The 56928-nt window shown below is 73.6% G+C and carries 54 protein-coding genes, 1 tRNA gene and 2 riboswitches (1 of these 57 only partly in view); of the genes, 24 read left to right on the top strand and 31 right to left on the bottom strand.

From position 1 onward, the window contains the following. Positions 1-293: the end of a site-specific integrase gene (locus tag AB0D67_RS24915; protein ID WP_362940307.1), read on the top strand. It extends 892 nt beyond the left edge of the window; the window shows 293 of its 1185 coding nt (coding positions 893-1185); the start codon falls outside the window, past its left edge; its stop codon occupies positions 291-293. A 59-nt stretch (positions 294-352) separates the two neighbouring features. Here AB0D67_RS24915 and AB0D67_RS24910 read toward each other — a convergent pair. The 5 genes from AB0D67_RS24910 to AB0D67_RS24890 form a co-directional block, all read right to left on the bottom strand. Then, a tRNA-Ala gene (locus AB0D67_RS24910) sits at positions 353-425 on the bottom strand. A 138-nt stretch (positions 426-563) separates the two neighbouring features. After that, positions 564-1277, bottom strand: a complete 714-nt coding sequence (locus AB0D67_RS24905) for an HAD family hydrolase (protein WP_362940304.1) — start codon at positions 1275-1277, stop codon at positions 564-566. Positions 1278-1333: 56 nt separating this feature from the next. Further along, positions 1334-1453 (bottom strand): DLW-39 family protein, encoded by a 120-nt coding sequence (locus tag AB0D67_RS24900; RefSeq protein ID WP_229811953.1) that lies wholly within the window; start codon positions 1451-1453, stop codon positions 1334-1336. A gap of 170 nt (positions 1454-1623) precedes the next feature. Next, positions 1624-2013 carry a VOC family protein gene (locus AB0D67_RS24895; RefSeq protein ID WP_362940301.1) on the bottom strand — a complete coding sequence of 130 codons (390 nt, stop codon included), beginning with the start codon at positions 2011-2013 and terminating at the stop codon, positions 1624-1626. Positions 2014-2253: 240 nt separating this feature from the next. Further along, positions 2254-2538 carry a GNAT family N-acetyltransferase gene (locus AB0D67_RS24890; protein WP_362940298.1) on the bottom strand — a complete coding sequence of 95 codons (285 nt, stop codon included), beginning with the start codon at positions 2536-2538 and terminating at the stop codon, positions 2254-2256. A 485-nt stretch (positions 2539-3023) separates the two neighbouring features. On the opposite strand from AB0D67_RS24890, the gene AB0D67_RS24885 reads away from it, so the two are divergent. The 4 genes from AB0D67_RS24885 to AB0D67_RS24870 all read left to right on the top strand — a co-directional run bounded on the left by AB0D67_RS24885 (position 3024) and on the right by AB0D67_RS24870 (position 6076). After that, positions 3024-3419 (top strand): STAS domain-containing protein, encoded by a 396-nt coding sequence (locus tag AB0D67_RS24885; RefSeq protein ID WP_362940295.1) that lies wholly within the window; start codon positions 3024-3026, stop codon positions 3417-3419. 191 nt (positions 3420-3610) lie between these two features. Further along, positions 3611-4009, top strand: coding sequence for an ATP-binding protein (locus AB0D67_RS24880; protein ID WP_362940292.1), 399 nt, complete (start codon positions 3611-3613; stop codon positions 4007-4009). Positions 4010-4278: 269 nt separating this feature from the next. Next, positions 4279-4692, top strand: a complete 414-nt coding sequence (locus AB0D67_RS24875; protein WP_362940289.1) for a GNAT family N-acetyltransferase — start codon at positions 4279-4281, stop codon at positions 4690-4692. A gap of 328 nt (positions 4693-5020) precedes the next feature. Beyond that, positions 5021-6076, top strand: a complete 1056-nt coding sequence (locus AB0D67_RS24870) for a polysaccharide deacetylase family protein (protein ID WP_362940286.1) — start codon at positions 5021-5023, stop codon at positions 6074-6076. A 62-nt stretch (positions 6077-6138) separates the two neighbouring features. Here AB0D67_RS24870 and AB0D67_RS24865 read toward each other — a convergent pair whose 3' ends face one another. Further along, positions 6139-7548 carry an MFS transporter gene (locus AB0D67_RS24865; protein ID WP_362940283.1) on the bottom strand — a complete coding sequence of 470 codons (1410 nt, stop codon included), beginning with the start codon at positions 7546-7548 and terminating at the stop codon, positions 6139-6141. A gap of 314 nt (positions 7549-7862) precedes the next feature. Between AB0D67_RS24865 and AB0D67_RS24860 the strand changes: the two genes are divergently transcribed. The 4 genes from AB0D67_RS24860 to AB0D67_RS24845 all read left to right on the top strand — a co-directional run bounded on the left by AB0D67_RS24860 (position 7863) and on the right by AB0D67_RS24845 (position 13081). Then, the gene (locus AB0D67_RS24860; protein ID WP_362940280.1) at positions 7863-8075 is read left to right on the top strand and encodes a copper ion binding protein; all 213 of its coding nucleotides are present in this window, start codon (positions 7863-7865) and stop codon (positions 8073-8075) included. Beyond that, positions 8072-9076 carry a hypothetical protein gene (locus AB0D67_RS24855; RefSeq protein WP_362940277.1) on the top strand — a complete coding sequence of 335 codons (1005 nt, stop codon included), beginning with the start codon at positions 8072-8074 and terminating at the stop codon, positions 9074-9076. Before AB0D67_RS24860 ends, AB0D67_RS24855 begins: the two co-directional genes overlap by 4 nt. Before the next feature lie 30 nt (positions 9077-9106). Continuing rightward, the gene (locus tag AB0D67_RS24850) at positions 9107-11365 is read left to right on the top strand and encodes a heavy metal translocating P-type ATPase (protein WP_362940274.1); all 2259 of its coding nucleotides are present in this window, start codon (positions 9107-9109) and stop codon (positions 11363-11365) included. Between the two features lie 381 nt (positions 11366-11746). Beyond that, positions 11747-13081: an aminotransferase class V-fold PLP-dependent enzyme gene (locus AB0D67_RS24845; protein WP_362940271.1), complete on the top strand. Its 1335-nt coding sequence runs from the start codon at positions 11747-11749 to the stop codon at positions 13079-13081. On the opposite strand, the gene AB0D67_RS24840 is transcribed toward AB0D67_RS24845, so the two are convergent. The 4 genes from AB0D67_RS24840 to AB0D67_RS24825 form a co-directional block, all read right to left on the bottom strand. Further along, positions 13011-14726 carry an MFS transporter gene (locus AB0D67_RS24840; protein WP_362940268.1) on the bottom strand — a complete coding sequence of 572 codons (1716 nt, stop codon included), beginning with the start codon at positions 14724-14726 and terminating at the stop codon, positions 13011-13013. The genes AB0D67_RS24845 and AB0D67_RS24840 overlap by 71 nt on opposite strands. After that, positions 14723-15970 carry a PLP-dependent cysteine synthase family protein gene (locus tag AB0D67_RS24835; protein ID WP_362940265.1) on the bottom strand — a complete coding sequence of 416 codons (1248 nt, stop codon included), beginning with the start codon at positions 15968-15970 and terminating at the stop codon, positions 14723-14725. Before AB0D67_RS24835 ends, AB0D67_RS24840 begins: the two co-directional genes overlap by 4 nt. A 101-nt stretch (positions 15971-16071) precedes the next feature. After that, positions 16072-16728 carry a hypothetical protein gene (locus tag AB0D67_RS24830; RefSeq protein WP_362940262.1) on the bottom strand — a complete coding sequence of 219 codons (657 nt, stop codon included), beginning with the start codon at positions 16726-16728 and terminating at the stop codon, positions 16072-16074. 257 nt (positions 16729-16985) lie between these two features. Continuing rightward, positions 16986-17402, bottom strand: a complete 417-nt coding sequence (locus tag AB0D67_RS24825) for a CBS domain-containing protein (RefSeq protein WP_362940259.1) — start codon at positions 17400-17402, stop codon at positions 16986-16988. Positions 17403-17502: 100 nt separating this feature from the next. On the opposite strand from AB0D67_RS24825, the gene AB0D67_RS24820 reads away from it, so the two are divergent. Beyond that, on the top strand, positions 17503-18045 hold the full coding sequence (locus AB0D67_RS24820) for an isochorismatase family cysteine hydrolase (protein ID WP_362940256.1): 543 nt from the start codon (positions 17503-17505) through the stop codon (positions 18043-18045). Between the two features lie 135 nt (positions 18046-18180). On the opposite strand, the gene AB0D67_RS24815 is transcribed toward AB0D67_RS24820, so the two are convergent. The 6 genes from AB0D67_RS24815 to AB0D67_RS24790 form a co-directional block, all read right to left on the bottom strand. Further along, positions 18181-18504 (bottom strand): DUF6766 family protein, encoded by a 324-nt coding sequence (locus tag AB0D67_RS24815; protein WP_362940253.1) that lies wholly within the window; start codon positions 18502-18504, stop codon positions 18181-18183. A 94-nt stretch (positions 18505-18598) separates the two neighbouring features. Further along, positions 18599-18874, bottom strand: coding sequence for a hypothetical protein (locus tag AB0D67_RS24810; RefSeq protein ID WP_362940250.1), 276 nt, complete (start codon positions 18872-18874; stop codon positions 18599-18601). Positions 18875-19109: 235 nt separating this feature from the next. After that, the gene (locus AB0D67_RS24805) at positions 19110-19925 is read right to left on the bottom strand and encodes a hypothetical protein (RefSeq protein ID WP_362940247.1); all 816 of its coding nucleotides are present in this window, start codon (positions 19923-19925) and stop codon (positions 19110-19112) included. Positions 19926-19977: 52 nt separating this feature from the next. After that, positions 19978-21315, bottom strand: a complete 1338-nt coding sequence (locus tag AB0D67_RS24800) for a divalent metal cation transporter (protein WP_362940243.1) — start codon at positions 21313-21315, stop codon at positions 19978-19980. Positions 21316-21364: 49 nt separating this feature from the next. Continuing rightward, the gene (locus AB0D67_RS24795) at positions 21365-21922 is read right to left on the bottom strand and encodes a hypothetical protein (RefSeq protein WP_362940240.1); all 558 of its coding nucleotides are present in this window, start codon (positions 21920-21922) and stop codon (positions 21365-21367) included. Positions 21923-22153: 231 nt separating this feature from the next. Further along, positions 22154-23107 (bottom strand): LLM class F420-dependent oxidoreductase, encoded by a 954-nt coding sequence (locus AB0D67_RS24790; protein ID WP_362940237.1) that lies wholly within the window; start codon positions 23105-23107, stop codon positions 22154-22156. Between the two features lie 273 nt (positions 23108-23380). On the opposite strand from AB0D67_RS24790, the gene AB0D67_RS24785 reads away from it, so the two are divergent. From AB0D67_RS24785 to AB0D67_RS24755, 7 genes are read left to right on the top strand one after another with little or no spacing between them, the layout of a single operon-like run. Then, positions 23381-23506, top strand: a complete 126-nt coding sequence (locus AB0D67_RS24785; RefSeq protein ID WP_362940234.1) for a hypothetical protein — start codon at positions 23381-23383, stop codon at positions 23504-23506. Further along, entirely contained in the window at positions 23503-23592 is a 90-nt protein-coding gene (locus tag AB0D67_RS24780) for an MYXO-CTERM sorting domain-containing protein (RefSeq protein WP_362940231.1), read from the top strand. The genes AB0D67_RS24785 and AB0D67_RS24780 overlap by 4 nt, the downstream gene beginning before the upstream one ends. 1 nt (position 23593) lies before the next feature. After that, the gene (kdpA, locus tag AB0D67_RS24775) at positions 23594-25243 is read left to right on the top strand and encodes a potassium-transporting ATPase subunit KdpA (protein WP_362940228.1); all 1650 of its coding nucleotides are present in this window, start codon (positions 23594-23596) and stop codon (positions 25241-25243) included. Continuing rightward, a complete protein-coding gene (kdpB, locus tag AB0D67_RS24770; protein ID WP_362940225.1) occupies positions 25240-27360 on the top strand; it encodes a potassium-transporting ATPase subunit KdpB in 2121 nt (706 codons plus the stop codon). The genes kdpA and kdpB overlap by 4 nt, the downstream gene beginning before the upstream one ends. Next, on the top strand, positions 27361-28239 hold the full coding sequence (locus AB0D67_RS24765) for a potassium-transporting ATPase subunit C (RefSeq protein WP_362940222.1): 879 nt from the start codon (positions 27361-27363) through the stop codon (positions 28237-28239). A gap of 5 nt (positions 28240-28244) precedes the next feature. Then, positions 28245-30803: a DUF4118 domain-containing protein gene (locus AB0D67_RS24760; protein WP_362940415.1), complete on the top strand. Its 2559-nt coding sequence runs from the start codon at positions 28245-28247 to the stop codon at positions 30801-30803. Next, positions 30800-31468: a response regulator gene (locus AB0D67_RS24755; protein WP_362940219.1), complete on the top strand. Its 669-nt coding sequence runs from the start codon at positions 30800-30802 to the stop codon at positions 31466-31468. Before AB0D67_RS24760 ends, AB0D67_RS24755 begins: the two co-directional genes overlap by 4 nt. Before the next feature lie 67 nt (positions 31469-31535). Here AB0D67_RS24755 and AB0D67_RS24750 read toward each other — a convergent pair whose 3' ends face one another. Continuing rightward, on the bottom strand, positions 31536-32117 hold the full coding sequence (locus AB0D67_RS24750) for an AAA family ATPase (RefSeq protein WP_362940216.1): 582 nt from the start codon (positions 32115-32117) through the stop codon (positions 31536-31538). A 42-nt stretch (positions 32118-32159) separates the two neighbouring features. Next, positions 32160-32888 carry a precorrin-6A synthase (deacetylating) gene (gene cobF, locus AB0D67_RS24745; protein WP_362940213.1) on the bottom strand — a complete coding sequence of 243 codons (729 nt, stop codon included), beginning with the start codon at positions 32886-32888 and terminating at the stop codon, positions 32160-32162. A gap of 63 nt (positions 32889-32951) precedes the next feature. On the opposite strand from cobF, the gene cbiE reads away from it, so the two are divergent. From cbiE to AB0D67_RS24730, 3 genes are read left to right on the top strand one after another with little or no spacing between them, the layout of a single operon-like run. After that, on the top strand, positions 32952-34391 hold the full coding sequence (gene cbiE / locus AB0D67_RS24740; RefSeq protein ID WP_362940210.1) for a precorrin-6y C5,15-methyltransferase (decarboxylating) subunit CbiE: 1440 nt from the start codon (positions 32952-32954) through the stop codon (positions 34389-34391). Continuing rightward, the gene (gene cobM, locus AB0D67_RS24735; protein WP_362940207.1) at positions 34388-35131 is read left to right on the top strand and encodes a precorrin-4 C(11)-methyltransferase; all 744 of its coding nucleotides are present in this window, start codon (positions 34388-34390) and stop codon (positions 35129-35131) included. Before cbiE ends, cobM begins: the two co-directional genes overlap by 4 nt. Further along, positions 35116-35865, top strand: coding sequence for a cobalt-precorrin-6A reductase (locus AB0D67_RS24730; protein WP_362940204.1), 750 nt, complete (start codon positions 35116-35118; stop codon positions 35863-35865). The genes cobM and AB0D67_RS24730 overlap by 16 nt, the downstream gene beginning before the upstream one ends. 77 nt (positions 35866-35942) lie before the next feature. Here the strand turns inward: AB0D67_RS24730 and AB0D67_RS24725 are convergent, their stop codons facing one another. Genes AB0D67_RS24725 through AB0D67_RS24715 form a run of 3 tightly spaced genes read right to left on the bottom strand, consistent with a single transcriptional unit; the run spans position 35943 to position 39165 of the window. Further along, on the bottom strand, positions 35943-37433 hold the full coding sequence (locus tag AB0D67_RS24725; RefSeq protein WP_362940201.1) for a precorrin-2 C(20)-methyltransferase: 1491 nt from the start codon (positions 37431-37433) through the stop codon (positions 35943-35945). Between the two features lie 5 nt (positions 37434-37438). Continuing rightward, complete coding sequence (locus tag AB0D67_RS24720; RefSeq protein WP_362940198.1) at positions 37439-38059, bottom strand: precorrin-8X methylmutase; 621 nt, start codon at positions 38057-38059, stop codon at positions 37439-37441. Next, positions 38056-39165: a precorrin-3B synthase gene (locus tag AB0D67_RS24715; RefSeq protein ID WP_362940195.1), complete on the bottom strand. Its 1110-nt coding sequence runs from the start codon at positions 39163-39165 to the stop codon at positions 38056-38058. The genes AB0D67_RS24720 and AB0D67_RS24715 overlap by 4 nt, the downstream gene beginning before the upstream one ends. 240 nt (positions 39166-39405) lie before the next feature. Further along, a riboswitch (cobalamin riboswitch) is annotated at positions 39406-39525 on the top strand. 53 nt (positions 39526-39578) lie between these two features. Here AB0D67_RS24715 and cobN point away from each other — a divergent pair. Further along, a complete protein-coding gene (gene cobN / locus AB0D67_RS24710) occupies positions 39579-43292 on the top strand; it encodes a cobaltochelatase subunit CobN (RefSeq protein ID WP_362940193.1) in 3714 nt (1237 codons plus the stop codon). On the opposite strand, the gene AB0D67_RS24705 is transcribed toward cobN, so the two are convergent. The 9 genes from AB0D67_RS24705 to AB0D67_RS24665 all read right to left on the bottom strand — a co-directional run bounded on the left by AB0D67_RS24705 (position 43247) and on the right by AB0D67_RS24665 (position 52419). Then, positions 43247-44632: a cobyrinate a,c-diamide synthase gene (locus tag AB0D67_RS24705; protein WP_362940412.1), complete on the bottom strand. Its 1386-nt coding sequence runs from the start codon at positions 44630-44632 to the stop codon at positions 43247-43249. The genes cobN and AB0D67_RS24705 overlap by 46 nt on opposite strands. An 8-nt stretch (positions 44633-44640) precedes the next feature. Then, positions 44641-45237, bottom strand: coding sequence for a cob(I)yrinic acid a,c-diamide adenosyltransferase (gene cobO, locus AB0D67_RS24700; protein ID WP_362940191.1), 597 nt, complete (start codon positions 45235-45237; stop codon positions 44641-44643). Between the two features lies 1 nt (position 45238). Next, positions 45239-47335, bottom strand: coding sequence for a magnesium chelatase subunit D family protein (locus tag AB0D67_RS24695; RefSeq protein ID WP_362940188.1), 2097 nt, complete (start codon positions 47333-47335; stop codon positions 45239-45241). Then, on the bottom strand, positions 47332-47964 hold the full coding sequence (locus AB0D67_RS24690; RefSeq protein ID WP_362940185.1) for a histidine phosphatase family protein: 633 nt from the start codon (positions 47962-47964) through the stop codon (positions 47332-47334). The genes AB0D67_RS24695 and AB0D67_RS24690 overlap by 4 nt, the downstream gene beginning before the upstream one ends. 5 nt (positions 47965-47969) lie before the next feature. Further along, positions 47970-48758, bottom strand: coding sequence for a CbtA family protein (locus tag AB0D67_RS24685; protein WP_362940182.1), 789 nt, complete (start codon positions 48756-48758; stop codon positions 47970-47972). Between the two features lie 8 nt (positions 48759-48766). After that, positions 48767-48958: a CbtB-domain containing protein gene (locus AB0D67_RS24680; protein WP_362940179.1), complete on the bottom strand. Its 192-nt coding sequence runs from the start codon at positions 48956-48958 to the stop codon at positions 48767-48769. Between the two features lie 2 nt (positions 48959-48960). Further along, positions 48961-49108: riboswitch (adenosylcobalamin (AdoCbl) riboswitch) on the bottom strand. A 36-nt stretch (positions 49109-49144) separates the two neighbouring features. Then, a complete protein-coding gene (locus AB0D67_RS24675; RefSeq protein WP_362940176.1) occupies positions 49145-50089 on the bottom strand; it encodes a ribose-phosphate pyrophosphokinase in 945 nt (314 codons plus the stop codon). A 41-nt stretch (positions 50090-50130) separates the two neighbouring features. After that, a complete protein-coding gene (locus AB0D67_RS24670) occupies positions 50131-51147 on the bottom strand; it encodes a transglycosylase SLT domain-containing protein (RefSeq protein WP_362940173.1) in 1017 nt (338 codons plus the stop codon). Between the two features lie 219 nt (positions 51148-51366). Then, positions 51367-52419, bottom strand: coding sequence for an ABC transporter substrate-binding protein (locus AB0D67_RS24665; RefSeq protein WP_362940170.1), 1053 nt, complete (start codon positions 52417-52419; stop codon positions 51367-51369). A gap of 308 nt (positions 52420-52727) precedes the next feature. Between AB0D67_RS24665 and AB0D67_RS24660 the strand changes: the two genes are divergently transcribed. The 3 genes from AB0D67_RS24660 to AB0D67_RS24650 all read left to right on the top strand — a co-directional run bounded on the left by AB0D67_RS24660 (position 52728) and on the right by AB0D67_RS24650 (position 55910). After that, on the top strand, positions 52728-53765 hold the full coding sequence (locus tag AB0D67_RS24660; protein ID WP_362940167.1) for an iron ABC transporter permease: 1038 nt from the start codon (positions 52728-52730) through the stop codon (positions 53763-53765). Between the two features lie 260 nt (positions 53766-54025). Beyond that, positions 54026-55018, top strand: coding sequence for an iron chelate uptake ABC transporter family permease subunit (locus AB0D67_RS24655; protein WP_362940164.1), 993 nt, complete (start codon positions 54026-54028; stop codon positions 55016-55018). A gap of 172 nt (positions 55019-55190) precedes the next feature. After that, the gene (locus tag AB0D67_RS24650) at positions 55191-55910 is read left to right on the top strand and encodes a (2Fe-2S)-binding protein (RefSeq protein ID WP_362940161.1); all 720 of its coding nucleotides are present in this window, start codon (positions 55191-55193) and stop codon (positions 55908-55910) included. Positions 55911-55977: 67 nt separating this feature from the next. Here AB0D67_RS24650 and AB0D67_RS24645 read toward each other — a convergent pair. Continuing rightward, positions 55978-56928 (bottom strand): RNA-guided endonuclease TnpB family protein (locus tag AB0D67_RS24645; RefSeq protein WP_362940158.1); only part of this gene is annotated, 951 nt, incomplete at its 5' end.

The following is a 56928-nucleotide window of genomic DNA, read 5'->3' as shown; positions in this document are numbered from 1 at the left end:
TGTTCTGCACAAGGAACGGAACCGCTCTAAGCGCCGGCAACGTTCGGCGCGACTTCCGGAAGGTCGTCAGGAAGGCCGGGCTCGTGGAGACGGAGTGGACCCCCAAGGAGATGCGGCACAGTTTCGTGTCCCTGCTGTCGGACTCCGGTGTGCCCATCGAACACATCTCCCGCCTGGTGGGGCACGCCAACACGGTGGTGACGGAGACGGTCTACCGTCGCCAGATCCGGCCCGTCATGGAAGAGGGCGCGACGGCGATGGACGGGATCTTCGGGAGGACCCTGGAGGCTTAGTCACCCAGTTGGTCACTCACTCTCCGTTTTCATGATCACGGAGAGGATGTTTTCGCAGGTGGAGCCTAGGAGATTCGAACTCCTGACATCCTGCTTGCAAAGCAGGCGCTCTGCCAACTGAGCTAAGGCCCCCGGTGAGCCGTCGGGGTCACCGGGATCTCTCCGGGACACGGCTCGCTTCCAGTCGTACACCGTAGCAACAGGACCCGCTTCGGCGCCACTCGGTAACGGTCCCCCGGGACCGTACGGTCCCGGGGCGGTACGGAGCGGTCAGAGGGCGGAGGCGGCGGCGGTGGGCTGGAGCGGCCTGCCGCCGAGGAGCAGGGTGGGGAGGTCGGCGACGGAGCCGATGAGATGGGTGGCTCCGCCCTTGAGGAGGCGCTCCCTGCTGTGGGCCCCGGTCAGGACGCCGGCGACCACTGAGGCGCCCGCGCGGCGGCCGCAGATCATGTCGCTCTCGGAGTCACCGGCCACCGCCACCTGCCGGACGTCCTCGATGCCGAGACGCATGACCGCGGCGAGGACCATGTCGGGCATGGGGCGGCCGCGCCCGACGTCCTCCGGGCTCAGGACGAGGTCCGCCTTGCCGGACCAGCTCAGCGCCTCCAGGACGCCTCCCAGCATCACCCGGCTGAAGCCGGTGGTGAGGCACACCTTGACGCCCGCGTCGCGGAGGTCGTCCAGCGCCTCGGCGACACCTGGCGCCGGGACCAGGCCCGCGCGGCCGATGGCGCCCTGGTAGGAGCGCTCGAAGGTGAGGTCGGCCGCCTGCGCCTGGGCCTCGTTGTCGGGGAAGATGCCACGGAAGACCTCGATGGTCGGGCATCCCCGGGACCGGTGCACGTGCACCATGGCGCGCGCGTACGCACCGGTCCCGGGAACGATGCCCTGAGTGGCGATCGCGTCGGCGAACGCCCGCTCAACCATGGCGATATCACCGATCGTGGTGCCTGCCAGATCCAGACAGGCGAGCCTGATGGGCATTGCTTCCCCATCGCGGGCAGGGATCATGAAAGCACCCAAATCGGTAGCCGCGTTGATCAGTTCTCTCCGCCGGTGGCCTCGGTCCACAGGTCGAGCTCGGCGCGATCAGCCTGCACCTTCCGCCAGACCAGCAGTCCCCCAACGGCGACGAGCACCAGAACGAGCAGCTTCTTCACGGTGTGACCCCACTTCTCGACGGTCTCACCTGCCGGGGTGAGACAACGCCCGGTTCAAACGGTTCCCTGCAGCCTAGCAAGGGATCGGGCCATGATCTGGTTCACACGGTAAGCCCACGTGGCAAACCCGCATCAACCAGGTGATTTACAGTCATGACGTACGGCCGCGCTCAGCACTCACGAACCGCGACGAGTTCGACCTCGAAGCCGTCCTCGTTCTCAAGATAACCCGCGTAATGGCCGGTTCCGCCCGCGTAGGGGTGGCGATCAGGGAACATCAGTGTCCACCCGTGCCCGGCTGATGCGCTGACCAGCTCATCCACCCGTGCCTGCCCGGTTACGCCGAAGGCCAAATGGTTCAGACCGGGTCGGCATCGATCGTGCGTGGACGCGGTGAGGGCGGGCGACCGCTCGACGACGATGTAGGTGCCGTCCAGTATCCAGCTCCGGCCCGCCTTCCACTCCTGGAAGGGCCGGTATCCCAGCTCCCCGAGCAGCCATCCCCACGACCGCACAGCGCGGTCGAGGTCGGGCGCCCAGAGCTCGACGTGATGCAACATGCGCCCATGCTGCCGGACCGGGGCGGGCGCCGCGCGCCCGGGCCCGGTGCGGGTCTCTCCCCGGAGGCGATTCCGGAGAGGGCCGGCCAGGCGTCCTCGGACACGGCCCTCAGGGAGGAATCCGGTCCGTCCTCGGACACGGCCCTCAGGGAGGAATCCCGTCCACCCTTGGATACGGCCCCAAAGAGGGATCTGGTCAGGCGCCCTCGGACGCGGACACGGCTCTGGGGAGGGACTCGGTCAGGTGTTCTTCACCAGATCGGCGTACTCGGGGTGCTTCCGGATCCAGGCGCCGACGAACGAGCAGAGCGGGACGACCTTCGCGCCCTCGGCCCGGGCGTCGTCCAGCGCCACCCGGACGAGCGCGCCGCCCACGCCTCTGCCCTCGAAACGGGGATCGACCTCGGTGTGGGTGTAGACGATGGCGCCGTCGCGCCGGCTGAGGTCCAGCCGCCCCACCCGCTCGCCGCCGACCTCCGCCGCGTAGGAACCTCCACCGGGCAGGAGCCTGACGTCGACCTGCATGGGTTCTCCCTTCTCCGGCCGCCGGACGGCGGCGCTGGGTCAGCCGATTCTCCGTGGTGTTCATTCCCGAAGCGGTGTTCATTCCTGAAGCGGCATTCATTCCCGAAGCGGGCAAGGTATGCGTCCCGGAGGGTCCGGGACGCTCCGGCCGGCGCCGTACCGGTGGCCGGAGCCCGCGGAGGCGTTCAGGCCCCGCCCAGGGCGTGGGTCGGTCGCCCGACAAAGGGGTGTCAAGCATGAAATTTGGGGATTCAATAGGCTAGAGCGATCACGGTCGGCCCGCCTCCGCGGCGGGGCGCCGCGATGTGGTCGGCTGCCTCGCGAGAGGAATCGAGATTGCGGGTGAACGATGTCGGCGTCCAGCAGACCATCCCGGTTCCGGCGCACCGCGCCCCGGAGCCCGGCGGGCGCCCGCCGGTCCGCGTTCGCGCCGTCCGGGTGACGCCCCCGCCCCCTTTCCCTTCGGCCGGCTGTGGAGGTCGCCCGTGAGCACTGCCGTCCATATCAGCACCGTGCCCGACGACGCCGTGACGGCGTCCGGCGGCCCGGCGGAGGGGGTGTCCCTCCTGGCCGTGTCGGGCGAGCTCGACTACACCAACGCCGAGCGGTTCCGCCACGACCTTCTGGGGGCCATCGGCTCCGACCGGCGGCACCTCGTCATGGACCTCGCCGGGCTGTCGTTCTGCGACTCCACCGGCATCCGGGTCTTCCTGGCCGTCCGCAAGCTCGTCCAGGACCGCGGGGGCAACCTCGCCATGGCCAGTCCGCATCCCCGGATACAGCGGATCTTCCATCTGACCGGGCTCACCGATGCCTTCGCCGTACATCCCACGATCGAGGAGGCCGTCGGGTTCCTGCGGCGAAACGGGAATCCGGAGTGAACGGGCAGGTTCCTCGCGAACGGTACGGCGAACGGCGACCCGAGGGATATTCCGTCCGCCCGCACGGTCGTAAGCCCGCTCCGAGCGGGCAGATGTCCGGCATCGACAAGTCATCGGCGACGTCCGGTTCCGGAGGAGCGGGTCCGCTCCCCCCGGCGGTCGCCGTACAGGGCGGAGCCAAGGGGGGTGTCGTGACCGGCGACCGCGGTCAGCACTGGCCGATCGATGACGACCTCACCGCCCTGCGCGAACGCCTCCTCCGGCACGCGACCCTGGCGGGCATGCGCGGCGACCGGCTGGACGACCTGCTCCTCGCCGCCAACGAGGCCGTCATCAACGTCCTGGAGCACGGCGGGGGCGAGGGCACGCTGAGCATCTGGCACAACGCCGCCTGCGTCACCGTGGAGATCACCGACCACTCGGGGGATCTGGCGGCCAAGCATGTGCCGCCCGAGCGTCCCACGGACACGGTGCGCGGGTTCGGGCTGTGGCTGATGAGCCAGCTCTGCGACGAGCTCACCATCGACCAGGCCGACGAGGGGTCCCGGGTCCGCCTCCGGATGCGCCTGGACTCCGCGCCCGCCTGCTGAGCGCCTGCCCGCCGCTCATCCTCCGGGCGCACATCGAGCGCACATCGAGCGCACATCGAGTGCCCGTCGAGCGTCGGCCGTGCCCGGCTCACCCGCCGTGTCCGTCCGCTGAGCACCGCCGCATCCCCACGCCGCCGCATCCCCACGCCGCCCCCCGCCCGGTGTTCCGGCCGTCCGGAAATCCGATCGACGACCGGAACAGCCGGTGGATATCTTCTACGGGCCCGGCGCGATCGGCCGACGCCGGCGCCCTGCCGCGAGGAGTGACCGTGATCCGCTACACCGACGACGTCGACGCGATCGAGGCCGACCGGCTCACCGGTTTCTTCGTGGGGTGGCCGACGCCGGCCTCGCCCGAGCAGCACCTGGCCGTCCTGCGGGGAAGCCACCGCGCGGTCGTCGCGATCGACGAGGAGACCGGCCGCGTCGTCGGGTTCGTCAACATGATCAGCGACGGTGTCCTGACGGCCTACATCCCGTGGCTGGAGGTCCTTCCGGAGTACCAGGGGCGGGGGATCGGGACCGAGCTGATGCGCAGGATCCTGGCCGGCGCCGAGGGCTTCTACTCCGTCGACCTCCTCTGCGAGGAGCGGCTCCAGCCCTACTACGCGCGGCTGGGCATGCGGGCCGTACCGGGGATGTCGCTCATCGACCGCTCCGCCCTCAAGGGCGCCACCGGCTGACGTCCCGGGCGCCTCCCATGGGCGCCGCCCGCCGCCCGACGCCCGGGAGCCTCCCGGAGGAGCCGCCGTCCGCACTCTCCCGGCCGGGGCGCGCCGCCGTACCATCTGTCCCTTTTGAAGACTCCTGCCCGGAAGTACGGCTGGCGCCTCCCTGGCTTCGTAGGTCATCCTCGCCCCGGCGCTCTCAATCCTTGACCATCGTCACTGCCTGCTATTTCTGTCCCGCGGGTATGAATCCTTTGCTCCACGTGGAGATCCATCCGCAGGTCAGCGGGGGATAACAGGCACTTGATCAGTGCGCTGGGGGGATTCAATGAACCGTCTTAAAGTGGTCAGGACCGGTATGGTCGCCGCGGCGGCGGGCTCGTTGCTGGCCGGATGCATGTCCGGGCAGAACGACGCACACGACACGAACGCCGGAGCCGCGAAGCCGGCCGCGGCCAAATCCGCCGCCGCCGCCCAGCAGGCGACCCTCAAGGCCAAGCTGGCGAAGGCCGCGGAGGCCCACGCCAACGAGCTGGGTCAGATACCGGTCCTGATGTACCACCGCGTGGTGGACAAGCCCGCGACCCAGGACGACCGCACTCCCCAGCAGTTCCGCACCGAACTGGAGCGGCTCGCCCGGGAGGGCTACGTCCCGGTCACCGCGGCGGAGTACGTCACCGGGCACATGGACATCCCGGCCGGCAAGCACCCGGTCGTGCTCACCTTCGACGACTCCTCCCCCTCACAGGTCACCCTGGACGGCGCGGGGAACCCCATGCCGGACACGGCCGTCGGCATCCTGGAGGACGTCGCGAAGAAGAACCCCGGGTTCCGCCCGGTGGCGACGTTCTACGTGATCCGTGACCTGTTCGGGAAGGAGAACCTCCCGGAGGAGGCCGCCCAGATCCTGCTCTGGCTGCGCGACAGGGGCTACGACATCGGCAACCACACGCGGGACCACAAGAACCTGCACGGCAAGTCGAAGGAACAGGTGACGGCCGAGATCGGGGCCGGTCAGGAGCTGATCGACAAGCTGATCGGCTTCAAGCCGGTCACGCTGGCCCTGCCGTACGGCAACCAGCCCAGCACCAAGGCATGGGGCCTGAAGGGCGGGTCGGGGAAGGCCGGTTACGACTTCGGCGGGGTGTTCCTCGCCGGTTACACCCCGGCGGAGTCGCCGTTCAGCAAGAAGTTCGACCCGGTCGGCATCCCGCGGATCAGGTCGATGGACAAGAAGGGCGACTGCGTGAAGTTCTGCTCCACCGCCTGGCTCGACTGGCTGAAGTCCCACGCCGACGAGCGCTACACCTCCGACGGCGACCCGAAGACGGTCGCCTACCCGAAGTTCAAGTCGCCCTTCCTGGCCAAGCGCTTCACCGACCGCGCCCTCGGCTACTGACGGACCGCAGGGCCGGTCACCGACGGGCCGTACGGCGGGGCTGCCGAGGCCGTACGGCGGGGCTACTGACGGGCCGGTGAGCCGGGCTCCGCGTCCGCCACCGGCCCCCGGGCCACCGTGTCCGCCGCCGGTTTCGGGTCCGCCGCCTCCGGACCCGTCGCGTCCCCGACCGGCTCCCGGTCCCCGGTGGCGGTGCCGGGCTCCCGATCTCCGGCGGCGGTGCCCGGGGCCCGGTCCTCCGCGCCGGTGTCCGGGGCCCGCAGGTTCCGGACACCGGGGGAGAGCAGCGCGGCCAGGGACACCACGAGGATGATCCCGGCGCATCCCACCAGGGCGGGCCGGGGACCGGCCGTGATCGCGATCGGGCCGGCCAGCAGCAGTCCCAGCGGGCCGAACATCAGCGAGCCCAGGGCGTCGTAGGAGCTGACCCGCGACAGGGAGGCGGGCGGGATCTCCCGCTGCATCGTGGTGTTCCACAGCACGCCGAAGAGGTCGAAGCAGACGCCCATCACCACGGCTCCGGCGACGACCGTCCACAGCGGGGCTCCGACGCCGAGCAGGAGGTAGGGGAGTCCCGTCGGCACGGTGAGGACGGTGCCGACCAGGATGGGGCGGCGGGGGCGCAGCCGCAGCGCCAGGAAGACGCCGAAGATCATGCCGACCGCCTCGCCCGTCAGCACCGCGGACCAGGCCGCGGCTCCGCCGAGGCTCTCCTTGGCCACCAGCGGGCCGAGCACCCCGTGCGCGGCCTGCGCCGCCATGACCAGCACCGAGAACTGCGCCACCACGACCCACAGCCACTGCCGGGAGACGAACTCGCGCCAGCCGCCGCGCAGGTCGGCGAGGACGGAGTGCCGTTCCCCCGCGGCGCGTCCGGCCGGGGTGAGGCGCAGCGCGGCGACGAGCAGCGCCGCCACGGTGAACATGACGCCGCTGACGGCCAGCGCCCAGCCGCCGCCGATGAGAACCACCGTGGCCCCGCTCAGCACGAGCCCGGCGACGCGCGAGCTGTTGACGCCCAGTCCCAGCAGGGCGTTGGCGGTCTGCAGCCGGTCGGCGGGGACGACATCGGGGACGATTCCGGCCAGGGCGGGGAAGAGGACGGCCATCGCCACCCCGCTGAGCGCCGCGGCCGCCGCCAGGACGGGGACCGGGGTCCACCCCGTGAGCATCATCGCGGCGATGGAGAAGAACGCCACCGCGTTGAGCACGTCACCGGTCATCATCACCCGGTGCCGGGGGAACCGGTCGGCGATCACCCCGCCCGCGAGCATGAAGACCACGGTGGGCAGCGCCTCGGCGGTCAGGACCACCGAGAGCGTCCCCGGCGTGGCCCCGGGAAGCCCGAGGACGCCGAAGGCCAGGGCCACTGGGGCGAACGAGCCGCCGAGCACCGAGATGGTACGGGCCGCGAACAACAGGGCGAAGCGCCTGTCCCGGAGCAACGCGAGGTCGCTCCTGAAGCTGTGCACCGGGGGTCTCCTTCTCACGGCCGCGTGACGCACCGGGCCACGCGCCGGTTCACGGATGTCGGGGGAGACCATCCTCCCGCTCCCCGGCCGCGCTGTCGCGCCCATTTCCGCGGGCCACCGCCGGGCCCAGAGGCCCCGGGGGCCGTCCGCGCCGGGCCCGGGGGCCGTCCGCAGCGAGCGCAGGGACCGTCCGCAGCGGGCCCCGGAGGCCGTCCGCAGCGGGTGCCGGAGTTGAGGAATAGAACGGGGGAGGGGTATGTTGTCGATATACGGATACCCCCCCAGGGTAAAAATAGCGAGGAAAGAGGCCGGACATGACCACCGCCACCTACACCGTCAACGGCATGACCTGCGGCCACTGCGTCAGCTCGGTCACCGAGGAGGTCGGCCAGGTTCCCGGTGTCACCGGCGTAGACGTCGATCTCGCCACCGGTGCGATGACCGTCAGCAGCGACGCCCCCGTCGACGCGGCCGCGATCACCGCCGCCGTCCAGGAGGCCGGCTACGAAGTGGCGGCCACGTCGTGAACACCCCGGTCCGGATCGGGGCCTACGCCCTCGGGCTCGCCGTGGTCTTCGGCGGCGCGCTGGGAGCGGGCAGGGCCGTGGGCCCGGCCGCCGCGCCGCCCGCGGAGACCGCCCACCCGGCGCACGCCGCGCCCACCGGGAGCCCGGACGCCGGGCACGGCGGCCACGGCGACACGGGCGCCGAACAGGGCGACGGTGCGGCGTCCGTCCCGCCGGGCCTGCAGATCTCCCAGGACGGCTACACCCTCGTTCCCGAGACCACCGTGTTCACCCCGGGCGAGGAGACCGAGCTCCGGTTCACCGTGACCGGCCCGGACGGCCGCCCGGTCACCGCCTACCAGACGCAGCACGAGAAGAAGCTGCACTTCATCGTGGTCTCACGCGACCTCGGCGAGTTCCGGCACCTGCACCCCGAGGAGGCCGGGAACGGCGTCTGGTCGGTACGGCTGACACTGCCGGAGGCGGGCGCGTACCGCGCGTTCGCCGACTTCGCCCCCGAGGGCGGCCACCCGCTGACGCTCGGCGCCGACCTGCGAGCCGGCGGCGACTACAAGCCCTCCGGGCCGCTGGAGCCGCGCCGTACGGCGAAGGTGGACGGGTACACCGTCGACCTCGCGGGCGACCTGGTTCCCGGGCGTTCCAGCAGGGTTACGCTGAAGGTGAGCAAGGACGGGAAGCCGGTCACCGACCTGCAGCCCTACCTCGGCGCCTACGGCCACCTCGTGGCGCTGCGCGACGGCGACCTCGCCTACCTGCACGTCCATCCCGACGGGGAGCCCGGCGACGGCAGGACGCCTTCCGGCCCGGAGGTCACCTTCTACGCCGAGGCGCCCAGCCGGGGCACCTACCGGCTGTTCCTGGACTTCAAGCACGGGGGCGAGGTGCGCACGGCGGACTTCACCGTCCGCGCCGGGGACGTCCCGGCGCCGTCCGAGGCCCCGACCGGCACGCCCGAGCCGCCGGAAAGCGGCGCGGAACACGCCGACGACCACTCACACTGACCAGGGCATGACGCGGAGAAAGGAGAGGTGATGTCCTCCATCACGGACGAACGGCCGCCGGACACCGGCGCGGTCGAGCTCTCGATCGGCGGCATGACCTGCGCGTCGTGCGCCAACCGCATCGAGCGCAAGCTGAACAAGCTCGACGGCGTCACCGCGACCGTCAACTACGCCACCGAGAAGGCCAAGGTCGTCTTCCCCGCCGATCTCGACCCCCGCGAACTGGTCGCCGAGGTCGAGAAGGCCGGATACACCGCCGAGCTGCCCCCGCCTCCCCGCGCCGAGGGCGCCGGGGAGTCCCGGGAGCCCGGAGAGGGGGCCGACGGGCTCGCCCCGCTGCGGGCCAGGCTGATCACCGCCGTCGTCCTGGCCGTCCCGGTGATCGCGATGGCGATGATCCCGGCGTTGCAGTTCAGGAACTGGCAGTGGCTGTCGCTGACCCTGGCCGCGCCGGTCGTGGTCTACAGCGGCTGGCCGTTCCACAAGGCCGCCTGGACCAACCTGCGCCACGGCGCCGCCACCATGGACACCCTGGTCTCGCTCGGCACGATCGCCGCGCTCGGCTGGTCGCTGTGGGCACTGTTCTTCGGTACGGCCGGCACCCCTGGCATGACCCACCCGTTCGCGCTCACCATCGAGCGCACCGACGGCGCGGGCAACATCTATCTCGAGGCCGCGGCCGGGGTGACGGCGTTCATCCTCGCGGGCCGCTACTTCGAGGCCCGTTCCAAGCGCCGCGCGGGTGCGGCGCTGCGCGCCCTGCTGGAGCTCGGCGCGAAGGACGTCTCCGTGCTGCGCGACGGCGCCGAGGTCCGCGTCCCCGCCGACGGCCTGGCGGTGGGCGACCGATTCGTGGTGCGGCCCGGCGAGAAGATCGCCACCGACGGCGTGGTCGAGGAGGGCTCCTCCGCGGTGGACGCCTCGATGCTGACCGGCGAGTCGGTCCCGGTCGAGGTACGGCCCGGTGACGCGGTGACCGGCGCGACCGTCAACGCCGGAGGCCGCCTGGTCGTCCGCGCCACGCGGGTCGGCTCCGACACCCGGCTCGCCCAGATGGCCAAGCTGGTGGAGGAGGCCCAGACCGGCAAGGCGCAGGTGCAGCGCCTGGCCGACCGGATCTCCGGGATCTTCGTGCCGATCGTGATCGCCCTGGCCGTCGGGACGCTCGGCTTCTGGCTCGGCACGGGCGGCGGCGCGGGCGCCGCGTTCACCGCGGCGGTGGCCGTGCTGATCATCGCTTGCCCCTGCGCCCTGGGTCTGGCCACCCCGACCGCGCTGCTGGTCGGCACCGGCCGGGGCGCCCAGCTCGGCATCCTGATCAAGGGGCCGGAGGTCCTGGAGTCCACCCGCGGCGTCGACACCGTCGTGCTGGACAAGACCGGCACGGTCACCGAGGGCAGGATGACCCTGGTGGACGTCGTCACCGCCGACGGCGAGGACGACGCCGAGGTCCTGCGGCTGGCCGGGGCGCTGGAGCACGCCTCCGAGCACCCCATCGCCCAGGCCGTGGCCCGGGGCGCCGCCGAGCGGGTCGGCGAGCTGCCCGCCCCCGAGGACTTCGCCAACGTCGAGGGGCTGGGCGTCCAGGGCGTCGTCGACGGGCACGCCGTCCTCGTCGGCCGCCCCCGCCTGCTGGCCGAGTGGTCGCAGCACCTGCCCGCCGAGCTGGAGCGGGCCCTGACGGAGGCGCAGGCCGCGGGCCGTACGGCGGTCGCGGTCGGCTGGGACGGCAGGGCAAGGGCGATCCTCGTGGTCGCCGACGTGGTCAAGCCCACCTCCGCCGAAGCGGTCCGGAGACTGCGCGCGCTGGGCCTGACCCCGGTGCTGCTCACCGGCGACAACGAGGCCGTCGCCCGGTCCGTGGCCGCCGAGGTGGGCATCGACGAGGTCATCGCCGAGGTGCTGCCCGCCGACAAGGTGGACGTGGTCAAGCGGCTCCAGTCGCAGGGCCGGTCGGTGGCGATGGTCGGCGACGGGGTCAACGACGCCGCCGCGCTCGCCCAGGCCGACCTCGGGCTGGCGATGGGCACCGGCACCGACGCGGCCATCGAGGCGTCCGACCTCACGCTGGTCCGCGGCGACCTGCGGGTGGCCGCCGACGCGATCCGCCTGGCCCGCCGGACGCTCGCCACGATCAAGGGCAACCTGTTCTGGGCCTTCGCCTACAACGTGGCGGCCCTGCCGCTGGCGGCGATGGGGCTGCTCAACCCGATGATCGCCGGAGCCGCCATGGCGTTCTCGTCGGTGTTCGTGGTCACCAACAGCCTGCGGCTGCGCGGCTTCAAGTAAGCGGTCCCCGCCGCGAGACGGTCCCAGCCGTCACCGCTGTCACAGCCGGTGCTCGCCGTGAAGCGGTCCTCGTTGAAAGGCCGTCACCGCCGACGCCCTCCGTGAGAGCCGTGAGAGGGGCCTCGTTACAAGGCGGTCCACGCCGTCACCGCCGGTGCCCGCGCCACGCCGGGCCCCGGCGGTGACGGCGTGACGGCACCGGTCCGCCGCACACTGGAAGCGTCGACCAGGGTGCCGCCGCGGCCCCGCCCGGAGTGATTCCGCCCGGCCCACCGGTTCCGTTTCGGGCCGGAGTGATTCTGCCCGGCCCGCCGATTCCGCTCCGGGACGGCCGGACGGCGCGCGCCGCGGTCGCCCGCTGATGCGGTACGGGGGATTTCGATGACTGTGTCCAGACGCAAGATGATCACCGGGTTGGGCGCGCTGACCGCCTCCCTCGCCGCGGCGGCCCCGCCGGGCCTGGAGCCGTCCGCCGCCCGGGGACCGGCGGCTCCGATCCCCGGGGCCCCCGCCACCGGCCGTACCCCGGGCCGATCGGCCGGGGACGAGGCGTTCTGGGGGGACGTCGCGCGGCGGTACCGCGTCAGCCCGGACTTCGTGAACCTGGAGAACGGCTATTACGGGATCATGCCCGAGCCGGTGCGCCTGGCCTACCACCGCAACGTGGACCTGCTCAACGAGCAGAACTCCCATCTGCTGCGCACGGACTACAAGGAACGGGCCGACCGGATCAGGCGGCGCGTCGCCGCCCTCCTCGGGGTCTCCGCCGAGGAGATCGCCCTCACCCGAGGCGGCACGGAGGCCCTGCAGAACCTGATCGGCGGCTACAACCGGCTGCGGCCGGGCGACGCGGTGATGTACGCCGACCTCGACTACCACAGCGCCCGGTACGCGATGAACTGGCTGCGCGACCGGCGCGGCGTCACGGTCGAGCGGCTGGCGATCCCCGAGCCGGCGACCCGGCAGGCCGTGCTGGACGCCTACGCCGCGGCGCTGCGCGACCACCCGCGGGTACGGCTCCTCCTGCTCAGCCACATGAACAACCGCACCGGGCTGGTGACGCCGGTCCGGGAGATCGTCGAGATGGCGCGGGCCCGCGGCGCCGACGTGATCGTCGACGCCGCGCACTCGTGGGGCCAGCTCGACTTCACCCTCGGCGACCTCGGATCGGACTTCACCGTGTTCTCCCTGCACAAGTGGATGGGGGCGCCGCTGGGCACGGGCTTCCTGCACATCCGGAGGGAGCGCCTGCCCGACATCGACCTCGCGTTCGCCGACGAGACCTACCCGGCCACCGACATCCGCTCGCGCGTCCACTCCGGCACGCTGGACGCCGCCGCCGTGCTCTCGGTGGACGCGGCCCTGGACTTCCACGACGCGCTGGGCGCCGCGGCCAAGCAGGCGCGGCTGCGCTTCCTGCGCGACCGCTGGGTCCACCGGGTGCGCGACATCCCGGGCCTTGCGATCCTGACCCCGGAGGACCCGGCGATGTACGGGGCGATCACCGCCTTCCGGTTCGCCGGCCGTACGTCGGAGGCCGGGAACGTCGCGATCACCGATGACCTGTACGCCAGGTACCGGATCTTCACCGTGCGCCGGGGCGGGCCCGTCCGGGGTGACTGCGTCCGGGTGACGCCGGCGCTCTTCACCTCGCGTGACGACGTCGACCTCCTGGCCACCGCCCTGCACGACCTCGCCCGGCGGCTGCGTCCCTGAGACGGGCTCCGGACGAGCGCGCCCGCGCGAGCGGACCGGACGGCGGCCGTACCGCCGCGGCCGGGGGGGCGGCCGGTGAGGTCGTACCGGGGGACGACGGATCCGGGGAGGTCGTGTCCGGAGAGGCCGTGCCCGGGGAAGCCGCGTCCAGAGAGGCCGTGTGCGGAGAGTCCGCGTCCGGGGAGAGCGGATCCCGGGGGCCCTCCCCGGAGGAGGCTCCTTCCGAAGACGCCCCGTCCGGGGTGGCCGCGAGGTGCTCCGGCAGCCGTCCGGCCCGGTTCAGGGCGTGTACGGCCGCCGCGCACCCGGTGCCGACCGCCGTCAGGCCGAGCCACGGCAGACTGGGCAGGCCGACCGCCCTGCCCAGGTCCAGCGCCCACCCCGACAGCAGGTTGCCCGCGGCCACGCCGAGACCCGCCAGGGTGCTGTAGAGCCCGTAGCGGGTGCCCACCGCGTGCTCGGGGCCGAGCGCGACGACGGTCGTCATCTCGAAGGGATAGATGATCATCGTGGCCAGGCTCAGCAGCACCGCCGTGCCCAGCACGGGCAGCAGGAGGAGGAACCGGGTGGCGGCGGACGGCGGATCCGCGGCGTCGGCGGTGGCCGTCAGCGGCGCGGCCACCGCGAGCGGGACGAAGGCCAGGCCCATCAGGACGAGTCCCCGGGCGATGGCCCGGGACGGTCCCCAGCGCCGGCCCGCCCACGCCGTCACCCGGGCCTGTCCGGCGACGGTCATGACGCCGGAGACCACGAAGACGAGCGTGACCCCGAGTTCGCCGGCCGTCACCCGCCTGACCTCCAGCGGCAGGCCGAGGTAGATCTGGAAGTTCAGCGCGTAGGAACCCGCCATGGCCAGTGAGAACCGCAGCAGGGACCGGTTGGCGGCCGCCTCCCGCCAGAGGGACGGCTCCGGACGCCGGACACGCATCCGGAACCGGGCCGCCCGTCGGCCGGCGGCCCGCTCGTCCCCGGCCTTCCTCTCGCCGGCCGCCGCCCCGGGGGCGTCGGGCGTTCCCGGACCGCCCGGACCGCCCGGGCCGGCCCCCGCGCCCGGCGGCAGCGCCCGCATCTGGGCGACGGTGAGGACCGCGAACATCGCCCCGGCGGTCAGGCAGACCAGGGTGAACGTCACCCCGTTGAGCAGCAGCCCGACCAGGGGCCCGACCAGGATGCCGAGCTGGCCGAAGGCGTTGAAGGCGGCGAACGCCTCGACCCTGCGCTCACCGGCCTCCCTGGCGAGATAGGCCCGCACGGCCGGGTTGAACAGCGCCCCGGCGAAGCCGGTCAGCGCCGAGGCCGCCACCAGCGCGGGGATCGAGCCGGCCACCCCCAGCATCAGGAACGCCACGGCCCGCACCCCGCATCCGGCCACGATCACGGGCTTGCAGCCGAGCCGGTCGGCGAGCGTCCCGCCGACCAGGAACAGCCCCTGCTGGCTCAGGTTGCGGACGCCGAGGATGAGCCCGACCAGCGCCGCGGGCAACGCCAGCGTCCCGGACAGGTGACCCGCGAGGTACGGCATGAGCATGTAGAAGCCGGTGTTGATGGTGAGCTGGTTGACCAGCAGCAGCCGTACCGGCCGGTCGAAGGACCGGATGAGCGCGGGGGTCCCGGTCACCGGTTTCCCCTCTTCGGCGCCGGTCACCGATCCTCCCAGGCGGTGCCCGCCGTACCGGGGTCCTCTCCGGCGAGGTCCCCTACGGTGGGATCCTCTCCGGCGGGGCCCGCCACGGCCTGGTCCGCGCCCGCCGTACCTGCGGTACCGGACGGGGCGCCGGGCGGCGGGCCCGCGAGGGGGTCGACCACGGTCCTGCACCGCGTCCAGCGGACCGGCTCGCGCTCCGCGGGGTGACCGATCTCCTCCGGGCCGGCGGCCGGCGGCGCCCCGAGAAGGCCGTTGGCCGCGCAGTAGTCGTCGCTGAACACGGTGTCGAAGTAGCGGTGCGGCCCGTCGGGGAAGACCGCCGCCGTCCGCGTGTGGCCGGGAAGCGTGCGGGCGAGCCACGACGCCACCAGGGCCACCGCCCCGACACTCCAGCCGCCGGTGGCGTACCGCAGGGCCGCCAGGCGGCGGCACGCCCACACCGCCTCGGCGGGCGCGACCCAGTGCACCTCGTCGAACAGCTCGTAGGCCACGTTGCGCGGGTGGATGCTGCTGCCCAGGCCGCGCATGAGCCGGGGACGGGCCGGCTGGCCGAAGATCGTCGATCCCGTCGAGTCGACGCCGACGAGCCGCAGGTCCGGATAGAAGCGGCGGAGCATCCGGGTGACGCCCGCGCTGTGGCCGCCGGTCCCGACGCTGCACACCAGGACGTCGATCCGGCCGAGCTGACCGGCGAGCTCGGCGGCCAGTCCCGCGTAGGCGGTGACGTTGTCGGGATTGCCGTACTGGTCCGGGCAGTAGGCGTCCGGGTGCCCCGCCAGCAGCTCGCGCACCCGGTCCTGGCGTGCCCGCTGCCAGCCGCCCACCGGGTGCGGCTCGGTGACGACGACGACCCGGGCCCCGTAGGCCACGAGCAGGTGACGCATCAGCGGCTCCATCCCCGGGTCGGTCACCAGCGTCACCGGATGTCCGTGGACGATGCCGGCGAGCGCCAGCCCGAGACCGAAGGTCCCGCTGGTGGATTCCACGATGGGCGCCCCCGGGCGCAGCAGGCCCGACCGGCGCGCCCGGTCGACGATGTGCAGGGCGGGCCGGTCCTTGATGCCCCCGGGGTTGCCGCCCTCCAGCTTCGCCCAGAAGCCGCGGCCCCGGCCGGTGACGAGCTCCGGGATCCACAGGACCGGGGTGTTGCCGACGACGTGCTCCGGGGTGTGGCAGGTGTTCCCGGTGACCAGCCGGCCGGCCGGGAGCAGTGAGATGTCCGGTGAGTTGAGTGTGTAGGTCATGGTCCGTTTCCCTCGAACGTGATCGGATGATCCGCCTCAGGGCACGCCGGAGGTACGGCCCGCGCCGGTGGCACGGGCGACGGGGCGCGCCGCCGGACCGGCTACACCCGGGAAACGGACTTGAGCAGGAGGAGGGCCGCGCCGGGAAGCGGGCGGACCGGATGGGAGGCGTGCCGCGCCGCCGGAACGGCCGGGGCTTCGGCGGTCACCTCGGCGGTCGCGGCGTCGCAGGCGGCGCGGCCGACGGGGAGCAGGACACGGAGGATGGTGATCGACGGCCCGGCCGCCGCCCCGCACAGCGTGTGGTCCTCGCCCGCGGGCAGCAGGGGACGCAGGGGACACGGGGTGCCGCCGCAGTACGCCACCGCGCCGGACACGGTGCGGTGGCGGGCGATCGCACGGAAGCCGGACACGGTCCGGGGGCCGGTGGCGGCCGCGGTGACGGTGGCGGCTGCGGCTGCGGCTGCGGCTGCGGGGAGGGAACCGGCGGCGAGCCGGGAGCCGGTGGTCACGCCCCGGGTCTCTCCGGGGCACGTCTCCCCGGAGGATACGGTCCGGAGCTCGTGACGATGGTGGTGGAGCGAGTGGGCGGAGGCCGAATGGGTGGGGGCTGAATGAGCGTGGGCCGAGTGGGCGTGCGCCGGGTGGGCGTGGGAGCACAGCACGAGGTGGAGCAGGACGGCGGCACCGAGCATGGTCGAGTACAGCGCCCGGAGTATGCCTCCGGGCCGCACGCACCGCCGTACCGATACGACCATGCCTCTCAGCGTACGCTACACTGTGTAATGAATCGCTGCTTAGAGTGACATTTCGGGGAATGTTCGACCATTCAGAGCTGTGCGCTCCGCCGTACGGCGGGTACGGGGAGCCCGTACGGCAGGCATGGCGAACCGGCGGGAAGACCACGTCGGCCGGTGGGAAAGGCCCCGGTGAAGAGCACCGGAGGGAAAGGCCCGGCGCCCCGGAGACGCAGGATCCGGGGCGCCGGCAGTGGGTCGGCCAGGGTCGGCCGGGGTCAGTCGGAGGTGACCGCGTCCATGAGGTCACCCACCGGCGCGTCGGGCAGCGCCCGCGCCACGTCGGCCAGGGCGACCATCCCGACCAGCTTGTGTCCGTCGATCACCGGAAGCCGGCGGACCCTGTGCTTGGCCATCGTGCCGAGGATCTCCCTGGCGTCGTCGTCGGCGCCGATGGTGACCGCCTCGCCCTGGGCGAACTCACCGGCCTGGCAGGACTTCGGATCCTTGCCCTGGGCCAGCACCTTCACCACGATGTCGCGGTCGGTCAGCATGCCCTTGAGCCGGTCGTCCGTGCCGCAGATCGGCAGGGAGCCCACATCGAGGCGAGCCATCTTGGTGGCCGCATCGAGCACGGTCTCGTCGGCCCTCACGCACTCGGCGTTCGGCGTCATGATCTCGCGTGCGGTCGTCATCCTCGCTCCTTTCCGTGCTCCGGAGCCTCTGCGGCTACCCGGGGGCCCACCGATGAAACCGGGGCCGAATGAACGGGGCCCAAAGGGAGAGAAGCGATGCATGGGAAAGATTGCGCTGGTCGTGGTGGACATGCTGAACCCCTACGACCACAAGGACGCGGAACCGCTCGCCGAGAACGTCGCCGGGATCGTCGGTCCCCTGGCCGATCTGATGCGCCGGGCGCACGAGCGCGACGACGTCGGGCTGGTGTACGTCAACGACAACTACGGGGACTTCTCCGTGACCCGCGAGGACCTGGCGGAGCGGGCGCTCGCGGGCCGGCGGCCCGAACTGGTCGAGCCGGTGCTGCCCCCGAAGGAGGCGCCCTTCCTGCAGAAGGTGCGCCACAGCGCGTTCTACGGCACCTCCCTGGAGTATCTGCTACGACGGGAGGAGGTCGAGACCGTGGTGCTGGCCGGCCAGGTCACCGAGCAGTGCGTCCTCTACAGCGCGCTCGACGCCTACGTGCGGCACTTCTCGATCAGGGTCCCGCGCGACTGCGTGGCCGGCATCCACGCCGACCTGGCGGATGCCTCGCTGCGGATGATGGAGCGCAACATGGGGGCGAAGATCGTGGCGGGGGAAAGGTGCCTGGAGGTCTGACGATCTCTCCGGTGCCGATTCTGCCCATGAGGACCCGGTGCGTGAAGACCCGGTGCGTGCGTGAAGACCCGGTGCGTGAAGACCCGCCGTACAGGGGGCCGGTGCCGCCCCGGGGGCGCGTGGCCCCGGGCGGCGTCACCCCTCGACGCCGGTCGCGTCGTGGGCGGCCCCGACGGGTTTGGACTGCGTCGAGCCGCGCTGGCGCAGGTACACGGAGAGCACGACCATCGACAGCACGGCGAGGAACTCCGACTGCCAGTTCTCCGCGACGTCGGTGGTGAAGTCGGATGAGGTCACGTAGGCCACCCACGACAGCGGCGCGCCGCCCTCGGCGAGCCGCTCCTGGTTGGCGGCGGCGTTCCCGGCGAACGACTGTCCCACCAGGGACAGCAGGAACGCGACGAGGAAGAACAGGCTCAGGGCGTTGTTCTTGACGAACTTCTTCACGGAGTCCTTCACGGAGCCCCCCTAACGCTGCAGAAGGCCGATGGCGAGGAAATAGGCCAGGCCGACGCCGATCAGGACCAGAGTGACGGTGAACATGACGCGCATGTCAGGTCGTCACCTCGCACCGGTAGGGGAGCTCGTCGCGGGCCGTGCAACCCGCGCCGCGCACCAGCCAGCCCTGGGGGAACCTGTGCAGGAAGACGGTGTCCCGCGACAGCCGTACCTGCGCCTCGTCGCCCCAGACCTCGGTGTCCACCGGCCGGCCGCCGGGCAGTTCGAGGTCGAGGACGGCGCCGGCGCACCTTTGGCCGCCGGTGCTGAGCCCCTCGGCCGCCGAGGGCGCCAGCAGCGAGCACGCCTGCTCTCCCTGACGGTCGTGCACCGCGCCGTAGAAACGGATGGCCGCCTTTTCCGCGGTCTCCCGCTCGGCAGAGGAACAACCAGTCAAAATCACAACCAATGACATCAATGCCAATGAAATTGCTCGACTGTTCATCGGCTCCCTCTACCCTGGCGTTCCCGTAAGTCACACCGGTACGGATACGTCCCGCACACGCGCCGGGACCGTACGGATGCGAGGCGTGGCACGTCCGGCCCGCGGACGGTCGACGGGCGGGTCAGCCGGGAGCCCGCTCGTACAGTTCGTCCAGCGGCGCGAGCTCCTCCGCCGGTACGGCCAGCCGTACCGGTTCGCCGTCGCCGTCCCCGCGCCCCGGATCGCCCAGCGAGGCGATCTGCTCCCAGGTGGCGAACCGGCCGCCCCGGTTCAGCCACCTGATCAGCTTGTTGACCAGCCACGGAGCCTTCCCGCCCGGGCCCCGCTCGTAGCCGAACAGCCGTCCGGCGCGTCGGGGGACGACGATCAGCCCCTCGATCCGGAAGGCCCGCTGGACCTCGCCCAGCATCGGCCCGTCCTGGCTGAGCCGTACGTCGGCCACCCGTCCGGCGGGCTCGTCCGCGGCGTCCACGACCCTCCGGCCGAGGAGGGCGCTCAGCCGTCTCGCGTCCGCGGCGGACTCCCCGGGCGGCGGCCACGCGGCCCGCTCCGGGGCTCCGGTCTCACCGCTGCCCGGGATGGGGGCGATGACGTGGTCCCGGACCCAGCGCTCCAGAGCGAGGTCCCCGGTCTCCCCGCCGATCCTGATCGCGCTGCCGACCTCGGAGACGAGCGCCATGGGGATCCGCCGCGGCCCGGGACGTTCCTCAGACCGGAACAGCTCCGTCACCGCGACCGTCAGCCGGCCCGGCACCCCGCCGAGCCGGGGTCCCAGGGCGAGCGGCCCGGCCAGGATCGACGCCACGTACGGCCGGCCGTCCGGTCCCGGCAGGAGCTCCAGATCGTCGACCTTGCACAGCAGGCGGCCGTCCCCGGCCCGGACCACCTGGCGGTCCAGCAGGTGCAGCTGGGCGTGGACGCACCGGGCCGCCGTCATCGGTCCTCCCTCCTCGCCGGGGAAGCCCCCGCGGGAGCGTGACGGGCCGCCGTCACTGGCCCGCCTTGGTGGCGATGAGCAACGGCACCGCCGCCACGGCCACCACGCAGAGCAGCACCATGTACAGCGTTCCCAGGGTGTTGGCGAACCTGCCGTTGACCCGGTCTCCCATGTAGTCGGGATCGTTGGCGATCATCAGAACCGGCAGGTAGGTCAGGGGCAGCGCGGCGGCGGAGAAGACCAGGGAGTACTCCGTGACCGCGATCGGGTCGATGGTGGTGAGGATGAGCGCGGTCGCGGCGACCATGACGACCAGCACCACCGCGTGGAACCTGGCCGCGTCCCTGGGCCGCACCCGCTTGCCCCACTGCCAGCCGAAGTACTGGCTGAGGGTGTATCCCGACGACAGGGCGGTCTCCAGCGTCGCGCCGAACGTGGCGGCGAAGATCCCGAAGATCACCAGGGCCAGGCCGATCCCGCCCAGCCCGATCCCGGCCGGCAGCACCATCTGGCCCAGGGTGGAGACCTGGGCCTGGAGCGGCAGGAAGACCGTCGCCGCGCACCCGGCGATCGTCAGGGAGAGGAAGCCGCCCAGCGGGAAGCCGATGAACACGTTGGCCCGCTCGACCGCCAGGTCCCGCGCGCTCCAGCGCTCCTCCACGCCCCCCGAGGAGAAGAAGAACACCTCGTACGGGGTCATCGCGCCGCCCAGCAGCGCGATCGCGTAGTACCAGTACGTCGGCGCGCCCTCGTCCTGCGGCGGACGGGTCAGCTGCCCGGCCAGCTCACCCCAGTCGGGCCCGAGCGTCCACAGCGTCACGGCGAAGACCACCAGGGCGAGCCCGGCCAGCCCGAAGACCCGCTCCATGGTCTCGAACCTGACCCGCCACATCACCAGCCAGGCCACCAGCGCGACCCCGGGCACCCACAGCAGGTAGTTCACCCCGGTCGCCAGCTCCAGCGCCAGGGAGGCGCCGCCGATCTCGGCGGCCAGGGTGAGGACGTTGACGAAGAACGACGCCGCCAGGTTGACCAGGCCGGCCCGGGGGCCGAGGCGCTCGCGGACCAGGTCGAAGACGGGCCGGCCGGAGACCGCGGCGACCCTGCCGGACATCTCGGCGAACAGGCAGATGCCCACGACCCCGACGACCACCACCCAGGCCAGCGACATCCCGAAGCGGGAGCCGACCAGGGCGTTGCCCACGAGGTCGCCGATGTCGACGAACCCGCCGAACGCGGTCAGGATGCCGAGCGTCACGGCGAACAGCTTCTTCACCGCGACCGCCCGTGCCCCGCGCCGCGTGCCCTCGCCGGGATCGCCGGGATCACCGGACTCGCCGGACTCGCCGGGCTCGCCGAGATCGCGGTCCGTCCCGTTCCGTGCGTCCACGGGGCCGCCGCGCCCGGCTCCCTCCCGCTCTCCGCCGTGCCGCGCGGCCTCACGAGCGGTGCTCCTCGCCGAACCGCCGCAGCCGCGCCGCCAGGTCCCGCAGCTCCGCCGCCGCCCGCGCCGGGTCCTTCACGCCGCCGCGCCGGACCTGCACGAGCAGCGCGTCCACCTCGTCCTCGGCCCGGGTCGTCAGGCCCATCAGCTCCTCGCGGACCCGGTCGGAGGCGTCGGAGGGCGGCTGAACACCGCCGAACTGGTCGTTGACGCTGCCCAGCTCCCGGGCGCTCTCGGTCAGCACCGTCTTCAGGTAGGGGGTGAACAGCTCGTCCTGCCGCTGCACGGCCAGCCGTACCAGCTCGGTGCCGGAGGCGGCGGTCTCGGCCGACGCGGCGGCCTTCAGCGCGTAGTCGTGGTCGTCCCAGGCCGGGCTGACGCATCCCGCCGTCGCGAGGACCGCCGCGAGGACCACTGTGAGGACCGCGGCGCGGGCCGCCGCGAGGACGGCCGCGCGGGCCACGGCGGGGCGGACCGCCGTACGGGCCACGGCGACCCACGCCGCCGTGCGGGCCACGGCGGCCCGCTCCGCCCGCCCGGAGACGCGCCTCACGTGCGCCTTCTCAGCAGGAAGTAGGCCAGTACGCCGAGGAGTACGGCGAGCTGCCCCCAGGCGATCAGGAGAACGAGACCCTCATCCGTCACCCTTCTCTGTTTTCCCGGGGAGCGCGGATCTCACTCCGGTTCCGCCGCCTCGGCACACGCGGAGCGGCGTCACCGGCAGGCCGGCGGATCGTGGACGGAACGCCGCCTCCGGTGCGCGGAGGCGGCGTGAGCCCCGGCCTCAGCGCACGCGGGGCAGCACCTCGCGGGCGTAGAAGTCGAAGAAGGCGTCCTGGTCGGGGCCGATCTGGCTGATGTAGACCTCGTCGAAGCCCGCGTCCACGTGCTCCTTGATCGACTGGACGTGCTTCTCGACATCGGGTCCGCAGGGCGTGGAGGCGGTGGCCTGCTCCTCGGTGACCATCTCCGCGAGCTGTTCGAAGTGCCGCGGCAGCGGCAGGAGCTGGGACGCCTCCCCCGGGATGCCCTGGTTCGGCCAGAGCCGGTGCACGGTCCTGCGGGCCTCGGCCTCGTCGGTGGCGTAGCAGACCTTCAGGCCGGTCTGGGTGGGCTTTCCCTCGCCGCCGGCCTTGTGGAACCGCTCCACCAGCTCGCCCGCGGGGCCGGTGCAGATGTACCCGTCGCCGATCCGCCCGGCCAGTTCCACGGACTTCTCGCCGAAGCCGGAGACGTAGACGGGCGGCGGGCTGTCGGGCAGCGTGTACAGGCGGGCGTTGTCGACGTCGTAGTGGACGCCGCGGTGGGTGACCAGCTTGCCCGACCACAGCTCCCGCATGAGCTCGACCGCCTCCTCCAGCATCTCCAGCCGCTCGGAGGCCGGGGGCCAGCGGGACTCGATGATGTGCTCGTTCAGCGCCTCTCCGGTGCCGACGCCGAGCCGGAACCGGCCGCCGGTGAGCACGGCGCTGGTGGCGGCGGCCTGGGCGATGACCGCCGGGTGGATGCGGACCAGCGGGCAGGTGACGGCCGTGGTGATCGGCAGCGAGGTCGCCTCGGCGATGGCGCCGATGACGGACCACACGAACGGGCTCTGCCCCTGCTCGTCGATCCAGGGGTGGTAGTGGTCGGAGATCCACAGCCCCTCGAACCCGGCCCGCTCGGCCAGCTTCGCCTGCCGTACCAGCTCCTTGGGGTCGTGCTCCTCGCTGGAGAGGAAGTATCCGAACCTGGTCATCGCTGCCTCCTCGACGCCTTCGTTCCAGTTCAGTGGCCATACCCGGGGTGAAGAGGTCAAACGGCCCGCGAAAAGGCGTTCCCGGTACCCGCGCGCCGGCGCGGCGTGTCCACGCGCCCGCGCCTTCCACCGCGCCGCGCCGTATCGCGCCGTGCCGGGACGGGGAGTGCCGTACGGTTCCCGTCAATTCTCGGCCGGATGCCGTATGGAACCCGTCAAGAACCGCAAAGGGCAACAAATCCAGCGATTTGCTTGCTTCATGGCCCTCCGTCCGTGGACGGCCGTCAGCAGTCGATCCGGATTCGAGGAGTGGAGATGGCCGACGTCGTCTTCGTCGCCCTGACGATCGCGTTGTTCGTGATCCTGGGGCTCGTCGTCAGGGCGGTGGAGCGCCTGTGAGCGCGATCAACGCCACCGGCCTGGGGGTGGCCGCCGCGCTGGTGGTCCTCATGGTCGCCGCCCTCCTCTTCCCGGAGCGTTTCTGACATGGCGGCCCTGTTCATCGCGTCCCTCGTCCTGGCGCTGGCCCTGGTGCACAAGCCGCTCGGCGACCACATGCACCGGGTGTACACCGGCGACCGGCACGCCGCGCCCGAACGCCTGATCTACCGGCTGCTCGGCGTCCGCCCCGACGCCGAGCAGCACTGGGGCGCCTACGCGCGCAGCCTGCTCGCCTTCTCCGCCGTCTCGCTCCTCGCCCTGTACGGCATGCAGCGCCTCCAGGACAGACTCTGGCTCTCCCTCGGCCTGCCCCCGGTGACCGACCACATCGCGTGGAACACCGCGGTCAGCTTCGTCACCAACACCAACTGGCAGGCGTACTCGGGCGAGTCCACCATGGGCCACCTGGTCCAGATGGCCGGCCTGGCCGTGCAGAACTTCGTCTCGGCCGCGGTCGGCATGGCCGTGGCGGTCGCCCTGGTCCGCGGGTTCGCCCGCCGGAACGCCGACACCCTCGGCAACTTCTGGGCGGACCTGGTGCGCGGCACCGTCCGGATCCTGCTGCCGATCGCGTTCGCCGGCGCGCTGGTACTGGTGGCCGGCGGCCTGGTGCAGAACCTCTCCGGCCCGCACGAGCTGACCACCCTGACCGGCGGCGCGCAGAGCATCACCGGCGGCCCGGTGGCCAGCCAGGAGGCCATCAAGGAGCTGGGCACCAACGGCGGCGGCTTCTACAACGCCAACTCCGCCCACCCCTTCGAGAACGGCACGGGCTGGACGAACTGGTTCGAGATCTTCCTGATCCTGGTCATCCCGTTCTCGCTCCCCCGCACCTTCGGAAAGATGGTCGGCCAGGTCCGCCAGGGCTACGCGATCCTCGCCGTCATGGCGACGATCGCCCTGGTCAGCGTCACCCTGACCAACGTCTTCGAGCTGCAGGGCGGCGCGACCGTCCCGCAGGCCGTCGGCGCGGCGCTGGAGGGCAAGGAGATCCGGTTCGGCGTCGCGAACTCGGCCACCTTCGCCGCGGCCACCACCCTGACCAGCACCGGCGCCGTGGACTCCTTCCACGACTCCTACACCCCGTTCGGCGGCATGATGACGATGTTCAACATGATGCTGGGCGAGGTCGCGCCGGGTGGCGTGGGCTCCGGCCTGTACGGCATGCTCGTGCTGGCCGTGATCACGGTCTTCGTGGCCGGCCTGATGGTGGGCCGCACGCCCGAGTACCTCGGCAAGAGGATCGGCTCCCGTGAGATCAAGCTGGCCTCGATGTACTTCCTGGTCACACCGATCCTCGTCCTGGTCGGCACCGCGCTGGCCATGGGCAACGAGGCGGGCCTGGCCGGCCTGCTGAACGGCGGCCCGCACGGCCTCTCCGAGGTCCTCTACGCCTTCACCAGCGCCTCGAACAACAACGGCTCGGCGTTCGCCGGCCTCACCGTCAACACCCCCTGGTATGACGTGGCGCTCGGCCTGTGCATGCTGCTCGGCCGGTTCCTGCCCATCGTCTTCGTACTCGGCCTGGCCGGATCGCTTGCCCGGCAGACCCCGGTCCCCGAGTCGGCGGGCACCCTGCCCACGCACCGGCCGCAGTTCGTCGGCATGGTCGTCGGCGTGACGATCATCCTCGTCGCACTGACCTTCCTCCCCGCCCTGGCGCTCGGGCCGATCGCAGAAGGACTCTTCTCATGACCACCCAGGTCCCCGCACCGGGCCGCCCCACGGCCCCCGAACGGAACGGCAAGGTCGGCGGCGGGCTGCTCGACCCCAGGCAGCTCCTCACCTCTCTGCCCGGCGCGCTGGTCAAGCTGAACCCCGCCACCCTCTGGCGCAACCCCGTCATGCTGATCGTGGAGATCGGCGCGGCGCTCACCACCGTCCTGGCGGTCCTCGGCCCGTCGTTCTTCGCCTGGGCCATCGCGGTGTGGCTCTGGCTGACCGTGCTCTTCGCCAACCTCGCCGAGGCGGTCGCCGAGGGCCGGGGCAAGGCCCAGGCGGCGACGCTGCGCGCGGCCAAACACGACATGACCGCCCGCCGGCTCAAGGGCCGCGACTCCGCCGAGTGGGACGTCGTCGGCGCCCCGGAGCTGACGCAGGGCGACTTCGTCGTCGTCGAGGCCGGAGAGATCATCCCCGGCGACGGCGACGTCGTCGAGGGCATCGCCTCGGTGGACGAGTCGGCCATCACCGGTGAGTCCGCGCCCGTCATCCGGGAGTCCGGCGGCGACCGCTCCGCGGTGACCGGCGGCACCAGGGTGCTCTCCGACCGGATCGTCGTGCGGATCACCCAGAAGCCCGGTGAGAGCTTCATCGACCGGATGATCGCCCTGGTCGAGGGCGCCGATCGGCAGAAGACGCCGAACGAGATCGCGCTCAACATCCTGCTGGCCGCGTTGACGATCATCTTCCTGGTCTCCACCGTCACCATGCAGCCGTTCGCGATCCACTCCAAGAACGTCAACCCGGGCGTGCCCGACTCCCTCGCGCTGACCGGCGACGGCGTCACCGGCGTCGTGCTCGTCTCGCTGCTGGTCTGTCTCATCCCGACGACGATCGGCGCGCTGCTGTCGGCCATCGGCATCGCCGGCATGGACCGGCTGGTCCAGCGCAACGTCCTGGCCATGAGCGGCCGCGCGGTCGAGGCCGCGGGCGACGTCGGCACGCTGCTGCTGGACAAGACCGGAACGATCACGCTGGGCAACCGCCAGGCGGCGGAGTTCGTCCCGGTGGCGGGGGTGACCGAGGAGGCGCTGGCCGAGGCGGCGCAGCTGTCCAGTCTCGCCGACGAGACCCCCGAGGGCCGCTCGATCGTCGTGTTCGCCAAGGAGCGCTACGGCCTGCGCGAGCGCGCGCCGGGTGAGCTGGTCCACGCCAAGTGGGTGCCGTTCACCGCGCAGACCCGTATGTCGGGCGTCGACCTCGACGGCCGCGAGATCCGCAAGGGCGCCGCGACCGCGGTGATGAAGTGGGTCCGTGAGAACGGCGGTCACCCGACGGACGACGTCGGCCACCTCGTGGACGCCATCTCCGGCTCGGGCGGCACCCCGCTGGTGGTGGCCGACAGGGACCACGTGCTCGGCGTCGTCCACCTCAAGGACGTCGTCAAGCAGGGCATGCGGGAGCGGTTCGACGAGATGCGCCGGATGGGCATCCGGACCGTCATGATCACCGGAGACAACCCGCTGACCGCCAGGGCGATCGCGGATGAGGCCGGGGTCGACGACTTCCTGGCCGAGGCCACGCCCGAGGACAAGCTCGCCCTGATCAGGAAGGAGCAGGAGGGCGGCCGGCTGGTCGCCATGACCGGCGACGGCACCAACGACGCCCCCGCGCTCGCCCAGGCGGACGTCGGCGTGGCCATGAACACCGGCACGTCGGCCGCCAAGGAGGCCGGCAACATGGTCGACCTCGACTCCAACCCGACCAAGCTCATCGAGATCGTCGAGATCGGCAAGCAGCTCCTCATCACCCGGGGCGCGCTGACCACCTTCTCCATCGCCAACGACGTCGCCAAGTACTTCGCGATCATCCCGGCGATGTTCGCTGCGGTGTACCCGGGCCTCGACGCGCTCAACGTCATGCGCCTGTCCAGCCCGCAGTCGGCGATCCTGTCCGCGGTCGTCTTCAACGCGATCGTGATCGTGGCGCTGATCCCGCTGGCCCTGCGGGGCGTGCGGTACCGGCCGTCCAGCGCGTCGAAGCTGCTCTCCCGCAACCTCTACGTCTACGGCCTCGGCGGCATCGTCGCCCCGTTCGTCGGGATCAAGATCATCGATCTCCTCATCCAGTTCCTTCCGGGGATGTCTTAAATGGAACGCATGCCAGGCTGGATCCGCCAGCACCTCGCCGCCGTCCGCGCGATCGTCGTCCTGACCGTCCTGCTGGGCCTCGCCTACCCGCTCGCGGTGACCGGGATCGCCCAGGTCCTGCTCGGCGACAGGGCGGACGGATCACTGATCGAACGGAACGGCCGGGCCGTCGGCAGCGCCGCCATCGGCCAGAGTTTCACCGACGCCCACGGCGCCCCGGTCAGGAAGTACTTCCAGAGCCGCCCGTCGGCCGCCGGCGACGGCTACGACCCGCTGGCCTCCGGGGCGAGCAACCTCGGACCCGAGGACGTCGTGGACACCCTGCCGGTGCCCGGCGCCAGGGACGCCGCCGGCGACCCCGACGAGGGGCGGCTGTCGCTGCTCACCCAGGTGTGCGCCCGGTCGAAGGCCGTCGGCGAGTTGGAGGGCGTCAGCGGCGCCCGGCCGTACTGCACGGCCGACGGCGTCGGCGCGGTGCTCAAGGTCTTTCCCGCCGTCGGCACGCCCACCCGGGCGGTCAGCGTCAACCAGGCATGTCCGGCCACGCCGTTCGTCGCCGTCTACCGCGGCGTCAAGGTCGAGTGCGGCAGGCCCGGCGAGGACTACTCGGCCGGCCGTACCCTCCCGGTGCGGGGCGGGGCCGGGACGCCCGCCGTGCCCGCGGACGCGGTCACCGCGAGCGGCTCGGGCCTCGACCCGCACATCTCGGTGGCCTACGCCGAGCTGCAGGCGCCCCGGGTCGCCAGGGAACGCGGCGTCCCCGTCAGCCGGGTGAGGGCGCTCATCGACGATCACACCACGGGGCGCGCGCTGGGTTTCATGGGCGAACCGGCGGTGAACGTGCTCCTGCTCAACCTCTCCCTCGACGAGAAGCGGTGATCGATGTGACACGCGGGCGGCTGCGGATCTACCTGGGCGCCGCTCCCGGCGTCGGGAAGACGTACGCGATGCTCGCCGAGGGGCGGCGCAGGCGGGACCGCGGGCAGGACGTGGTCGTGGGCCTGGTGGAGACCCACGGCCGTCCCCGCACCGCCGAGCTGCTCGACGATCTGGAGGTGGTCCCCCGCAAGGTCCTGTCCCACCGGGGAACGACCTTCGCCGAGCTCGACGCCGAGGCGGTCATCGCCCGCCGCCCCGGGATCGCGCTGGTCGACGAGCTGGCCCACACCAACGTGCCGGGGTCGCGGAACGCCAAGCGCTGGCAGGACATCGAGGAGATCCTCGACGCCGGCATCGACGTGATCACCACCGTCAACGTCCAGCACCTGGAGTCGGTCAACGACGTCGTCCAGGAGATCACCGGCGTCCCGCAGCGCGAGACCGTTCCGGACGAGGTCGTACGGCGGGCCGACCAGGTGGAGCTGGTCGACATGGCGCCCGAGGCGCTGCGCCGCCGGATGGCGCACGGCAACGTCTACGCCCCGGAGAAGGTGGACGCCGCCCTGGCGAACTACTTCCGGGTCGGCAACCTCACCGCGCTGCGCGAGCTGGCGCTGCTGTGGGTGGCGGGCAAGGTGGACGACCAGCTCGACCGCTACCGCGCCGAGCACGGCATCGAGAGCACCTGGGAGACCCGCGAGCGCGTCGTCGTCGCGCTGACCGGCGGCCCGGAGGGCGAGACGCTCATCCGGCGGGCCGCCCGGATCGCCGCGCGGACCAAGGGCTCCGACCTGCTGGCCGTCCACGTGGTCCGCGGTGACGGCCTGACCGGCGCGGACCCGGCCGGCCTGGTCCGTCAGCGCACCCTCGTCGAGGACCTGGGCGGCACCTACCACCAGGTCGTCGGCGACGACGTGCCCGGCGCGCTGCTCGACTTCGCCCGCGGCGTCAACGCCACCCAGCTCGTGCTCGGCGCCTCCCGCCGCGGCCGGTTCGCGCAGATCCTCTCCCGCGGGGTGGGGGTGGAGACCACCGCGCGGTCCGGCTCCATCGACGTCCACATGATCACCCATGCCGAGGCGAAGAAGGGCCGCCGCGGCCGTAGGCGGTCGGCCGCCGCGCTGACCCGGACGCGCCGGCTGGCCGGCTGGGCGATCACGGTCGCCGGCATGCCGGCGCTCGCCGCGGCGCTCGTCCCGTTCCGGGACCGGCTGGCGCTGCCCAGCGAGATCCTGCTGTTCCTGACGGCGGTCGTGGGCGTCGCGCTCGTCGGAGGCATGTGGCCGGCCGTCACGGCGGCGGTGCTGGGCTCGCTGCTGCTGAACTACTTCTTCACCCCGCCGGTCCACACCCTGACGATCTACGCGCTGGAGAACCTCTTCGCACTGGTGGTCTTCGTCCTGGTCGCGGTGGTGGTGAGCGCCGTCGTGGACCTCGCGGCCCGCCGTACCAGGGAGGCCGCGCGGGCCGGCGCGGAGGCCGAGACCCTGGCGACGATGGCCGGGCACGTCCTGCGCGGCGACGCCGCCGTGCCGTCGCTGCTGGCGCGCATCCGGGAGACCTTCGGCCTGGAGTCGGTGACGCTGCTCGAACGGCGGCCCGAGGCGCGCCGGACGCCCGACGACCAGGGCGACCCGGAGGCATGGCGGATCGTCGCCACCGCGGGCGGCCCGCCCTGCACGTGCCCGGCCGCCGCAGGCACCGAGGTGGTCATCGACGACGAGCTCTCCCTCGCCGCCTCCGGCGGGCTGCTCCAGGCCGCCGACCGCCGCGTGCTGGAGGCGTTCGCCGCCGAGACGGCCGTGGCGCTGCGCCAGGAACGGCTCCGCGCGGAGGCCGAGCGGGTCAGGCCGCTGGCCGAGGCCGACCGGATGCGCACCGCGCTGCTCGCCGCGGTCAGCCACGACCTGCGCAGCCCCCTCGCCTCGGCCAGGGCCGCGGTCGAGAGCCTGCGCAACACCGAGATCGACTGGTCGCCCGAGGACCGGGAGGAGCTGCTGGCCACCGCCGACGAGTCCCTGGTCAAGCTGGACCGGCTGGTGGCGAACCTCCTGGACATGAGCCGCCTTCAGGCCGGGGTCCTCGGCCTGGCGTTGCAGCCCGTCGGGCTGGAGGAGATCGTGCCCCGGGCGGTCGACGACCTCGGCCCGCTCCGCGACGGCGTCGAGGGCGACATCCCGGTGGAGCTCCCCGAGATCGTCGCCGACCCGGCCCTGCTGGAGCGGGTACTGGTCAACCTGATGGCCAACGCCGTCCGCTACAGTCCGCCCGGGGAGAAGACGCTGATCACCGCCGGCCTGTACGGCGACCACGTCGAGATCCGCGTCGTCGACCACGGCCCCGGCATCCCGCCGGAGGCGTACGAGCGGGTCTTCATGCCGTTCCAGCGCCTCGGCGACCGCGACAACCACACCGGCGTCGGGCTGGGGCTCGCGCTCTCCCGCGGCCTGACCGAGGCAATGGGGGGCACCCTCACGCCGGAGGAGACACCCGGAGGAGGTCTGACCATGATCCTGAGAATGCCCGTCTCCTCGCGGGCACAGGCCGTGCGGGCGCCGTCGTGACCCGGATCCTCGTCGTCGACGACGAGCCCCAGCTCCTGCGCGCGCTGCGGATCAACCTCGTCGCCCGCCACTACGAGGTCGCGGTCGCCGCCGACGGCGGCTCGGCGCTGCGGCAGGCCGCCGACTGGCATCCCGACCTGGTCATCCTCGACCTCGGCCTGCCCGACCTCGACGGCGTGGAGGTCATCTGCGGCCTGCGCGGCTGGACCAGTGTCCCGATCATCGTGCTGTCCGGCCGCGCCGGCGGCCAGGACAAGATCGAGGCGCTGGACGCGGGGGCCGACGACTACGTCACCAAGCCCTTCGGCATCGACGAGCTGCTCGCCCGCGTCCGCGCGGTCTCGCGCCGCTCCGCCGTACGGGAGGCCGAGCCGGCCAGCGTCCGGATCGGCGACCACGTGGTCGACCTGAGCGGCAAGACCGTCTCCGGCGGGACGCGGCTGACTCCCACCGAGTGGCGCCTGCTGGAGATCCTGGTGCGCAACCCCGGCAAACTGGTCGGCCGACGGCAGCTGCTGACCGAGGTCTGGGGCGAGCGGTACGTCAAGGAGACGCACTACCTGCGCCAGTACCTGGCCCAGCTCCGCCGCAAGCTGGAGAGGGACCCGGCGCGTCCCGTCCACCTGATCACCGAACCCGGCATGGGCTACCGCTTCCAGCCCTGACCCCGGTCCGCCGCGCGCCCGGGACGCCGGTGGGCGAGGCCGGGCCGGCGGGCCGGTCGGGGCGCGGTCAGCCGAAGTCGATCGACCGGAGCCGGCTCGCGACGCTCCGGTCGATCACCGTCACCCCCGAGGCGGGAACCGGTCTCCCGGCCCGCGCCCGGCCGGCCAGCGCCTCCCAGCGGCGGCGGTGCCGGTCGAACGTGACCTCGTCCACCACCCGGCCGCGGGCCCGCTGACCGGCCAGCGCCGTCTCCGGCTCGACGTCGAGCATCAGCAGGTGCAGTTGCGCTTTACTTCTGCGGGCCAGCAGGGCGAACCCGTACAGCACGAGCGGGCCGCACCCCCGGTTGTGGGCGATCACCGGGTGCCCGCGGGCGACCGAGCGGCCGATCCGCCAGAAATGGGTGGCGAACACGACGGCGCGGCGCACCGGCGCGGGGGCCGACGGAAGCCGCCCCGCCCACCGGTTACGCGACTGGTAGGAGTCGATGACCACCGTGTTCCCGACGACGACGGGCTCGCTCGCCGCCGCGTCGAGGCCGTACAGCCGCGACAGCAGGGTGGACTTCCCCGCGCCCGGCAGCCCCGTCAGGATCACCAGGGAGCGGGCGGGGTAGCGCAACGTCTGGTCTTTCAGGGGGACCGGCATGATCTGTTCCAACGAATCCGCGGGGGAGAAGTTCCGCATCCGTCAGGTGCGGCGGCGCAGGAGATACGTGTCCATGATCCAGCCCTTCCGGGCCCGCGCTTCGGCCCGCAGCTCGCGGATCCGGTCGCTGACCTCTCCCACCGGCCCCTCCACCAGGATCTCGTCCTCGGTCCCGAGATAGGCGCCCCAGTAGATGTGGAAGTCGTCCAGGCCCGAGAAGGCACAGCGGGCGTCGAGCATGACGACCATGTCGTCCGCGGTCGGCCCCTCCTCGGCGAGGCGGCGGCCGGTGGTGATGTGCACGGGCCTGGCGACGCTGGTGAGGGTGGTGCGGTGGCGGGCGGTCAGCGCGGAGAAGGCGCTGATGCCGGGGACGACATCGAAGGGGAAGGACAGCCGTTCCAGGATGGCCAGGGTGCTGTCGTAGACGCCGGGGTCGCCCCAGACGAGGAAGGCGCCGGTCTCGCCGTCCGCCAGGGAGTCGTCGATCATCCGCTCGTAGAGCGCGGCCCGCCGGGCGCGCCAGTCCTCGACGGCCTCGGCGTAGGCGTCCGCGGTCCGGTCCCGCTCGGGGTCGCGGCCCTCGACGATCCGGTACGGCGGGCGGCCGTGCTCCTCGATGAGGTCTCTGCGCAGCCGTACCAGGTCGTCCTTCTCCTCGCCCTTGCCGATGACGAAGAAGACGTCGGTGGCGGCGATGGCCTTGGAAGCCTGGATGGTGAGATGGTCGGGGTCGCCCGCGCCGATGCCGATGATCAGTAGCCGCTTCACGGTCCACAGTCTGTCACGCGGCGACTTGTACGATATTTCCTGCTATCAGCCTCAAGGAGTCAGGTGAACCTGGTCGGCCGCGGCCCGGACGACGCCGGGAATTCGGGTCACGCGCGCGCCGGGCGGCGTGTGGCCGGCACCGGACGGCATGTGGCCGGTTCCGGGCGACGTGTGATCACCGTCGTGGGCATCGGCGCCGACGGCTGGGACGGGCTCGTCCCCGCATCTCGCCGCGCGGTGGAGACCGCCGACGTCGTGGTCGGCAGCGCCCGCCAGCTCGCCCTGGTGCCCGAGACGGGCGCGGAGCGCGTCCCGCTGCCCTCGCCGCTTCTGCCGAACCTCCCCGGCCTGCTGGACTCGCTGCTGGACCCACCGCCGGGCTCACCACCGGGCTCACCGCCGGACCCGTCATCGGGCCCGCCGCCGGAACGGGTCGTATGCGTGCTGGCCAGCGGCGACCCGATGTTCCACGGGATCGGCTCCACGCTGGTCCGGCTGCTCGGGGCCGAGCGGGTCCGGGTGCTGCCGCACGTGTCGTCGGTGTCGCTGGCCTGCGCCCGGCTGGGCTGGCCGATGGAGAACGTCGAGGTCGTCAACCTCGTCGGCCGCCCGCCCGCCGCACTCCGCGCCGCCCTGCAGCCCGGCCGCCGCGTCCTGGTGCTGGGCGGCTCCACCGCCGTCGTCGGCGACACGCTGGACGAGGCCGGGTACGGCCCGAGCCGGGTCGTCGTCCTGTCCGACCTGGGCGCGCCGACGGAGACGGTGGTCGCCGAGAGCGACCCGAGGACGGCCGGAAGCGGCCCGCGGACGATCGGGGACGACCCCCGGACGGCCGGGGACGACCCGCGGACGACCGGGAACGGTCCGCGGACGACCGGAAGCGATCTGAGGGTGATCGCGATCGACTGCGTGGCCGCGCCCGGGTCGCGGCCGCTCGCCCGGGTGCCGGGCCTGCCCGACGACGCCTTCGAACACGACGGCCAGCTGACCAAGCGCGAGGTCCGCGCGGTGAGCCTGTCGCGGCTCGCGCCCTTCCCCGGCGAGCTGCTGTGGGACGTCGGCGCGGGCGCGGGCAGCGTCGCGATCGAGTGGATGCGCGCCCACCCGTCCTGCCGGGCGGTCGCCGTGGAGAGCCGTCCCGAACGGGCCGCCCGCGTCCGGCGCAACGCCGACGCCCTCGGCGTGCCCGCCCTGCGGGTGGTCGAGGGCGCCGCGCCCGCCGCGCTGGACGGGCTGCCCCGCCCCGACGCGGTCTTCGTCGGCGGCGGCGTCACCGTTCCCGGCCTCGTCGAGGCGTGCTGGGCCGCGCTGCCTCCGGGCGGCCGGCTGGTGGCCAACGCCGTCACGCTGGAGTCCGAGGCGGTGGTCGCGGGCTGGTACGGCAGGCTCGGCGGCGACCTCGTGCGCCTGGCCGTACAGCGCGCCTCGCCCGTCGGGGGCTTCACCGGCTGGCGCGCGGCGATGCCCGTCACCGTCTGGTCCGTCAGGAAGGACACCCCATGACCGTGTACTTCATCGGCGCCGGTCCCGGCGCGGCCGACCTGATCACCGTACGGGGGCTGCGTGTCCTCCAGAAGGCCCCGGTCTGCGTGTACGCGGGCTCCCTGGTGCCGCGCGAGCTGCTCGACGCCTGCCCGCCCGGGGCCCGGCTCGTCGACAGCGCCGGCCTCACCCTCGACGAGATCGTCGAGGAGCTCGCCTGTGGCCGGGACGTGGCCCGGCTGCACTCGGGCGACCCGTCGATCTTCAGCGCGGTGGCCGAGCAGATGCGCAGGCTCGACGAGCTCGGCGTGCCGTACGAGGTGGTGCCCGGCGTGCCCGCCTTCGCCGCGGCGGCCGCCTCCCTGCGGCGGGAGCTGACTGTCCCGGGGGTCGCCCAGACGGTCGTCCTCACCAGGACCTCGGCCAGGGCCACCCCGATGCCGCCCGGCGAGGACCTGGCGACGCTGGGCGCCAGCCGCGCCACGATGGTGCTGCACCTGGCCGTCCAGCGCATCGACGCCGTCGTGGCGGAGCTGCTGCCGAACTACGGCGGGGACTGCCCGGTCGCCGTGGTCGCCTACGCGGGCCGCGAGAACGAGGTCATCCTGCGCGGCACGCTGTCCGGCATCGCCGGGCAGGTGAAGGAGGCGGGGATCAGGCGCACCGCGGTGATCGTCGTGGGCCGGGCGCTCACGGCGAGCCGGTTCCCGGACAGCCACCTCTACAGCGCCGAGCGGGACCGCGCGTGCGGCGCGTCCTGATCCTCGGCGGCACCGCGGAGGCCCGCGCCCTGGCCGGAGAGCTGACCGCGTGTGGCGTGCGCGTCGTCTCCTCGCTGGCGGGCCGGGTCTCCGACCCGCGCCTGCCCGTCGGGGAGGTCCGCGAGGGCGGCTTCGGCGGCCCCGATGGGCTGGCGGCCTGGCTGCGCGCCGAGCGGATCGACGCGGTGGTGGACGCGACCCACCCCTTCGCGGCCAGGATGACCGCGTCGGCGGCGGAGGCCGCCGACCGCACGGGCGTCCCCCTGCTGATCCTGCGGCGGCCCGGCTGGCACGAGGAGCCGGGGGACGCCTGGCTGCGGGTGCCCACGCTGGAGGGGGCCGCCGGGCTGATCGGCGCGGGTGACCGGGTGTTCCTCACCACCGGCCGCCGCAGCCTGCCGGTCTTCACGCGTCTGTCCGACGCGTGGTTCCTGGCGAGGTCCGTGGACCCGCCGGAGCCGCCGGTTCCGGACAACGTCCACGTGATCCTCAGCCGCGGTCCGTACACGGTGGAGGGCGAGCTGGCCCTCATCCGCGACCACCGGCTCGGCGTCCTCGTCACCAAGGACAGCGGCGGCTCCATGACCACCGCGAAGCTCGTCGCCGCGCGGCGGGCCGGCCTCCGGGTGGTCATGGTGGACCGGCCGCCGCCACCGCCGGGCCGGCTCCACGTCGCCACCGTGGCCGAGGCCGCGGACTGGGCCCGGGGACGGCGGCGCGGACCGCGACCGTGAGCCGGACCCGGAGACGACGACGCGGACCGCGACCGTGAGCCGGGGACGGCGGCGCGGCGTGTGGCCGCGAGCCGGGCTCAGGGATAGCGGCGCGGCGTGTAGACCGCGCCCGTCCCGGTGACGCGGGTGGTGGAGGAGCCGACGATGAGCAGGCAGCGCATGTCCACCGCGGCCGGGTCCAGCTCGCCGAGCGAGGTGACGGTGACGCTCTCGTCGGGGCCGCCGACGGCGCGGCCGATCACCACCGGGGTATCCGGATCACGGTGCTCCAGCAGCAGGTCACGGGCGGCGGACAGCTGCCACGTACGGCTGCGCGAGGCCGGGTTGTAGATCGCCAGCACCAGGTCGGCCCGCGCGGCGGCGGACAGGCGCTCGGCGACCACCTCCCACGGCTTGAGGATGTCGGACAGCGAGATCACGCAGTGGTCGTGCCCGAGCGGCGCGCCCGCCCTGGCCGCGACCGCCTGGGCGGCCGTCAGCCCCGGCACCACCCGCACCGGCACGTCCGGGAAGCCGGCCGCGGCCTCCAGGACCGCGCTGGCCATGGCGAACACCCCCGGGTCACCCGAGGAGACCACCGCGACGCGGCGTCCCTCACCGGCCAGTTCCAGGGCGTGCCGGGCCCGCTCCGCCTCCACCCGGTTGTCGGTTCGGTGCCGCCGCTGGCGCGGGTTCGGCTCGACCCGGTCCACGTAGGGCCCGTACCCGACCAGGTCGGTGGCGGTCGCCAGCGCGTCCTGGGCCTCCGGCGTGAGCCAGGGCCGCCCGGCCGGGCCGAGCCCGATCACGACGACCTCCCCGGCCGCGGTGCCGGGGACCGGATCCGGCACGGGTTGCGGCACGAAGGCGCGCTCCGCCGGGCTGCTCAGCAGCGCCAGGGAGAAGTACGGCACCCCCTCGGGGTCCACGTCTTTGAGCGGCGCGACCCGCTCGCCGCCCATCGTGGCCCGCTCGACGTACCAGGCGTCGTCGAGCCGTCCGGCCTCGGCGAAGGCGTCGCGCACCTTGGCGAAGGAGCGTCCCAGCTTCATGACGGCCGCCGAGTCCGTGCCGCGCAGCCGTTCGGCCAGCTCCTCGCCCGGCAGCGTGCCGGGCAGCACGGTCAGCACCTCGTCGCGCTCCACGAGCGGGCGGCCGAGCACCGCCGACGCGGCGCTGACCGAGGTGACGCCCGGCACCACCTCGGTCGGGTAGCGGTGCGCCAGCCGCTTGTGCATGTGCATGTAGGAGCCGTAGAAGAGCGGGTCGCCCTCGCTCAGCACCACCACGGTCCGCCCCGCGTCGAGGTGCGCGGCGAGCCGGGCCGCGCACTCGGCGTAGAAGTCGTCGAGCGCTCCCTGGTAGCCGCCCGGATGGCCGGTGGTCTCCGTGGTCAGCGGGTACTGCAGCGCCTCCTCGATCTGCCCCTCCCGCAGGTACGGCCGGGCGATGGACCGGGCGATGCTGCGCCCGTGCCGCGCGGCGTGGTAGGCGACCACGTCCGCCTCGCCGATCAGCCGGGCTGTCTTGACGGTGACCAGTTCGGGGTCGCCGGGCCCGAGGCCGACGCCGTACAGGCGTCCCGACATGTGACTCACTCCGTTTCGCTCGCGATGGCGTTGACCGCCGCCGCCGTCATCGCACTGCCGCCGCGGCGGCCGTGCACCACCAGGTGTTCGAGGTCGCTGTCGGCCAGCGCCCGCTTGGACTCGGCCGCGCCGACGAAGCCGACCGGGATCCCCAGCACCGCCGCCGGGCGTCCCGCCCCCTCGGCGACCAGCTCCAGCAGGCGGAACAGCGCCGTGGGCGCGTTGCCGATCGCGACCACGGAGCCCTCCAGCCGGTCCCGCCACAGCTCCAGGGCGGCGGCGCTGCGCGTGGTGCCCAGGCGTTCGGCCAGCTCCGGGACGCGCGGGTCGCCGAGCGTGCAGACGACCTCGTTGCCCGCGGGGAGACGGCGGCGCGTCACGCCGGAGGCGACCATCATGGCGTCGCAGAGCACGGGCGCGCCCGTGCGCAGCGCCCGCTCGGCCCGGACGACCGCCCCGGGCGACCAGTCCAGGTCGCGCACCAGGTCGGTCATGCCGCAGGCATGGATCATCCGTACCGCCACCCGGGCGACCTCGGGCGGCAGGCCGTCCAGGTCGCTCTCGGCGCGGATCGTGGCGAACGACAGCCGGTAGATCTCGGCGCCGTCGCGTATGTAGTCGGTCACTGATGCCTTTCCTCGTATCCGTCGGCGGTGGCGACCATCCGCACGACCCGGCCGGGCGGCAGCCCGCACTGCCGCTCGCAGCCCGCCCAGTGCACGGGCAGCTCCGTGTGACGCCGGGGCACCCAGCGTGCGGCGTCGGCCCGCACGTCGGCCAGGGCCTTGGCGCATCCGGGCCGTCCCGCGCAGGCGGTCACGCCCGTCCAGGGGGAGTCCGGGTCGGTGATGAGCCCGGCCGCCTCCAGCGCGCCGCCGACGCCGGGGCGGTCCGCGACGAAGACGGTACGGCGGGGCGACAGCCGCACCTCGGCGTCGGGGGGTCCGGTGACCCGCCCGGCGGGGCCGGGGTGCGCGACGGGCCACCCGGGCATCGGCGGCGCCGGAGGCCGCTCGGCGGGACCGGTGCGTGCCGGGGTCCGCTCGGTGAAGCGGGCGGGCGTCGAAGCCCGCTCGGCGAGGCCGGCGAGCGCCAGGGCCTGTTCGGGAGTGAGACGGCCCAGCGGCACCAGTGCCTCCACCAGTCCGGCGGGCCGCTCCGGAGGGAGGGGCGGCCGGTACGCGCCCGCCGTCCCGCCCAGCTCGGCGGCGATCCTCGCCGGGCCGTCCGCCAGCTCGGAGACGCGCCACTCGTCGGTACGCAGCCGCAGGAAGGCCGCCGCCGCCTCCAGCAGGCCGTCGACCGTGCCCGGCACGCCGTCCACCTCGTACCCGGCCAGCAGCAGCCGGCCGTCGACGGAGGCCGCGTCGACGGGCAGCCCGGTGCCGCCCAGCGCGAAAAGGAACCGGCCGGGCAGCCCGGCCAGTTCCGGCCGGGCGCACAGGGACCGGTCCAGCTCGGCCACGAGCGCGCCGGCCACCGACGGCGCGGCGACGATGTTGCGCACCCGCTCGTGCGTGTCCGAGGGCCGCAGCCCGGCCTCCGCGATCCGCGCGGCGAAGGCGGCGGGGTCGCGCAGGCCCCGCACCTGCACGTTGGCTCGCGAGGTCAGCTCGATCACCCCGGAGCCGAGGTCGCGGGCGCAGCGGGCCAGCTCCCGCAGCTGCGGCGTGGTGAGGATGCCGCCCGGCGTGCGCACCCGGGCCAGCGGACCGTCGGCGGCCTGGTGCACCTGGACCGTCCCCGGGCAGGCGTCGGGACGTGCTCGCCCACCGGGACGCGCCCGTCTGTCAGGGCGTGGCGGTCCGTCAGGGCGTGGCGGTCCGTCAAGGCGTGGCGGTCCGTCAAGGCGTGGCGGTCCGTCAAGGCGTGGCGGCTCGTCCGGGCGGGTCCGTCCGGTGCGGCCGTCCGGGGGGAAGTCGTGGATGGTCATGGCGGATCTCCCGTCATAGGCTTGCCGGAGGCGAAGGTCAGGAGGAAGCCGGTGTGAGTCCGGCGCGGTCCCGCCACTGTCACCGGGGAGCGAACCCCACCGCAGGCCACTGTCACAGGGAAGGCCGGGGTGAGCGTCGATCCGGGAGCCAGGAGACTCCGGCCGCCGCGACACCCGCGACCGGGGCGAGGACCCCGAGGGAGGACATCCCCGTGCCCACAGTCCTTTTGCTGTCGACGTCCGACACCGACCTGCTGAGCGCGAGGGCCAGCGGCGCCGGCTACCGGCTCGGCAACCCCGCCAGGCTCCTGGCCGACGACGTCCCCGGCCTCGTGGAGGGCGCCGACCTGGTCGTGGTGCGCCTGCTGGGCGGGCGCCGCGCCTGGGAGGAGGGCCTCGACGCGCTGCTGGCCGGGCCCCGGCCGGTCGTCGTCCTGGGCGGCGAGCAGGCCCCCGACGCCGAACTGATGGAGCTGTCCACCGTCAGCGGCGGCGTCTGCGCGCAGGCGCACTCCTACCTGGCCCACGGAGGCCCCGCCAACCTGGCCGAGCTGCACGCCTTCCTGACCGACACCGTGCTGCTGACCGGCCGGGGCTTCGAACCGCCCCTGCCGGCCCCGGCCTGGGGTCCGCTGGAGCGCGAGGCGGCGGACACGACCGGTCCGGTGATCGGGGTGCTCTACTACCGGGCCCACCACATGGCGGGCAACACCGCCTTCGTCGAGTCCCTGTGCCGGGCCGTCGAGGCCGCGGGCGGCCGGGCGCTCCCGGTCTTCTGCTCCTCGCTCCGCACGGCGGAGCCCGGCCTGCTCGAAACGCTGCGCCGGGCCGACGCGCTGGTCGTCACCGTGCTGGCGGCGGGCGGCTCCAACCCGGCGGCGGCCGGCGCGGGCGGCGACGACGGGGCCTGGGACGTCGGCGCGCTCGCCCGGCTCGACGTCCCGATCCTGCAGGGTCTCTGCCTGACGAGCAGCCGGAAGGCGTGGGAGGAGAACGACGACGGCCTCTCCCCGCTGGACGCGGCCTCGCAGGTGGCGATCCCGGAGTTCGACGGCCGGATCATCACCGTGCCGTTCTCCTTCAAGGAGATCGACCCCGACGGCCTGACCGTCTACGTCGCCGACCCCGAGCGGGCCGCCCGGGTGGCCGGCATCGCCGTACGGCACGGCCTGCTGCGCCGTACCCCGCCCGCCGGGCGTCGCCTGGTGGTGATGCTGTCGGCCTACCCGACCAAGCACTCGCGCGTCGGCAACGCCGTCGGCCTCGACACCCCCGCCAGCACCGTGCGCCTGCTCGCCCGCCTCGCCGAGGCGGGCTACGACCTGGGCGAGGGGTTCCCGGGGGTGGCCGAACAGGACGGCGACGCGCTGATCCACGCCCTGATCGCCGCCGGGGGCCAGGACCCCGACTGGCTGAGCGAGGAGCAGCTCGCGGGCAACCCGATCCGCATCGCCGCCGCCGACTACGCGGAGTGGTACGCCACCCTTCCCGGGGACCTGCGCGAGGGGATGGAGCGCCACTGGGGGCCGCCCCCCGGTGAGCTGTTCGTGCACGAGGGCGACATCGTGCTGGCCGCGCTGCGCTCCGGGAACGTGGTCGTGATGGTGCAGCCGCCGCGCGGCTTCGGTGAGAACCCGATCGCGATCTACCACGACCCCGACCTGCCGCCGAGTCACCACTACCTGGCGGCCTACCGCTGGCTGTCGTCGTCCTTCGGCGCGCACGCCATGGTGCACGTCGGCAAGCACGGCAACCTGGAATGGCTGCCGGGCAAGTCCGCGGGCATGTCCGCCTCCTGCGGCACCGACGCCGCGCTCGGCGACCTGCCGCTCATCTATCCGTTCCTGGTCAACGACCCGGGCGAGGGCACCCAGGCCAAGCGGCGGGCGCACGCCGTCCTGGTCGACCACCTGGTGCCGCCCATGGCCAGGGCCGAGACCTACGGCGACATCGCCCGGCTGGAGCAGCTGCTCGACGAGCACGCCTCCATCGCCGCCATGGACCCGGCCAAGCTCCCCGCCGTCAGGGCGCAGATCTGGACGCTGATCCAGGCGGCCAGGCTCGACCACGACCTGGGCCTGACCGACCGGCCGCACGACGCCGAGTTCGACGACTTCCTGCTGCACGTCGACGGCTGGCTCTGCGAGGTCAAGGACGCGCAGATCCGCGACGGCCTCCACGTGCTCGGCCAGGCCCCCGAGGGCCCGGCGCGGGTGGACCTGGTGCTGGCGATGCTGCGCGCCCGGCAGATGTGGGCGGGCGCGCGGACGCTGCCCGGCCTGCGCGAGGCGCTCGGGCTCGCCGAGGACGGCAGCGCCGCGCTGGGTGAGGTGGACCGCGTCGAGGCGGTGGCCAGGACGCTCGTCGAGACGATGGAGGAGCGCGGCTGGCACCCGGCCGCCGCCGCCGAGGTGGCGCGCGCCGTGCTCGGATCCGCCGACGTCCTGTCCACCGGCTCCACCGCCGCCGGGACCGCGGGCGGCGGCACCGCGAATGCCGGAGCCGCGGGCGTCGGCACCGCGGGCGTCGGGAGCGTGGACGCCGGGAGCGTGGACGCCGGGGCCGGGGACCGCGTCCCGCTCGTCACCCGCGTCCTGGAGTTCGCGGCCACCGAGGTCGTGCCCCGGCTGAGCCGTACGACGGACGAGATCGACCATGTGCTGCACGCCCTCGACGGCGGCTATGTGCCCGCCGGGCCCAGCGGTTCGCCGCTGCGCGGCCTGGTCAACGTGCTGCCGACCGGGCGCAACTTCTACTCCGTCGATCCGCGCGCGGTGCCCAGCAGGCTCGCCTGGGAGACCGGGCAGGCCATGGCCGACTCGCTGCTTGAGCGCTACCGCGCCGACCACGGCGAGTGGCCGCGCTCGGTGGGCCTGTCGGTGTGGGGCACCAGCGCCATGCGCACGGCGGGCGACGACGTGGCCGAGGTCCTCGCCCTGCTCGGCGTACGGCCCCGGTGGGACGAGGCGTCCAGGCGCGTCACCGGTCTGGAACCGGTTCCGCTGGAGGAGCTGGGCCGTCCCCGGATCGACGTGACGGTGCGCATCAGCGGCTTCTTCCGCGACGCCTTCCCGCACGTGGTCGTCCTGATCGACGACGCCGTACGGCTCGTCGCCGGGCTGGAGGAGGACGACGAGGACAACCACGTGCGCGCCCACGTACGCGCCGAGGGCCACGGCGACGAGCGCCGCGCCACGCTGCGCGTCTTCGGCTCGGCGCCGGGGGCGTACGGCGCCGGGCTGCTGCCGCTGATCGACAGCCGCAACTGGCGCGACGACGCCGACCTGGCCGAGGTCTACGCCGTGTGGGGCGGCTACGCCTACGGCCGCGACCTGGACGGCGTGCCCGCGCGTCCCGCCATGGAGAGCGCCTACCGCCGCATCGCGGTCGCCGCCAAGAACATCGACACCCGTGAGCACGACATCGCCGACTCCGACGACTACTTCCAGTACCACGGCGGCATGATCGCCACCGTGCGGGCGCTGACCGGCAGGGCTCCGGCAGCCTACGTGGGCGACAGCACCAGGCCCGAGGCCGTCCGCACCCGGACCCTCTCGGAGGAGACGTCGCGGATCTTCCGCGCCCGCGTGGTCAACCCCCGGTGGCTGGCCGCGATGCGGCGCCACGGCTACAAGGGGGCCTTCGAGCTGGCCGCGACCGTGGACTACCTGTTCGGCTACGACGCCACCACCGGGGTCATGGCCGACTGGATGTACGACAGGCTCGCCGAGACCTACGTGCTCGACCCGGAGAACCAGGCGTTCATGGCGCGGTCCAACCCCTGGGCGCTGCACGGCGTCGCCGAGCGCCTGCTGGAGGCCGCCGAGCGGGGCATGTGGGAGCATCCGGACCCGGACATCCTGCGTGGTCTCCAAGAGGTCTACCTCAAAACCGAGGGCGACCTGGAGGACGACACCAGCCGCTGAGCCGCCTCCGGCGCGCCCGCCCAGTGCAGGTGCAGGTAGGAGGCGGTCAGGAGGGCGTCGCCGTAGCCGTCGGCGCCGCCCTCCCAGCGGAACAGCGGCTCGCCGGGCGGGTCCACGGCGGTCCGGTGGAACTCGTGGCCGCGGTAGCGCTCGCCCGGACGCGTCAGCAGGGACGGCCCGGCCACGGCCTCCCGGTAGCCGAGGGTCAGCCTGGGCGTCATCCGCGCGCCGGCCGGGACGCGCCCGCACATGCGCCTGCCGTCGAGCTCCTCGCACAGGTAGAGCAGCCCGGCGCACTCGGCGGCGATCGGCCCGCCGAAGGCCGCGACCTCGCGGCGCAGCGCCTCGTTGGCCGCGAGCTCGGACGCGTAGACCTCGGGGAAGCCGCCGCCGATGACGAGGGCTCCGGTCCCCTCGGGCAGGCGCTCGTCGCGCAGCGGGTCGAACACGGCCACCTCCGCCCCGGCTGCGCGCAGCAACTCCACGTGCTCGGTGTAACCGAAGGTGAAGGCGGCCCCACCGGCGACGGCGACGACCGGCCCGGACCGCGGGCCCCGCGCGGCGGCCGGTCCCGCGCCCCATCCGGCCGCCGGGGTCGTGGCCACGGAGCCCGCCGCTTCCGGGACGCCGGCCGGTTCCGGCGGCGTCCATGCCGGGCCGGGCAGCGGGGGCGCGCTCGCGGCCAGCCGTACCAGCGCGTCGAGGTCGCAGGAGGCGGCGACGAGCCCGCCCAGCCGGGCGACCGCGGCGGCCGCCTCCCCCGCGCGTTCGGCCGCGGGAACGAGTCCGAGGTGGCGGGACGGCGTCTCGACGGCGTCGTCGCGCCGGAGCGCACCCAGTACGGGCGCCACGCCGGCCAGCGCCGCCCGGCACATCTCCTCGTGCCGGGCGGAGCCGACCCGGTTGAGGATCACACCGCCCACCCGCACCCGCGGGTCGAAGGTGGCGAAGCCGTGCACGAGCGCCGCGACGGACCGGCTCCGCCCCGCCACGTCCACGACCAGGACCACCGGCGCGTCCAGGAGCCGGGCGACGTGCGCCGTCGAGGCGAAGTCCGTGCCGCCCCGGCCGTCGAACAGCCCCATGACCCCCTCGACGACGGCCAGGTCGGCGTCGCGGGCACCGTGCCGGAACAGCGGCGCGATCCGCTCCTCTCCCACCAGCCACGGATCGAGGTTGCGTCCCGGGCGCCCGCTGGCCAGGGCGTGGTAGCCGGGATCGATGTAGTCGGGGCCCACCTTGTGGGGCGAGACCCGCAGGCCCCGGCTCCGCAGCGCGGCCATCAGGCCGGTGGCCACCGTCGTCTTGCCGCCGCCCGAGGCGGGCGCGGCGACGACCAGCCGGGGCACTACCACTCGATGCCCTTCTGCCCTTTCTGCCCGGCGTCCATGGGATGGCGGACCTTGCCCATCTCGGTCACCAGGTCGGCGGCCTCGACCAGTCGTTGCGGGGCGTCCCTGCCGGTGATCACGACGTGCTGCGCGTCCGGCCTGCCGGTGAGCGTCTCCACCACGTCGTCGAGGTCCAGCCAGCCCCATTTGAGCGGGTAGGTGAACTCGTCCAGCACGTAGAAGCGGTAGGTCTCGGCCGCCAGGTCGCGTTTGATCTGCGCCCAGCCCTCGCGGGCGTCGTCGGAGTGGTCGGCGCCCGGCCGCTGGATCCACGACCAGCCCTCGCCCATCTTGTGCCACGCCACCGTGCCGCCCTCGCCGCTGTCGCCCAGGACCCGCAGCGCGCGTTCCTCGCCCACCCGCCACCTGGCGGACTTCACGAACTGGAACACCCCGACCGGCCAGCCCTGGTTCCAGGCGCGCAGCGCCATCCCGAAGGCCGCGGTGGACTTGCCCTTGCCCGGTCCGGTGTGGACCATCAGCAGCGGCCGGTTGCGCCGCTGCCTGGTGGTCAGGCCGTCGTCCGGCACGACGTCCGGCTTTCCCTGGGGCATCTCACACCGCCTTCCGGTGGTCGCGGACCACCGATCCGAGGTCCTCCAGCGGTACGGCGGGCGCGCCCAGCAGGGCCGCCAGCCGCCGCGCCAGACCGAGCCTGACCGGACCGCTCTCGCAGTCGACGACCACGCTCGCCACGCCCCGCAGTGATCCGGCGGCGCGCTCCACGTCCCCTCCCGCGGTCGCCCGCCCGTCGGTGACCAGGACCAGCAGCGGACGGCGCGCGGGATCGCGCACGCCCTCCAGGCGCAGCACCTCCGCGGCCTTCGCCAGCCCCGCGGCCAGCGGGGTGCGGCCCCCGGTCGGAAGCGTCCGCAACCGGGCCGCACCCGCCTCCACGGACGACGTCGGCGGCAGGTCCAGCCGGGCCGAGCCGCCCCGGAAGGTGACCAGGCCGACCTTGTCCCGGCGCTGGTAGGCGTCCAGCAGCAGGCTCAGCACGGCGGTCTTCACCGCGGTCATGCGTTTCCTCGCGGCCATCGAGCCGCTGGCGTCGACCACGAACAGGACGAGGTTGCCCTCCTTGCCCTCGCGGACCTTCTCCCGCAGGTCGCCCGCGCGCAGCACCAGCCCGGCCGACCGCCGTCCCCGCCGTGCCTGGTGCGGGGCCGCGGCCAGCAGGGTCGCGGGCACGTGCAGGTCACGGGCCCCGCCCTCCGGCAGGCGGGAGCCGGTGCTCCGGCCCCGCCCGGTGCGGGCCCGCGAGCGGCGTCCGGCGGCGCCCTCGCCCACGCCGGGTACGGCCAGCAGGCGCACCCGGTACGGCGCGGCGGCGCCGGCCGTTTCCAGGGAAGGGCGTCCGGGACCCGGGACGACCGGTTCCGAGCCGGGTTCGGCCTGTGCCGGGCTCTGAGAGGCCCGTCCCGGATCCGTCGCGGACGGGTCCGGACCCGGTGCGGCCGGTTCAGGACCTCGATCAGCCGGTTCCGGTCCCCGGCCGGCGGACTCCCCCCGGCCTTCCGGGTCGCCCGGACCGGGTTCGGGACGCCTTCCCGGCTCCTCCGGGCCGCCGCGCGGGCCGGTCTCCGGAGGCGTTCCCCCCGGCGGTCCGGGGGGCGGCTCGTCGTCGTCCCCGGAGGTCCGTTCCAGCACCTCCTCCAGCCTGTCCTCATCCAGTCCCGGCGCGTCGAACGGGTCGCGCCGCCGCCGGTGCGGCAGGGCCAGCCGCGCCGCGGCCCGGACGTCCTCCACCTCCACACCCGTCCGGCCGTGCCAGGCCGCGTGCGCGATCGCGGCGTGGGCGGTGACCAGATCGGCGCGCAGGCCGTCCACCTCGAACTCCGCGCAGACGGCCGTGATCTGCCGCAGCCGGGCGTCGGGCAGGCGGACCGAGGCGAGCAGCCCGCGCGCCGCGGCGATCCGCCCCGCCAGCTCCGCCTCCCGCCCGGCCCACCGCTCGGCGAATCCGGTGGGCGAGGACTCGAAGGCGAGCCTGCGGCGGACCACCTCGGCCCGTTCGTCCGGATCGCGCGACGCCCTCACCTCGACGGTCAGCCCGAACCGGTCGAGCAGCTGCGGCCGCAGCTCGCCCTCCTCCGGGTTCATGGTGCCGACCAGCAGGAAGCGGGCCGCGTGCCGTACCGACACCGACTCGCGCTCGACGTAGCAGGTCCCCAGGGCGGCCGCGTCGAGCAGCAGGTCGACCAGGTGGTCGTGGAGCAGGTTGACCTCGTCGACGTAGAGCACCCCGCGGTGCGCGGCCGCCAGCAGGCCCGGCTCGAACGCCTTCACCCCTTCGGTGAGCGCCCGTTCGAGGTCCAGCGAGCCGACCAGCCGGTCCTCCGAGGCGCCGACCGGCAGCTCCACGAGCGACGCCGCCCGCCGTACCCGCTCCGTGTCCGGAGCGTCCGGAGCGTGCGGGCCGTCGGGGCAGCCGGGGTCGGGCGCGGCCGGGTCGCAGGCGAAGCGGCAGCCGCGGACGACGTCGACGGCCGGAAGCTGGGCCGCCAGGGCCCGCACGATCGTCGACTTGGCGGTGCCCTTCTCACCGCGCACCAGCACCCCGCCCACCCGTGGGGAGACGGCGTTGAGGATCAGCGCCAGCTTGAGGTCGTCGAGGCCGACCACGGCGCTGAAGGGATAGGTGACGGTCACGTGACGACCTTCCGGTTGACGTGGGCGACGCGCCAGCCGCCGCGTACGGGGACGAGTTCGGTGGTCGAGAGCGGCGCCACGTCGAACCGCGCGGTCGCCGCCGGGCCGAGGCCGAGCGCGTGGCCCAGCGCCGCCCTGATGACCCCGACGTCGCAGATGACGACGGCGTCGGCCGCGGCGGCGTCGAGCCACCGGGACACCCGGGCGGCGAGACGGGCCAGGCTCTCCCCGCCGTGCGGGGCCGCCTCCGGGTCGCCGAGCCACGCGGCGAGACCGCCCGGCTCCGCCTCGGCGACCCGCGCGTACGGCAGGCCGCGCCAGCGACCGGCGTCCGCCTCGGCGAGCTCCGGCGCGTCGAGCGCCTCGCACCCGAGGGCGGCGGCGGTCTGCCGCGCGGCCGTGACCGGCGCGACCCAGGCCGTGGCCGCCCCCGTCACGACCGCGCCGACCCCGGCCGTCATCGAGGCGGGGCCCGGCCTTCCGGCCTCACACGGGCTTTCCGGCCAGCGCAGGCTCACCGCTCCGCGCAGGCTCGCGGCCTTCCTCAGGCTCGCCGCGTCGGCGGGCTCGTCCGTCGGGAAGCACGCCGAACGCGTGCCGGGCGTGCCGGCCTGGCGGAGGAACAGCATCCCGTTCAGCCGCTCGACGCGGCCGGCGAGAGCGCGGACCGCCCCGCCACCCGGTCACTGACCCAGCCGAACAGCACGCCGAAGGCCGTCCAGAAGACGAGTTGCGTGCCCAGCGAGACCAGCCGGAAGTCCCACAGCAGCGAGGCGGGGAACCCGCCGGGAACCTCGTCGACCTCCGGCAGCAGCAGCCACGCCGCGACGACGGGCACCAGGAACGCGACACCGGCCGCCACCCGGCGCTGCCACGGTCCGGCGGTGACCCTTCTGGCGGTGGCCACCGCCACGGCCACGGCCGCCAGCCCGACGATGATCATTACCACGTACAGGGCCGTCCGGCTGTTGATCGTCTCGGGGTCGCCCACCGCCGGTGGGTTGGCCGGATATTTCAGGAAAGGCACGAGAATGACCGCGACGAACGCCGTCGCCGCCGCGGCGAGCGCCAGCGCGCCGTCACCGCGGGGCCCGAACCGGCCGCGCAGGCCGGCGAACACGAGGGCGAACACCCCGCCCGCGGCCAGGCCGTACAGCCCGGTCGCGAGGAAGAGCCCGGCCTTCTGCACGGGCCGGCTGACGACGGCCCCCTCACCGTGGTCGTGTCCCGCCGCCCCGGCATGGTCGTGACCGGCCTCCCCGGCGGACGCGGGCCCGCTTCCGGGTCCGGCCGCCGCCGCGGCCTCCTCCAGGGCGATGGCGGCGTCCACACGCGGCTCTCCGAGGACGAAGGCGAACGCGCCCGCGACGAATCCGGCCAGGAGCCCCACGAGCAGGCCCCTGACCAACAGGGTGCGGATCATTTCCGCCCCTAGTGACAGGGCACGCCGAGCAGGTGCCGCCCGTCGTGCATGAGTTCGTGAAGGAACGTGCCGGTCTGCGAGATCGCGCCGTTGTCCATCAGAACCAGGTAGGCGATCAGCAGCAGCACCGGTACGGCCAGCAACAGCCAGGGGCGCAGGCGCGGCAGGGGTATCGCGGAAGGAGCGGAGATATCGCTCATCAGTGCCTCCTCAGGGATGACGCGTCCCGGTCAGTGAGGTCACGATCGCCCGAGCGACCTGGCTCCCGGGATCTCAGTCCCGGATACAGTGGCGCGTCCGCACCGGCATCTCACCGGATTTCCCTCGGACAACCGTGAAATCTACCGGAACGTATATCTTTCCCCCGATAACGTCAACAGCCGCGATCAGGAGGCGTCGAACAGGGCGCTGACCGACTCGCCGTCGTGGATGCGGCGCATGGCCTCGGCGAACGCCGGGGCGACCGACAGGACGCGCAGCTTGGACCCGGGCGCGGCCTCGGGGACCGGCACGGTGTCGGTGCAGACGATCTCCTCGACCTCGGGCCGGCCGCCGATCCGGTCCACGGCCCCGGCGGCGAAGAGGCCGTGCGTGCAGGCCACCCGCACCGAGCCGGCCCCGAGGTCGCGGAGCCGGTCGAGCAGTTCGAGCACGGTCGTCCCCCGCGCGATCTCGTCGTCCACGACGATGACGTCCCGGCCCGCGACGTCGCCGATCACCGAGCCGATGACGACGCGGTCGTCGCTGAGCCGCTGCTTGGCGCCCATCGCGACGCCGACGCCCAGGAGCCGGGCGAAGGCCGCGGCCTGCTTGGCGTAGCCGAGGTCGGGGGAGACGGCGACCGTGTTCGACAGGTCGTACCGGCGGAAGTACGCCGCCAGCTCGCGCAGGGCGTGCAGATGGTCCACCGGGACGCTGAAGAAGCCGTGCACCTGCGGGGAGTGCAGCGCCATCGTGAGCACCCGGTCCGCCCCCGCGGTCACCAGCAGGTCGGCGACCAGGCGTCCCCCGATGGAGATGCGCGGGGCGTCCTTCTTGTCCGACCGGGCGTAGGCGTAGTGCGACATCACCACGGTCGTCCGGGCCGCCGAGGCCCCCCGGGCGGCGTCCAGCATCAGGAGCAGCTCGACGAGGTTCTCCTGGACCGGCGGGACGAGGGGCTGGATGATGAAGACGTCCCGCTCCCTGCAGTTGGCCTGCAGCTGCGCCTCCAGGCAGTCGTTGGCGAAGCGGGTGACCCGGACCGGGTGCAGCGACGTCCCGAGGTGGGAGCAGATGCCGGCGGCCAGCCGGGGGTGGGCGCCGCCGCCGAACACGGTGATGTCTCGCACTGACCCGCTCCTCGTCCGCTTCCAGACCCGGTGGCGCCGGGTCAGGGGCCGCTGATGCGGCGCTCGCCCTTCGTGGTGATGACGAACACCTGCCAGTTGTAGTACGCGTAGTAGTTGCGCGGATCCCGCTTCATCTGGCGGGCGTGCAGCAGGATGGCGTCGACGTACGCCGTGGAGTGGTTGTAGGCGTACAGCGCCCGCCGGTAGTCGCGGGGCGCGCCCGAGGCGTGGAGGTAGTTGGCGGCGGCCATGACGGCGTCCCCGGGGTCGTGGATGTCGCCGCCCATGCCGTACGCCTTCCACGTGCCCGGCATGAACTGCATCGGGCCCTTCGCCCCCACGTAGCTCGGCGAGCGCACCCGGCCGAACTTCGTCTCGGCGAACATCACCGACGCCAGGACCTCCCACTCGACGCCGAACCGGCGCTCGGCCTTCTTGAAGTGGCCGAGGAGGGCGGAGGCGGCCGGCGGCTCCTCGATGCGGAACTTCGAGGCGTCCTTGACCGGGTGGGCCAGCGCCAGCAGCCCGCGGATGGCGGTCGTGTTGTCGCGGGCCTCGGCGGCGAGCCGGGCCGGCAGCCGGGCGAAGGCGCGGGAGGCCACGCCGGGGTTGCGGGCGGTGAAGCGGTAGATCCGCTGCTGGTACAGCGCCTCCAGCACGACCGCCCGCGGCGGGCGGCCCTTCGCGGTCCCGCCACCGGTCCCGCCGGTCCCTCCGCCGGTCCAGTCGTCGACGGCGCCGTGGAGCCGCCGCGTGGTGGTCTCCAGCGCCCTGGCGAGCTTCGCCGGGTCCCGGGGGATCGGCTCGCCGGGGGCGGGCAGGGCCGCCTCGTCCGGTGACCCGGACGGCGTCGCCGCCCGTCCCCCCGCCTCCCCTCCGGACGGCGAGGGCTGCGGGGCCGGCGGGGTTCGCTCCGCGGCGGACGTCTGAGTGGACGGGGCCACCGCGGCCGTGCCCGCGGGGTCCGTGCCGCAGGCGGCGAGCGCGGCGACGGCGAGCAGCGCGGCCCAGGGTGCGAGGCGCGCCCGGCGCCGGCCGATCTCCGTACCGCTGTCCATGACGGACAAACTACCGTCACCGGGTCGATGGATCACGGAAACCCGGCGGACGGCCCGGCGCGCCGCAGGCCGGGCGTCCCGGACCGCGTACGGCGGGCGTCCCGGACCGCGTACGGCGGGCGTCCCGGGTGCCCGCGGGCGCGCCGGACCGCCCCGGCCGGACGCCGTGGCCGGACGGCCGGGCTTCCCGGTGCTCCGCCGTACGGATGCCCGCGCGGGTCAGCGGACCTTCTCGGCCTCGCCCACGGACTTGGCCAGGTTCTCCAGCAGGGGAGCGGCGCCCGCGTACGAGAAGCGGGGCACGGTGTCCCAGGAGGCGACCTGACCCGCCTTCACCGCGGGCAGCCGGGTCCACGCGGGCTTGGAGGCGAGGTCCGGGGGTTGCAGGGCGGTGGAGCGGTTGTCGAGCAGGATCAGGTCCGCGTCGTACTTGTCGGCGTTCTCCCAGCTCAGACTCTCGTAGTAGCCGCCGGTGTCGGTCTTCTCCGGGCGGACGACGTCGACCCCGAGTTCGGCGAAGTACATCAGGTCGGTGTTGACCTCGGGGTTGGAGACGTACATCAGGTCGGGGCTTCCGGAGACGGCCATGACCTTGATCCCGGAGTTCTCCGCCGCCGCGCGGCGCAGCGACTCGGCGGCGGCCTCGAAGCGGGCCTTGGCGGCGATGACCTCCGGTGCGCCGAGGTCGGCGCCGAGCGACGCGGCGAGCTCGGCGTACCGCTCGATCGGCTCGGGGAGGGGGACCCGCGCGACCGTTATGGCGACGCTGGGCGCGAGCTTCAGGATCTTGTCCTTGCTCTCGTCCGGGACGTACCAGAGGGCGCCGGGGTCGTACATGTGCGTGACCAGCAGGCCGGGACGCAGCGCGGCGTACTTCTCGATGTCGAACTCGCCCCAGGCGTTGCCGAGGATCTCCAGCTCGCCCACGTCCAGGGAGCCGGCCTGCGGGTCGGGCGTGCCGTCCTTGCGGACGGTCTCGCCGAAGACGCCGACGATCTTCTGGGAGAGTCCGAAGTCGGCGAGGGCCGCCGCCGTACCGGTGAAGGCGACGACGCGTGAGGGGGCCGCGGCGGCGGTGACCGCCTGCTTCCGGTCGTCGGTGAAGGACCACGATCCGCCCGCGGCGCCGTCTCCGGTTCCGGAGGGCGCGGCGGACGAGGGCTTCCCGTCGTTCCCGCCGCAGGCGCCGAGCAGGACGCCCAGGGCGGCTGCGCCGCCCGCGGTGAGGAGCCCGCGGCGGGACATTCGGGGGACGACCCCGGGGTTGGGCATGATCCGGCCTTCTCTCGTGAGTTCGGTTAGGCTAACCTAAAGGAGATTTTGGTTAGGTTAACCTAACCTGACCGGAGGGGACACCGCACCGGCCCCCGAGGAACGCCGCACCCGCCCTGCCCACCGTCCCCGCCGTCCCCGTCGCACCGGAGCCCGCCCTGCCTGTCACCGAACCCGCCGAGGTCCCGCCGGCCGCGTCCACCGGGCCGGCCGGGTCCGCCGCGCCCGCCGGTTCCGCGGGGTCCGCTGTGCCCGCCGGGTCCACCGGGTCGGCCGGTTCCGCCGGGTCCGTCACGACGGACCGGCGGGTGGCCCGGAGGCGCGCGCCCGGAACCGGGAAGGGAGCCCGGAACGGGACCGGGAACGCGGCGCGGGCCGCCGGCCTGGCAGGCGCCGCCCTCGTGCTGCTCGCCGTACTGGTGCTCAGCGTCGGGTTCGGCGCGAGGCAGCTCTCCCCGTCCGAGGTGTGGCAGGGGCTCGTGGCCGGAGACTCGGCGGCGTCCACCGTGGTGCACGGGATGCGCCTGCCGCGCACCCTGCTCGGCCTGCTCGCCGGAGCCGCCCTGGGTACGGCCGGCGGCCTGATGCAGGCGCTGACCCGCAACCCGCTCGCCGACCCCGGACTGCTGGGGGTGAACGCCGGCGCCTCGGCCGCGGTGGCCACGGCAGCCGGTTTCCTCGGGGTCGCCACGTTCGACGGCTACGTGTGGTTCGCGCTGGCCGGAGCCGCGGCCGTCGCGGTGCTCATCCACACGGTCGGCGGCGGGCGCGGGGCGACCCCGGCCCGGCTGGCGCTGGCCGGCGCCGCCCTCAACGCCACGCTCTACTCCTACGTGAGCGCGGTGATGCTGCTGGACAGCGGCTCGCTGGAGCGGATGCGCATGTGGACGGTCGGCTCGCTGGCCGGCGCGCAGCCCGTGACCGTCGCCAAGGTGCTGCCGTTCATCGGCGCGGGCCTGCTGCTCGCCCTGGCCCTGGCCCGTCCGCTCGGCACCCTCTCGCTCGGCGACGACACCGCCCGCGCGCTGGGCGTCCGCCCCGCGCGGATCCGCACGGTCTCGATCGTGGCGGTCACGCTGCTGTGCGGGGCCGCCACCGCGGCCTGCGGGCCGATCGTCTTCGTGGGACTCATCGTCCCCCACCTGGTACGGGCGGTGACCGGCCCGGATCTGCGCTGGCTGCTGCCGTACTGCGCGGTGCTCGCGCCGGTGCTGCTGCTCGGCGCGGACGTCCTCGGCCGGGTGGTGGCCCGGCCCGGCGAGCTGCAGGCCGGCATCGTGACCGCGGTGCTGGGCGGCCCGTTCTTCCTGTACCTCATCCGCCGGACCAGGACGGCGCAGCTGTGATCCCCGCCCGTTCCGCGCGCGGCGGCTCCGCGAACGACCCGCGACCGGCCGGGGACGCCTCCGCAGTTGCCCCATATCCGGCCGGAGGTGACTCCGCGGCGAGCCCGCGAACGTCCTATGACGGCTCCGCGGCGGTCCTGCGAACGCCCTCAGATGACTCCGCGACGGCCCCGCGAACGGCTCGTGGCGGCTCCGCCATCGGCTCGCACCCGGTCCGGAGCGGTTCGGCGGCCGTCCTGCGGTTCCCGGGGGACCGCTCGGTGGCCTTCCGGCCGCGGGCCCTGGTCGCGGGCGTCTGCTGGGCGCTGCTGGCGCTCGCCGCCGCCGCGCTCACCCTCGGCGGCGGTGACGACCCGATGACCCCGCCCGACGTCCTGCGGATCCTCACCGGGGGCGGCACGCCCGCCGAGGACTTCATCGTCAACGAGCTCCGGCTGCCCCGCCTGGTGACCGCCCTGCTCGTCGGCGCCTCCCTGGCCCTGGCCGGAGCCCTCCTCCAGTCGCTCGTGCGCAACCCGCTCGGCAGCCCCGACCTGCTCGGCCTCACCCAGGGCGCCAGTGCGGGGGCGCTGCTCGCGGTCGTCGCGGGCGGCGGCAGCGTGGCGCTCGCGGCCGGGGCGGCCGCCGGGGGCGTCGCCACCGGGGCCGTACTGCTCGCCCTGACCTGGCGCAACGGCGTGCACGGGCACCGCCTCGTACTGGCCGGCATCGGCGCCGCCGCCATCCTCACCGGCGTCAACGGCTACCTGATGACCCGGGCCCAGCTCATGGAGGCGGCGCGCGCCCTGCTGTGGATCACCGGCAGCCTGGACGGCCGGGGCTGGAGGGACGCCCTTCCGCTGCTCGTCGCCATGGCCGTGCTGGTCCCGGTGGCGCTCGGCTGCGCGCGGGCTCTGGCGGTCGCCGAGATGGGCGACGACGTGGCGCTCGGCCTCGGCGTACGGCTCGGCGCGCTGCGCCTGACCCTGTCGGCGGCGGCCGTGCTGCTCGCCTCCTTCGCGGCGGCCGCCGCCGGGCCGGTGGCCTTCGTGGCGCTCACCGCGCCCCAGCTCGCCAGGCGGACCACCCGTACGGCGGGCCCCGGCCCGCTCGCCTCGATGGTCGCGGGCGCGGCCCTGCTGCTCTGCGCAGACTGGGCCGCACAACGACTGTTCGCCGATCGTCAGCTCCCGGTCGGCGTGCTGACCGGCCTGCTCGGCGGCGGCTACCTCGTCTGGCTGCTCACCGCCAGGCGGAGAGCAGGCCGTATATGACCATTTTTCAGCTTTTAAGACGGAATGATGTATATCCCACGGGGGAGGACCGATGCCGCTGACCGCTCCGCCGGAGCCCCGGACGTCGCACGAGGGAGGTACGGTTCCGCCGGCCGCCCTGTCCGACCACCCGGCGCCACACGGGGGAGGGACACCGCCGCTTGAGGGAGGCATGATCCCGCTGCCCGCCCTGTCGGAGCACCTCCGCGAACTGGCCGGCGAGCGGGGAGGCGTCCTGGGGGTCCTGCCCGGCCTGGTGGCCGACGACTCCCCGGGATGGATCCCCGTCCCCGAGCTGACGCGGGAGCCGTACGGGCCGCTGCTCGCCCTGGTGGACGAGACGGCGGAGCGGTGGAGCGCGCCGCGGCACGTCGCCGCGGCCCTGCTGTGGAAGACCTACACCTACTGGCACACCCTGCCGATGGTGCTGGGCTGGGCACTGGAACGCCGCGTGCCGCTGATGCGCCTCGCCGGCACGCTGGTCAGGCCGTCGGACGCCGGGGTGACGATCGCGGCGGCCACGGGGAGCGCGGTGACCGTCGCGGTGCTCCCCGGCGACCCGCTGGCGGGCACCCCCGGGACGGTCATCGTCCCCGGCCTCGCCTCAGCCGTACGGGACGCGCTCCTCGACGGCCAGCACCCCCTGATCCGCGCCCTCTGTACGCAGACCAGGCTCGGTGAGCGCACCCTGTGGGGCTCGACGGCCGAAGCCATCGCCCACCCGCTGCTGCCGCTCGTCCCCCGGGACGACGTGACCCGGCTGCTCGCCGAGATGGGCCCGCCCGTGGACGGCCTGCTCGTCCCGGACGGCGACGGCTACCGCCGCCGCACCTGCTGCCTGTGGATCACCCTCCCGGACGCCGACCCCTGCTCCACCTGCTGCGTCCGATAGCCGTTGCTGATTCCGTAGTCGGATATCAGCAATCCGGGCATTACGTCCCGGAAGGTCCGTCACGGTGTCACCAGAGCGCGGGCTGCGCTTCGGTGTCCTGAGTACGGTCTCGCGGTTCCTTCCGACCACAGGTCGGTTCTGCGCCACCTGCCCGCCCACCCGTGGCCTTGCGGCTGCGGGTGGTGGCGCGGGTCTTGCGGTCGGCTCCACGCGGTTTCGGAGCTTGCGCTCCCTGGTCTCCGGCCACTCCGGTACCAGTGGTGCACCTCGCCGCGAGAGCGGCGAGGTTTCGGGCTGCGTTCTCGTCCCGGTCCATCACAAGGGGGCAGTCGTCGCAGACGAACACTCGAACATGCAGCGGCAGCTTGGCTTTCACCGCGCCGCAGCCCGAGCAGGTCTTCGAGGAGGGATACCAGCGCGACGCCACGACGGTGCGGCCGTGTGCCCACTGACCCTTGTAGGCGAGCTGGCGCCGGATCTCCCCGAACCCGGCGTCAGCGATCTTGCGTGCCAGACGCCGATTGCGGAGCATCCCGGCGACGTTCAGGTCTTCCACCACCACCGTGCCGTACTCGGCGCGAATGCCGGTGGTGAGCTTGTGCAGCGCGTCAGCGCGCAGGTTGCTCACACGGTGGTGCACCCGGTTGCGTTCGGCGTCGGCCTTGAGCCAGCGTCGCGAAGGCATCTGCCCGGCGCGCCGGTCCGGTCCCCGGCGGCGCGACACCCGGCGCGAGGACCGCCTGAGCGTCTTCACCGCGGCGTCGTAGTGCGCCGGGTTCGGCACGTAGCGGATCTTTCCGGCGCTGTCGGCCAGCACCGCCAGCACCTTCACCCCGAGGTCCACCCCCACGGCCACACCGGGCCGGGCCAGGCGGGTGATCTCTCGCTTGACCTCCACCTGGAAGGAGACGAACCAGCGTCCCCGCTCATGGCACACCGTCGCCGACAGGATGCGGGCGGTCCCGTTGCCGAGGCGGCGCTGGAGCTTGCGGGTGGATTCGTGGGTGCGGATGGTGCC

The sequence above is a fragment of the Streptosporangium sp. NPDC048047 genome (assembly GCF_040653115.1).
In the GTDB taxonomy this organism is placed as follows: Bacteria; Actinomycetota; Actinomycetes; order Streptosporangiales; family Streptosporangiaceae; genus Streptosporangium.
Note: the sequence above shows the minus strand (reverse complement) of the source record. Positions and strands in the feature narration are given on the sequence as shown.

Excerpts from the sequence above, each read along its gene's own strand:
- AB0D67_RS24905 (WP_362940304.1), bottom strand. The coding sequence starts at position 1,277 with ATGCCCATCAGGCTCGCCTGTCTGGATCTGGCAGGCACCACGATCGGT.
- AB0D67_RS24895 (WP_362940301.1), bottom strand. The coding sequence starts at position 2,013 with ATGTTGCATCACGTCGAGCTCTGGGCGCCCGACCTCGACCGCGCTGTG.
- AB0D67_RS24890 (WP_362940298.1), bottom strand. The coding sequence starts at position 2,538 with ATGCAGGTCGACGTCAGGCTCCTGCCCGGTGGAGGTTCCTACGCGGCG.
- AB0D67_RS24860 (WP_362940280.1), top strand. The coding sequence starts at position 7,863 with ATGACCACCGCCACCTACACCGTCAACGGCATGACCTGCGGCCACTGC.
- AB0D67_RS24850 (WP_362940274.1), top strand. The coding sequence starts at position 9,107 with ATGTCCTCCATCACGGACGAACGGCCGCCGGACACCGGCGCGGTCGAG.
- AB0D67_RS24845 (WP_362940271.1), top strand. The coding sequence starts at position 11,747 with ATGACTGTGTCCAGACGCAAGATGATCACCGGGTTGGGCGCGCTGACC.
- AB0D67_RS24835 (WP_362940265.1), bottom strand. The coding sequence starts at position 15,970 with ATGACCTACACACTCAACTCACCGGACATCTCACTGCTCCCGGCCGGC.
- AB0D67_RS24830 (WP_362940262.1), bottom strand. The coding sequence starts at position 16,728 with ATGGTCGTATCGGTACGGCGGTGCGTGCGGCCCGGAGGCATACTCCGG.
- AB0D67_RS24825 (WP_362940259.1), bottom strand. The coding sequence starts at position 17,402 with ATGACGACCGCACGCGAGATCATGACGCCGAACGCCGAGTGCGTGAGG.
- AB0D67_RS24820 (WP_362940256.1), top strand. The coding sequence starts at position 17,503 with ATGGGAAAGATTGCGCTGGTCGTGGTGGACATGCTGAACCCCTACGAC.
- AB0D67_RS24805 (WP_362940247.1), bottom strand. The coding sequence starts at position 19,925 with ATGACGGCGGCCCGGTGCGTCCACGCCCAGCTGCACCTGCTGGACCGC.
- AB0D67_RS24790 (WP_362940237.1), bottom strand. The coding sequence starts at position 23,107 with ATGACCAGGTTCGGATACTTCCTCTCCAGCGAGGAGCACGACCCCAAG.
- kdpA (WP_362940228.1), top strand. The coding sequence starts at position 23,594 with ATGGCGGCCCTGTTCATCGCGTCCCTCGTCCTGGCGCTGGCCCTGGTG.
- kdpB (WP_362940225.1), top strand. The coding sequence starts at position 25,240 with ATGACCACCCAGGTCCCCGCACCGGGCCGCCCCACGGCCCCCGAACGG.
- AB0D67_RS24765 (WP_362940222.1), top strand. The coding sequence starts at position 27,361 with ATGGAACGCATGCCAGGCTGGATCCGCCAGCACCTCGCCGCCGTCCGC.
- AB0D67_RS24750 (WP_362940216.1), bottom strand. The coding sequence starts at position 32,117 with ATGCCGGTCCCCCTGAAAGACCAGACGTTGCGCTACCCCGCCCGCTCC.
- cobM (WP_362940207.1), top strand. The coding sequence starts at position 34,388 with ATGACCGTGTACTTCATCGGCGCCGGTCCCGGCGCGGCCGACCTGATC.
- AB0D67_RS24725 (WP_362940201.1), bottom strand. The coding sequence starts at position 37,433 with ATGTCGGGACGCCTGTACGGCGTCGGCCTCGGGCCCGGCGACCCCGAA.
- cobO (WP_362940191.1), bottom strand. The coding sequence starts at position 45,237 with ATGCCCCAGGGAAAGCCGGACGTCGTGCCGGACGACGGCCTGACCACC.
- AB0D67_RS24690 (WP_362940185.1), bottom strand. The coding sequence starts at position 47,964 with ATGCTGTTCCTCCGCCAGGCCGGCACGCCCGGCACGCGTTCGGCGTGC.
- AB0D67_RS24685 (WP_362940182.1), bottom strand. The coding sequence starts at position 48,758 with ATGATCCGCACCCTGTTGGTCAGGGGCCTGCTCGTGGGGCTCCTGGCC.
- AB0D67_RS24680 (WP_362940179.1), bottom strand. The coding sequence starts at position 48,958 with ATGAGCGATATCTCCGCTCCTTCCGCGATACCCCTGCCGCGCCTGCGC.
- AB0D67_RS24670 (WP_362940173.1), bottom strand. The coding sequence starts at position 51,147 with ATGGACAGCGGTACGGAGATCGGCCGGCGCCGGGCGCGCCTCGCACCC.
- AB0D67_RS24665 (WP_362940170.1), bottom strand. The coding sequence starts at position 52,419 with ATGCCCAACCCCGGGGTCGTCCCCCGAATGTCCCGCCGCGGGCTCCTC.
- AB0D67_RS24650 (WP_362940161.1), top strand. The coding sequence starts at position 55,191 with ATGATCCCGCTGCCCGCCCTGTCGGAGCACCTCCGCGAACTGGCCGGC.